46 protein-coding genes, 2 tRNA genes and 4 pseudogenes are annotated in these 45,958 nt (G+C 42.6%); 32 read left to right on the plus strand and 20 right to left on the minus strand.

Features of this window, described 5'->3' with window-relative positions; genetic code table 11:
* Positions 1-239 precede the first annotated feature (239 nt).
* From JCM19037_RS16980 to JCM19037_RS16995, 4 genes are all read left to right on the plus strand, one after another.
* Positions 240-665: a TRAP transporter small permease gene (locus JCM19037_RS16980; protein ID WP_042403234.1), complete on the plus strand. Its 426-nt coding sequence runs from the start codon at positions 240-242 to the stop codon at positions 663-665.
* Between the two features lie 24 nt (positions 666-689).
* Complete coding sequence (locus JCM19037_RS16985) at positions 690-1,961, plus strand: TRAP transporter large permease (RefSeq protein WP_042403237.1); 1,272 nt, start codon at positions 690-692, stop codon at positions 1,959-1,961.
* A gap of 24 nt (positions 1,962-1,985) precedes the next feature.
* Positions 1,986-3,392, plus strand: coding sequence for a class I adenylate-forming enzyme family protein (locus JCM19037_RS16990; protein ID WP_052363987.1), 1,407 nt, complete (start codon positions 1,986-1,988; stop codon positions 3,390-3,392).
* A gap of 580 nt (positions 3,393-3,972) precedes the next feature.
* On the plus strand, positions 3,973-4,869 hold the full coding sequence (locus JCM19037_RS16995; RefSeq protein WP_042403239.1) for a DUF5996 family protein: 897 nt from the start codon (positions 3,973-3,975) through the stop codon (positions 4,867-4,869).
* 248 nt (positions 4,870-5,117) lie between these two features.
* Here JCM19037_RS16995 and JCM19037_RS17000 read toward each other — a convergent pair whose 3' ends face one another.
* The 5 genes and pseudogenes from JCM19037_RS17000 to JCM19037_RS30280 form a co-directional block, all read right to left on the minus strand.
* A complete protein-coding gene (locus tag JCM19037_RS17000; RefSeq protein WP_152549122.1) occupies positions 5,118-5,819 on the minus strand; it encodes a hypothetical protein in 702 nt (233 codons plus the stop codon).
* 154 nt (positions 5,820-5,973) lie between these two features.
* Positions 5,974-6,735, minus strand: a complete 762-nt coding sequence (locus JCM19037_RS30270; protein WP_373901146.1) for a glycine betaine ABC transporter substrate-binding protein — start codon at positions 6,733-6,735, stop codon at positions 5,974-5,976.
* Between the two features lie 222 nt (positions 6,736-6,957).
* Positions 6,958-7,532: pseudogene (locus JCM19037_RS29570) on the minus strand (ABC transporter permease); the annotation flags it as partial.
* Positions 7,533-7,597: 65 nt separating this feature from the next.
* Positions 7,598-8,110, minus strand: coding sequence for a CBS domain-containing protein (locus JCM19037_RS30275; protein ID WP_373901134.1), 513 nt, complete (start codon positions 8,108-8,110; stop codon positions 7,598-7,600).
* Entirely contained in the window at positions 8,053-8,559 is a 507-nt protein-coding gene (locus JCM19037_RS30280) for an ATP-binding cassette domain-containing protein (RefSeq protein ID WP_373901148.1), read from the minus strand. Before JCM19037_RS30280 ends, JCM19037_RS30275 begins: the two co-directional genes overlap by 58 nt.
* Before the next feature lie 260 nt (positions 8,560-8,819).
* On the opposite strand from JCM19037_RS30280, the gene JCM19037_RS17015 reads away from it, so the two are divergent.
* A complete protein-coding gene (locus JCM19037_RS17015; protein ID WP_042403243.1) occupies positions 8,820-9,137 on the plus strand; it encodes a hypothetical protein in 318 nt (105 codons plus the stop codon).
* Positions 9,138-10,270: 1,133 nt separating this feature from the next.
* On the opposite strand, the gene JCM19037_RS29030 is transcribed toward JCM19037_RS17015, so the two are convergent.
* From JCM19037_RS29030 to JCM19037_RS17035, 4 genes are all read right to left on the minus strand, one after another.
* On the minus strand, positions 10,271-11,185 hold the full coding sequence (locus tag JCM19037_RS29030) for a methyl-accepting chemotaxis protein (RefSeq protein WP_042403248.1): 915 nt from the start codon (positions 11,183-11,185) through the stop codon (positions 10,271-10,273).
* A 379-nt stretch (positions 11,186-11,564) separates the two neighbouring features.
* A complete protein-coding gene (locus JCM19037_RS30285; protein ID WP_193744793.1) occupies positions 11,565-11,663 on the minus strand; it encodes a hypothetical protein in 99 nt (32 codons plus the stop codon).
* A 307-nt stretch (positions 11,664-11,970) separates the two neighbouring features.
* Positions 11,971-12,046, minus strand: a tRNA-Thr gene (locus tag JCM19037_RS17030).
* Positions 12,047-12,053: 7 nt separating this feature from the next.
* Positions 12,054-12,128, minus strand: a tRNA-Asn gene (locus tag JCM19037_RS17035).
* 454 nt (positions 12,129-12,582) lie between these two features.
* Between JCM19037_RS17035 and JCM19037_RS17040 the strand changes: the two genes are divergently transcribed.
* From JCM19037_RS17040 to JCM19037_RS17050, 3 genes are all read left to right on the plus strand, one after another.
* On the plus strand, positions 12,583-13,062 hold the full coding sequence (locus JCM19037_RS17040; protein ID WP_042403250.1) for a GNAT family N-acetyltransferase: 480 nt from the start codon (positions 12,583-12,585) through the stop codon (positions 13,060-13,062).
* A 70-nt stretch (positions 13,063-13,132) separates the two neighbouring features.
* A complete protein-coding gene (locus tag JCM19037_RS17045) occupies positions 13,133-13,807 on the plus strand; it encodes an MBL fold metallo-hydrolase (protein WP_238544775.1) in 675 nt (224 codons plus the stop codon).
* Positions 13,808-13,817: 10 nt separating this feature from the next.
* Positions 13,818-14,276 (plus strand): GNAT family N-acetyltransferase, encoded by a 459-nt coding sequence (locus tag JCM19037_RS17050; RefSeq protein WP_042403252.1) that lies wholly within the window; start codon positions 13,818-13,820, stop codon positions 14,274-14,276.
* 29 nt (positions 14,277-14,305) lie between these two features.
* Here the strand turns inward: JCM19037_RS17050 and JCM19037_RS17055 are convergent, their stop codons facing one another.
* The 6 genes from JCM19037_RS17055 to JCM19037_RS17070 form a co-directional block, all read right to left on the minus strand.
* Entirely contained in the window at positions 14,306-14,803 is a 498-nt protein-coding gene (locus tag JCM19037_RS17055; RefSeq protein ID WP_081829392.1) for an AEC family transporter, read from the minus strand.
* Positions 14,719-15,228 carry an AEC family transporter gene (locus JCM19037_RS17060; RefSeq protein ID WP_042403255.1) on the minus strand — a complete coding sequence of 170 codons (510 nt, stop codon included), beginning with the start codon at positions 15,226-15,228 and terminating at the stop codon, positions 14,719-14,721. The genes JCM19037_RS17055 and JCM19037_RS17060 overlap by 85 nt, the downstream gene beginning before the upstream one ends.
* Before the next feature lie 214 nt (positions 15,229-15,442).
* Positions 15,443-15,919, minus strand: a complete 477-nt coding sequence (locus JCM19037_RS27585) for a serine hydrolase (RefSeq protein WP_052363988.1) — start codon at positions 15,917-15,919, stop codon at positions 15,443-15,445.
* A complete protein-coding gene (locus JCM19037_RS28725) occupies positions 15,898-16,266 on the minus strand; it encodes a serine hydrolase (protein ID WP_052363989.1) in 369 nt (122 codons plus the stop codon). Before JCM19037_RS28725 ends, JCM19037_RS27585 begins: the two co-directional genes overlap by 22 nt.
* An 88-nt stretch (positions 16,267-16,354) precedes the next feature.
* Complete coding sequence (locus JCM19037_RS28735) at positions 16,355-16,654, minus strand: serine hydrolase (protein ID WP_052363990.1); 300 nt, start codon at positions 16,652-16,654, stop codon at positions 16,355-16,357.
* A 21-nt stretch (positions 16,655-16,675) separates the two neighbouring features.
* A complete protein-coding gene (locus JCM19037_RS17070; RefSeq protein ID WP_042403257.1) occupies positions 16,676-17,572 on the minus strand; it encodes a serine hydrolase in 897 nt (298 codons plus the stop codon).
* A gap of 75 nt (positions 17,573-17,647) precedes the next feature.
* Here JCM19037_RS17070 and JCM19037_RS23290 point away from each other — a divergent pair, with 75 nt between their 5' ends.
* Positions 17,648-18,196 carry an alpha/beta fold hydrolase gene (locus tag JCM19037_RS23290; protein WP_052363991.1) on the plus strand — a complete coding sequence of 183 codons (549 nt, stop codon included), beginning with the start codon at positions 17,648-17,650 and terminating at the stop codon, positions 18,194-18,196.
* Entirely contained in the window at positions 18,193-18,531 is a 339-nt protein-coding gene (locus JCM19037_RS23295; RefSeq protein WP_052363992.1) for an alpha/beta fold hydrolase, read from the plus strand. Before JCM19037_RS23290 ends, JCM19037_RS23295 begins: the two co-directional genes overlap by 4 nt.
* A 74-nt stretch (positions 18,532-18,605) precedes the next feature.
* On the opposite strand, the gene JCM19037_RS17080 is transcribed toward JCM19037_RS23295, so the two are convergent.
* Positions 18,606-19,256, minus strand: coding sequence for a hypothetical protein (locus JCM19037_RS17080; protein WP_042403259.1), 651 nt, complete (start codon positions 19,254-19,256; stop codon positions 18,606-18,608).
* A gap of 31 nt (positions 19,257-19,287) precedes the next feature.
* On the opposite strand from JCM19037_RS17080, the gene JCM19037_RS17085 reads away from it, so the two are divergent.
* Positions 19,288-20,061, plus strand: a complete 774-nt coding sequence (locus tag JCM19037_RS17085) for a class I SAM-dependent methyltransferase (protein ID WP_042403262.1) — start codon at positions 19,288-19,290, stop codon at positions 20,059-20,061.
* A gap of 259 nt (positions 20,062-20,320) precedes the next feature.
* On the opposite strand, the gene JCM19037_RS17090 is transcribed toward JCM19037_RS17085, so the two are convergent.
* The 3 genes from JCM19037_RS17090 to JCM19037_RS17100 form a co-directional block, all read right to left on the minus strand.
* Positions 20,321-21,202 carry a fumarylacetoacetate hydrolase family protein gene (locus JCM19037_RS17090; RefSeq protein WP_042403264.1) on the minus strand — a complete coding sequence of 294 codons (882 nt, stop codon included), beginning with the start codon at positions 21,200-21,202 and terminating at the stop codon, positions 20,321-20,323.
* 28 nt (positions 21,203-21,230) lie between these two features.
* The gene (locus JCM19037_RS17095) at positions 21,231-21,992 is read right to left on the minus strand and encodes an SDR family NAD(P)-dependent oxidoreductase (protein ID WP_042403266.1); all 762 of its coding nucleotides are present in this window, start codon (positions 21,990-21,992) and stop codon (positions 21,231-21,233) included.
* An 86-nt stretch (positions 21,993-22,078) separates the two neighbouring features.
* Positions 22,079-22,921 carry an AraC family transcriptional regulator gene (locus tag JCM19037_RS17100; protein ID WP_042403268.1) on the minus strand — a complete coding sequence of 281 codons (843 nt, stop codon included), beginning with the start codon at positions 22,919-22,921 and terminating at the stop codon, positions 22,079-22,081.
* A gap of 133 nt (positions 22,922-23,054) precedes the next feature.
* Here JCM19037_RS17100 and JCM19037_RS17105 point away from each other — a divergent pair, with 133 nt between their 5' ends.
* From JCM19037_RS17105 to JCM19037_RS17135, 7 genes are read left to right on the plus strand one after another with little or no spacing between them, the layout of a single operon-like run.
* On the plus strand, positions 23,055-24,065 hold the full coding sequence (locus JCM19037_RS17105) for a C4-dicarboxylate TRAP transporter substrate-binding protein (protein WP_042403270.1): 1,011 nt from the start codon (positions 23,055-23,057) through the stop codon (positions 24,063-24,065).
* Between the two features lie 2 nt (positions 24,066-24,067).
* Positions 24,068-24,580, plus strand: a complete 513-nt coding sequence (locus JCM19037_RS17110; RefSeq protein ID WP_042403271.1) for a TRAP transporter small permease — start codon at positions 24,068-24,070, stop codon at positions 24,578-24,580.
* Positions 24,558-25,841, plus strand: a complete 1,284-nt coding sequence (locus JCM19037_RS17115; RefSeq protein ID WP_042403273.1) for a TRAP transporter large permease — start codon at positions 24,558-24,560, stop codon at positions 25,839-25,841. The genes JCM19037_RS17110 and JCM19037_RS17115 overlap by 23 nt, the downstream gene beginning before the upstream one ends.
* Positions 25,842-25,863: 22 nt before the next feature.
* Positions 25,864-26,748 (plus strand): fumarylacetoacetate hydrolase family protein, encoded by an 885-nt coding sequence (locus tag JCM19037_RS17120; protein WP_042403275.1) that lies wholly within the window; start codon positions 25,864-25,866, stop codon positions 26,746-26,748.
* Position 26,749: 1 nt separating this feature from the next.
* On the plus strand, positions 26,750-28,156 hold the full coding sequence (gene gucD, locus JCM19037_RS17125) for an alpha-ketoglutaric semialdehyde dehydrogenase GucD (RefSeq protein ID WP_042403277.1): 1,407 nt from the start codon (positions 26,750-26,752) through the stop codon (positions 28,154-28,156).
* 5 nt (positions 28,157-28,161) lie between these two features.
* On the plus strand, positions 28,162-28,479 hold the full coding sequence (locus JCM19037_RS17130) for a UxaA family hydrolase (RefSeq protein WP_307189861.1): 318 nt from the start codon (positions 28,162-28,164) through the stop codon (positions 28,477-28,479).
* Positions 28,445-29,611, plus strand: coding sequence for a UxaA family hydrolase (locus JCM19037_RS17135; protein WP_042403280.1), 1,167 nt, complete (start codon positions 28,445-28,447; stop codon positions 29,609-29,611). The genes JCM19037_RS17130 and JCM19037_RS17135 overlap by 35 nt, the downstream gene beginning before the upstream one ends.
* Positions 29,612-30,167: 556 nt before the next feature.
* Here JCM19037_RS17135 and JCM19037_RS17140 read toward each other — a convergent pair.
* Positions 30,168-31,058, minus strand: a complete 891-nt coding sequence (locus JCM19037_RS17140) for a sulfurtransferase (protein ID WP_042403282.1) — start codon at positions 31,056-31,058, stop codon at positions 30,168-30,170.
* A gap of 148 nt (positions 31,059-31,206) precedes the next feature.
* Here JCM19037_RS17140 and JCM19037_RS24570 point away from each other — a divergent pair, with 148 nt between their 5' ends.
* The 14 genes and pseudogenes from JCM19037_RS24570 to JCM19037_RS23305 form a co-directional block, all read left to right on the plus strand.
* Positions 31,207-31,611 (plus strand): HIT family protein, encoded by a 405-nt coding sequence (locus JCM19037_RS24570; protein ID WP_081829394.1) that lies wholly within the window; start codon positions 31,207-31,209, stop codon positions 31,609-31,611.
* A gap of 61 nt (positions 31,612-31,672) precedes the next feature.
* Positions 31,673-32,482 carry an AraC family transcriptional regulator gene (locus JCM19037_RS17150; protein WP_042403286.1) on the plus strand — a complete coding sequence of 270 codons (810 nt, stop codon included), beginning with the start codon at positions 31,673-31,675 and terminating at the stop codon, positions 32,480-32,482.
* A 145-nt stretch (positions 32,483-32,627) separates the two neighbouring features.
* The gene (locus tag JCM19037_RS17155) at positions 32,628-33,797 is read left to right on the plus strand and encodes a Gfo/Idh/MocA family protein (protein ID WP_042403288.1); all 1,170 of its coding nucleotides are present in this window, start codon (positions 32,628-32,630) and stop codon (positions 33,795-33,797) included.
* Positions 33,794-34,999: a dihydrodipicolinate synthase family protein gene (locus JCM19037_RS17160; RefSeq protein WP_052363994.1), complete on the plus strand. Its 1,206-nt coding sequence runs from the start codon at positions 33,794-33,796 to the stop codon at positions 34,997-34,999. The genes JCM19037_RS17155 and JCM19037_RS17160 overlap by 4 nt, the downstream gene beginning before the upstream one ends.
* Positions 34,972-35,789: pseudogene (locus JCM19037_RS17165) on the plus strand (sugar phosphate isomerase/epimerase family protein). The gene JCM19037_RS17160 and the pseudogene JCM19037_RS17165 overlap by 28 nt, the downstream one beginning before the upstream one ends.
* A 16-nt stretch (positions 35,790-35,805) precedes the next feature.
* On the plus strand, positions 35,806-36,870 hold the full coding sequence (locus JCM19037_RS17170) for a Gfo/Idh/MocA family protein (RefSeq protein WP_042403290.1): 1,065 nt from the start codon (positions 35,806-35,808) through the stop codon (positions 36,868-36,870).
* On the plus strand, positions 36,863-38,044 hold the full coding sequence (locus JCM19037_RS17175) for a Gfo/Idh/MocA family protein (RefSeq protein ID WP_052363995.1): 1,182 nt from the start codon (positions 36,863-36,865) through the stop codon (positions 38,042-38,044). Before JCM19037_RS17170 ends, JCM19037_RS17175 begins: the two co-directional genes overlap by 8 nt.
* 59 nt (positions 38,045-38,103) lie before the next feature.
* A pseudogene (locus JCM19037_RS17180) lies at positions 38,104-39,554 on the plus strand (UxaA family hydrolase).
* Between the two features lie 19 nt (positions 39,555-39,573).
* A complete protein-coding gene (locus JCM19037_RS17185) occupies positions 39,574-40,179 on the plus strand; it encodes a hypothetical protein (protein ID WP_042403292.1) in 606 nt (201 codons plus the stop codon).
* 198 nt (positions 40,180-40,377) lie between these two features.
* A complete protein-coding gene (locus JCM19037_RS17190) occupies positions 40,378-41,088 on the plus strand; it encodes a hypothetical protein (protein WP_042403295.1) in 711 nt (236 codons plus the stop codon).
* 13 nt (positions 41,089-41,101) lie between these two features.
* Positions 41,102-42,519: pseudogene (gene uxaC / locus JCM19037_RS17195) on the plus strand (glucuronate isomerase).
* Positions 42,520-43,343: 824 nt separating this feature from the next.
* A complete protein-coding gene (locus JCM19037_RS23300) occupies positions 43,344-45,227 on the plus strand; it encodes a bacterial Ig-like domain-containing protein (protein WP_081829398.1) in 1,884 nt (627 codons plus the stop codon).
* Positions 45,228-45,253: 26 nt separating this feature from the next.
* Positions 45,254-45,592, plus strand: coding sequence for a hypothetical protein (locus tag JCM19037_RS25245; RefSeq protein WP_152549123.1), 339 nt, complete (start codon positions 45,254-45,256; stop codon positions 45,590-45,592).
* A partial coding sequence (locus JCM19037_RS23305) for a right-handed parallel beta-helix repeat-containing protein (RefSeq protein WP_193744794.1) occupies positions 45,511-45,958 on the plus strand: 448 nt, incomplete at its 3' end. The genes JCM19037_RS25245 and JCM19037_RS23305, both read left to right, overlap by 82 nt.

Consider the following 45,958-nt stretch of genomic DNA (forward strand, 5'->3'; position numbering starts at 1 on the left):
CGAGAAACAGACTGAAGAAATGGTGAGTTTGTTTGAGGAAGATGGGATGGTAGTTACGTATCCAGATCTAGAGCAATTTTCAAAGGCAGCTCAGCCTGTTATTGATGAATGGAGTGAACTAATTGGGGAAGACCTAGTGAGGTCTGCGTTAGAATTTGAAACAGAGTAGGGGGGAATCATATGAATAAAGGACTGCTGCTCTATCAAAAATAATAGAAAAAGTCAATCAAGGAATTGGTATGTTTATGGCACTCTTGTTGTTCTTGATGACCATTCTAATATTTTGGCAAGTGTTTGCCCGTTTTGTGATGGGATCCCCGCTATCATTTTCTGAGGAACTTGCACGGTTTATGATGGTATGGCTAGCTTTCTTAGGTTCTGCTTATGCATTTCGTTATGGATCGTTAATATCTATGGACTTATTGGTTGAGCTTTTTAAAGGGGTATGGCTGAAATGGCTATACGTACTTATCTACATGATAAGTATTGGCTTTGCTTTCATTCTAGTCGTCTATGGAATTGACATGATGATACGCGTGGAACCGCAAGTCGCACCCAGCACAAGGCTGTCCATGATGTGGCCGTATTTAGCTGTACCAGTCGGTGGGTTATTAATTTTTATGAATGCGCTTTCATTAATGATTGATACATTCAAAAAAAATTGATACAGAAAAAGTAGGTGATGAGGTATGAGTGCATTTTTAATTATTGTGTTGTTTGCCTTGTTTATAATTGGACTGCCGATTGCATTTTCACTCGGACTCGCTTCTTCATTAACTGTTTATTTCGGAGATTTGACACATATGGTTGTTGTCATCCAACAAACTTTTAATGCCATAAACTCCTTTACACTAATGGCTATACCCTTTTTCATTTTAGCAGGATATTTAATGCAGCATGGGGGAATCTCAAAACGATTAGTTGATTTTTCAGATTCTCTTGTAGGAAATATGTCGGGTGGTTTAGCGATGGTTGCTATACTTACATCGCTATTCTTTTCAGCAATTTCGGGATCAGGTGCGGCAACGACAGCTGCGATCGGTGCAATTATGATTCCTGCAATGGCACAAAAAGGGTATGATATTCGATTTGCAGCAGCTACACATTCTGCATCAGGGTCACTCGGTATTATACTGCCTCCGAGTATTCCTTTAATTTTGTACGGGGTTGCAGCAAGCGTATCTATTGGGGATCTATTTGTAGCTGCAGTAATCCCAGGGTTTATTGTTGCATTCTCTTTTCTTATTTACGCTTATATTTACTCCAAGAAAAAAGGTTATATAGGAACCGAGAAAAGTGGATGGCGAGAGGTTTGGATTACTTTCCGCAAAGCAATCCTTGCAATCTTAATGCCAGTAATCGTTTTGGGAGGCATCTATAGTGGAGTGTTTACTCCAACTGAGGCAGCTGTTATTGCAGTGGTATATTCATTTATCGTAGGGGCATTCATCTATCGTTCCATATCAATAACGAAGATGATTCAAGTCTTACGAGATTCCGCTGTAATGAGTGCGAATATTCTTTTGATTATTGGTACAGCGGGATTGTTTGGCTTTATCATGCAACGTTTGGGCATCCCAGATATGATTTCTGCTACATTCGTTGACAACATTAGTAGTGCGCTAATCTTTATACTCATTGCTACATTAATCATGTTAATCGTAGGGATGTTTATAGAGGCCGCAGCCGCAATTTTAATCTTTGTTCCGATTCTCCTTCCTGTTGCCGTTGAGTTTGGAATTGACCCTATACATTTTGGAGTCATAATGATCGTTAACTTAGCGATTGGGATGTTTACACCTCCTGTAGGTTTAAATCTGTTTGTGGCATCACAGATTTCCGGTATAGGAATTATACGTTTACTAAAGCCGATCGTTCCTTTCGTCATTATTCTATTAGTTGATGTATTATTAATTAGTTTCCTTCCAGTACTTTCACTATGGCTTCCATCAATTATGTAAATTAAGTTATTGGAGTGAAGACGAATGCATGAGTCCAGGCATATCTATGACCGTTTTAAGCAAATGGTTGATATACAAAAGAAGAAGGTCGCACTATCTTATAAAGATCAACAATATACGTACGAAGAGTCAAATAACATCGTCAATTCACTTGCGGAAAAAATGAAAAAAGATTGGGGTATCAAAGAAGGGGATGTTTTAGGGTTATTGATGCCTAATTCTATTGAATTTGTATTTTCACTTTTGGCAGGTTTAAAGCTCGGCGCGATAATTGCACCATTTAATATTCGCTTGAGTGAACAAGAACTTCGTCGAGTCGTAGAAGTAGCAGAACCTAAAAGAACACTGACCATAGAGGAGTACAAACCTTTTTATCAATATTTTCCCGATATTGAAATAGTTGGTAGTCTTCCTTCTCTAGATGGGAACAGTCATTTTACTGAGGAGGGTACTAGTAATCAAAAGAATGGTGCATTTCTGATCTTTACATCGGGAACAACAGGACCACCTAAAGGTGCGCTTATTCGTCATGAAGGGGTACTTCACGCGGTAAGAAGTTATCATGAGTGCATGGCTACATCTGATAATTCATCAACGTTAATAGCAGTTCCGATGTTTCATGTGACCGGTTTAATTGGTCAGCTCTTACATGTTCTATTAATAGGTGGGAAGGTACGTATTATGGAGAAGTTCAGCACAAATAAGATGCTAGCTGAATTGAGATCATTTCAGCCGTCGATCTTGTTTAACGTACCCACAATCTATCAAATGCTGATTCGAGAAATCAATTATCAATATACGTTTTCATTTGTTCAAACGGTTGCATATGGTGGAGCTCCTGCAGGTGAACAGATGATACACCAGCTTAAAATGCTATTCCCAAATGCTGAATTGCATAATACGTATGGTGCGACGGAGACGTCATCACCTACGGCAATTATGCCAATCGGTCGACAAACAGAATATATAAAAGCTGTAGGTAAGCCTATTTCTAAAACAAAGTTATGTGTAGTTGATGAACACGATAAAGAGGTAGAGATAGGTACAGCAGGGGAATTATGGATTAAAGGCCCATGTGTAATAGAGGAGTATTGGCGGAACGACGAAGCGACGAAAAAGTCTAAACAAAACGGGTACTGGAAATCAGGAGATTACGCCATGCTGGACCAAGAAGGGTACCTTTATATCCTAGATCGTAAAAAAGACACCATTAACAGAGGTGGAGAGAAAATTTACTCAACACAGATTGAGCAGATTCTTAATCTTCATGACGCAATTGAAGAATCTGCTGTCATCGGTATCCCTGATGAACTATTCGGTGAAAGAGTAAAAGCATTTGTTTCGCTAAAGTATGAGGCAGATATAACAGAAAAAGAAATTGTAACGTATGCTAAACAACATCTTGCACCATTCAAATTCCTGAAACTATAGAGTTTGTAAAATCTATTCCTAAAAATGCGAGCGGAAAGATATTAAAAAATGATATTTCAATATAAAGTAAAAGAAGCTCTGGTTTATGGAGCAACGAGTTAAAGCCTACCATTTAAAGAATTATAAGCTTTCACTCCAAATATTATAATTTGTTTGGGAATATAAAAAACAAGTATCTTTAAAATGCTTAATTTGGGAAGATTTAAGTGAAGTTTGGCTAGCCAAGCTAACCACATATACTATATCTTAAACTTTAACAAATCGATGATGTCCATGGTATTGGTCAATAAACTCAAAGTCAGTAGCTGCTCTTTTTAGTTCCTAATCTGGTAATGACAGCCGTAGCAGTTGTGTTATTGCTGGTAATCATTTCGTATCAGTAAGAAAAAGAAACGTCGTGCTGGATAGCTCGTCTCAAGTTAGTTCATAGATTGGATTTCGAGATATTTAATTATTAGCATAGCTCATATGGGTTGTGCTTTTTTTGGTTGTATCTAGAAATGTGTGAAGAAGCATGTAGTAGGGAAAGTGATGGTTAAGGTTTATATTCATATAATTCAAAAAATGGAGGTTTTATGCTATGCAATTTAAAGAATGGGAACAAGAACAGAAAACATTGCACTTGCTTACGCAAATGTTAGGGAAGTATAAAGTTGCGTTGGCGCACAAAGAACCTCAATGGGAGCATATTATTCTTGATATAACGGTTCAAGGTGTTTCGACGGGAATGTTGCATGATAAAGGCCAATCATTTTCTCTGTCAATCAATCTCGTGAACGATGAGATTGAAATTGTTACAACAGAGCAGTTTGTGACGATCTCACTTCAAGATGGTGTAACGATTAAAGAGTACTATGAATTGCTTCAGCAGAATCTGAAGGAATTAGGCGTTGATGTAGCGATTCATACGAGACCGCAAGAAATGGATACGACAACGCCTTTTGAAGAAGATACCTCGCATCACCATTATAGTAGCGAAGTTTCTCATAAGGTATTAAATTATTTTAAGTTGGCGCACACGGTAGAAACCGAGTTTTTGAGTCCATTAAGAACGAGAAAAATTAAGCCGGGGTTATTTTGGGGTACATTTGATGTGTCTTCGGCTCTTGTATACAACGCGCATGAGCCGTTTCCGGATGATACGAAGGTCATCGAACGAGCAGCTTTTGATGAGCCGATGATTGAGTTTGGTTTCTGGTTTGGGGACAAGAACTTTAGTGGGCCTACATTTTTTGTATTAGCGTACCCTTTTCCGTCGATTACATTTGAATGCGCACCGCCATTCCCAGACGGCAGCTACTTTGATGAAACGTTGATGGAATTTATTTTGGAACTGGGAGACGTGGATGGCGATGTGAACGCAAAAGTCGTCCAATTTTTTGAGCAATCTTATCACAGGCTGAAGGACTATTTAGAATGGGAGGGTTGTGAGCATTATCACCTTCCACTCAAGATGAAAGACAATCATCAAGATTAATATTTTGATGTCTTTCCTAGGCCGGTGAACCGGTCGAAGTTCTCCATAGGCATTGGACGTAGCTGAAAACGTTTGTTGCTTCCAAACAGCCGTTTATGGAGCAGGGCCAGCTTTTTACAGAAAATAAACGACCGTCTCCTTCCAAAACTGTTTTCATTTTTTCAAGATTGAGTCACACGCTTTGAAAAGAACAAGGTCGTGTAGTACAACATCCCAAGCCTAGAATCGAGTGAACAAAGGCGGTTCCCTTATGCGTCATCTTCTGAGACTTCCTCGAGTATGTCATCGCCATCTTGCTCTTCCAAGGTGACGTCACTTGGCAATACATCTTCTAGCGAGAAGAAACTCGGGTCGTCAAAATCAACATGTGTATCGAGCTGTACGACATGTATAGTGAATGTGTAATGGTCTGAGTCTTGAACCATTTTGACGGGTAGCAAATGGTCGACATCCAGCCATAATTCAGTCTCAGAAGATCTGGGACCTTCGATAAGCAAATAATAAACTTCTTTCTCGTCGTACTCATCTGTCTGGAAAACGGATACCTCATCTTCGGTCACGCCGCTGAGTGTATGACCAATGTAAGGGATCTCGCCTCGAAGGGAATCGGGTTCAACGATTGTGTTCGTATAAGCGACGTCACTGCCTTCTTCATAATAAAACGCTTGTTCGCCATCATATGCAGAATATTCTGTCACATTACTCTCGCTCGTTTGGTATTCTTTGCGGTTGAGTAACACGCCATGATCGTCTCGTTGTAAAAATTCTTCACCATACTCAGTTTCGGACGTTGAAAGAGTGATTTCATAGTGTAAACGATACGAATCAATATTCAGTGACGTGGAAGAAGCTTCAGACAATGCATCCCCAAGCTCAATGTCTGGACTTTCTTGTTCCTCCGAATTCTCTGCAACATCCGAACATCCAATGAGGAGTAGACTACTGCTCATTAACAAACCGAAGCGTAATTTTAAGATAAGCGCAAACCCTCCAGAAAAATATATATTTCATTTATTTTAAACTTTCCAAATAAAAAAATCAATCAAAAGCCTAATACGCGTAACTGAAGAAAGAGCCGTTTTTAACGGCTCTTTCCCCTCGTATTTAGTCGATAAGACCTTGCTCAATTAAAAAGTCCAAGGCAACATCATACGGATCTTCATCCTCGATATCAACGCGGTAGTTAAGCTCAGATATTTCTTCTACTGTTCCGTAACCTTCGAGTTGATTTAAGATCGGTTCAATTTCTGGGTGTTGTTCTAGTAAGAAGTTTGTGACGAGCGGTGCGGCTTGATAAGGAGGAAATAAATCCATATCATCCTCTAGTGCAACCATGTCGAACTCTACGAGTTGTGGGTCGGTAGAGAACACATCACTCACTTGGATGCTGCCGTTACTAATCGCTTGGTAACGGGTGGACACATCGATGGATGTTACATCTGTGAATTCAAACCCATACACGTCTTCAAATCCTGCGTATCCATCTTCACGGTCCATAAATTCAAATGTAAAACCAACACTTAAATCACTAGAGTGAGGCACTAAATCGGAGATCGCCTCGACGCCTAGTTCTTCAGCGAGATCTCTTGGCATCGCGAGGGCATACGTATTCTGAAAGCCCATTGGAGCTAGGAAATGGAAACCAAATTCTTCATATATTCCTTCTCTTGCTTGTTCGTAGGATTCTTCTTCATCATAGCTGAAATCTTCTTCGTTTAATAAATCTGCTAGTACTGTACCGCTAAACTCAGGATATATATCAACATCCCCAGAGATTAACGCGTTGAAGTTCACGTTCGTTGCCCCGAGTGGTGCCACAACATCAACGGTTAAATCGGTTTCTTCTTCAATGAGTATCTTATACATGTTCGCTAAGATTGGAGGTTCTGGTCCTAATTTCCCGCCTATAACGACATCAGGTTCATCTTGGAATAGCGAGATGACCGGTTGAATGAGTACGACGAAAAGGGCGATCGTAACAATACTTATGATCGGCTTTAAAGATCCACCTCGACGTTTCTTTGCATTTCGCTCGGTTAGACGTAAAACGAGGTCTAGCACAATGGCAAGTAAGGCTGCAGGCAGTGCGCCAAATAAAATGTATTCGTTATTCGTTCGCTGAATACCGGTCATAATGATCTGACCGAGCCCGCCGCCACCAACGAGTGCCGCGAGTGTTGCTGTACCGACAATCAACACCATTGACGTCCGAATTCCTGCCATAATGGTTGGCATCGCTAACGGCAATTCAATCTTTCTTAAGCTTCGAAAGGAGTTCATTCCCATCCTCTTGCTGCTTCAACGATGGCCGGATTCACTTCTTGAATGCCGGTGTACGTATTTCTTAAGATTGGCAGCAGCGCATAGGCTGTCAAAGCAATAATTGCAGGTGTTGGGCCAATTCCTACGAATAGAACGAGAAAACCGAGCAAAGCGAGTGACGGGATGGTTTGTAAAACAGCGGCTACGCCGATGACCCATTCTGAGTAGCGTGTGTAACGCGTGAGCAAAATGCCAAGAGGCAATGCAATGGCGACAGCAATAAGTAACGATACGAGTGAAAGTTGGACGTGCTCCCAAAAAGAATTTAGGAGTAGATCAGACCGTTCTTGAAACAGTGAAACGTAAGACTCCATTAAATTTTCCATATCGTTTTGCGACATTCAATGTTGTTTCCATTCCTAATTGAATGCGCATTCCTCTATTCTTGCACTAGGAGGGTGCATAATCATTCATTATCTATTGAGACTCTCGCTAAATCTTTGTAGGAAACAGTTCCGATAATTTTGCCGTTTTCTTGAATGGGTACCGCTGTGAGTTCGTTCGACTCTAGAAAACGAAAGGCTGCTTTTATTGAGCTGGAATGATCAATCGCGTCAACGGTTTGTTGTTTTGCCCCATCGTTAATCGTTGTAAACGACTTGCCGTGCTCATCAACGATAAATTGTACATGTTGTAAGTGTGTATCGAATTTCGGTTGAATGTATTCACTCTTTTCAGTAGGAGTGAACACCTCTTTTAATGTGAGATTTCTTTGACTAGAAAAACGCCCCATGAAGGCTGACACAGCTGGTGTTGCCGGGTTTTGTTGTAACTCTTCTGCTGTACCGACTTGTTGAAGTTCGCCCTCTTCCATCATTGCAATCCGATCTCCGAGTATTGTCGCTTCTCGCATGTCATGCGTCACGAACACGATCGTTTTTTTGATTCGTTGTTGTAATGCTTTAATGTCGGTTTGCAATTGCTCCCGAACGAGAGGTCGAGTGCGCTGAACGGTTCATCCATGAGAATGATGTCGGGGTCTCCAGCAAGAGCCCTTGCGACACCGATGCGTTGCTGTTGCCCGCCGGACAAATCCTCAGGCAGACGATCTCTGTACGTAGCCGGGTCTAACCCAACAAGATCGAGTAATTCATCAACGCGACGTTCAATGTCTTTTTGCTTCCATTTCTTCATCTCTGGCACAACGGAAATGTTTTCAGCAACAGTCAAGTGCGGAAATAGTGCAATTTGCTGTAACACGTACCCAATGTTCCAACGTAGCTCATGGATATCAACGTCTGTATGTGGTGAACCATTTATCGTGATGGTGCCACTCGACGCATCAATGAGCCGATTAATCATCTTAAGGGTCGTCGTTTTCCCGCACCCACTCGGGCCAATAAGTACGAAAAACTCGCCGCGTTCAATCGTAAAAGATAATCCTTTACTGCTTTTCTATTCTCTGTAAACGACTTGTCTACTCCGTTAAATGTGATCAACGAGATCAAACACCTCAATATTTAGATTTTGACAGATGTGGCAATGCTCTTCTCTTATACCCGATTAGTCAGCGGAATATTACTATATCAGACCACATTCGTCAATAAAAGATTGTAGTTGAAGGAAAGTTGCTGTCGTTTTTGATATGATACGGAAGGTAGAGACCATTTGTTGAGGAGATCGTTTATATGAGAGTGTGGATAATATTCGTAAGTATCGCCTTGTTAATGGGGTGCGGGGCAGTTCAAGGAAATGAAGATTTCTTCGAAACCAATCGTGATGAAATGATCGAGCTAGACGTTGTTGAAGAAGAGATTGGCTCGGATTTTAATGAGGTAACTATAGAAAACAATCAAGGCGGCAGTCGAGTTATTCTATATAAAAATGACGGTGTACCACAATACAAATCAGTGTTCATCAAAAACGATCAACGACTGAAAATCATTGCCACAACGGACGATGGTGAAGACCGGGGACTCCTCTTCGAGGACGTGTTGGAACGCTAGTCGACAAAAAAGCAACTTCTCCTAATTCATAGAGAGGTTGCTTTTTTTGCTTTTCTATTTATTTAAGTAAATAGAAATATTATAATCTCTATAAAGGCAAGTGAAACAGTGGATAGCGTTACTTGGACTCATCGCCGCAGGCTTTAAACCAGTAACATCGGGCTTAAAAGACTTGCACGATATCCATACAGAACGCAAATAGCGACGCTCTCCCGCAAAGAGTAAGCGCCGCCGCAAGTAAGAAAGGGGAGGGAAACCTCCCCACTCCACAATTATAACACATCCACTATATCTATGATAAAAGCGTTTGGGTATACAATCATTATGGTCATAGCGATGATGTATTTCCTAGTCGATTGGCATAAGCCGGCCATGATTGATTATATTAATATATTTATCTTTACCCTTACAATGATCATTTAATTTTTGCACCTTATTAAAGTTATTAAGATGGGGCGGTAAAATGCAATACAACTTTGACAGCACAGACCAATTTGTCGACTACCTCAAAGACAACGTACTCTCAACCAACGAAGCGGCAGAGCTATTAGATGTAACATAAGCACGAATAGGTGCATTGGTAAACCAAGGGATATTAAAGCCGATAAAAGAAAAACCAAGGCTGTTTTTAAAGAACGAAGTTTAGAGCGAGCGAAAGAGCAGGAAGCGCTGAGAGGGAAGTACAGACCGTACGACCTATAAGCCCGCATAGATTGCGGGCTACATAAGGGAGTGGATCGCATGAACAAGTTCAGGAGTAACTTGTACAAGCTAGCCCGTATCTTGGGAGACATTAATGCAGTTAAGAAGACCATAGGCAAACGCATCGCTAGAAGGGCGGCGGGTAAGGTCACGGTCGAGGCTTGAGACGGATCTTTAAATGAGCGGGTTGGAATATATTACTAGTAAAAAGAATCAAAATGTCTGTTAATTTGTGTTATAATGGAAATCCATCTTTTGCTCGTTTATCGGGCTTTTATCCCTGTAGCCCATAGCAGGATTTTTTTATGCACAAAAAGACGCACCGCAAGGCGCGTCCAAGTGTAAAGATGACATTTGAGGTCTAAACAGATGGGCAGGCTTTAGCGGGGCAGCCTAAACTTTATTATGTTACATACTTCTAGAATTATACATTAAAGCACTTTCCTAAATTCAGATGATTTTTCTCGCAAGTCTTCTGCTGTGTCGCTTACATTCTGGAATTCCTTCATTGCTTGGGATATGTGCTGAAGAGTTAACTGAAATTGTTCCTCAGAAATGCCCGCAGATACAATAACTCCATCAACATCTACACCGATTGCATCAACGAGCTCATTTACATATTCAATCGATTTTTTGGAGTTGTTGGCAAGGCTACGAACCTCATCAGCAATAACCGCAAACCCTTTACCGCCATCTCCTGCTCTTGCTGCTTCAATAGCAGCGTTCAGTGCCAAAATATCTGTGGTGATTGCAATCTCACTAATGGTTTTTGCTATGCCTTCAATTTTTTTTGAACTTTCTTTTAAGTTGTTAAAAATTATAGTATTTGATTGAGATTGGTTTATTAATTCCTCGGTTTGCTCCTTAATATCAAATCCCTTTAGAAGCCCACGTTTTGCTGTTGTTAGCACCGCGTTAGATGCGTCCAAAATATTTGATGTAATTTCATTTATGGCAGTATCTCTTTTCGTTATGTCGGTGGCTATCTTTATAATAGATATAACGTTCCCATTATCGTCTTTTACTGGCATATAGGTAGCTTCCAGAATAAGGATACTTCCATCCTTCTTTACTCTTTTGATCTTATCTTGAAATTGCTCCCCTAAGCGGAGCTTTTCCCAGAACTGCTCATATTCTTCACTCTGAGAGAAATTATCTAGACATAGTTGGCGATGATGAGTATCAATTAATTCATTTAATGAGTATCCAACTGTTTTAGAAAAGATTGTATTTGCCCATTTGATTATTCCATCAGGCTTAAATTCAATCATTGCTAATGAGTTTTCTACAGCATGTAATAAGTGTCGTTGGTCGTGGTTTTGTCTACTGGATAGAGACGTGTGCATTACTACCTCCTAAATTTAAATTCAAATAATTATAACAAAAAAGAGCATTGTGGTGATCACAAGCGCCTAATTAAATGTAAATAAAATAGTTCGAATCGACTATTAAATTAGTCAATTAAACGTAAAAAAGCACGCTCATTAAGAGCGTGTCAATTACAGGAATTGGAGCGGATGTTACTAGATTGATCTATGTGTTTGACTTTTATTCATTATTGAATGACAAAAACACGGGTGCGGGCCCGCATCTATATCGCCTTATATCCGTCACCAAATCAAACTTCAAGTAATGCATCACACCCTCCGCAAGCACATGAAACTGCCGTTGGTCGTGATTGACATAATGACAATGGTCCAAGACCTCGTAAAACAGCCCATCTCGTCAAAATGTAAACTGGATCAACTGGTTGTGTTCCATGCAGTCATCCAAAACGAGAGCAAACTCCTCCCACTGCTGCTCATCAATTTCTGGTTTATCCACCTTTTGGATGATCTTTCTGATGATCCAGCCACGCCTCGCGCCATTCAGGTAAGATCATTCGACTTGATTCCCAGCGCATGTTTGAGCCGGGCGTTAGTTTGTTGTCTTTCACGATGTACCCTCTCAATCGGGAATTTATGATCTTATTATATATTCGAACAAATGTTCTTTATCAAATGTTAAAAAATAGCAGCGTTTTACCACTGCACTTCACGAAAGGTCACCGCTTTGGCACCAAACGACCTCATATCAAAACAAAAGCGAGTTCCAGCAAATGCTGAAACCCGCGTCGTTATTAGTGTTTAGATGGAGCTTCCTACCGGGCTTGAACCGGTGACCTCATCCTTACCATGGATGCGCTCTACCAGCTGAGCTAAGGAAGCGATAAAATGGCTCCGCAGGCAGGATTCGAACCAGCGACCTACCGGTTAACAGCCGGTTGCTCTACCACTGAGCTACTGCGGAATATGTATGCTTGACGTCACGTTCATATCTTAGCACAGTCGGAAGAGTTTGGCAATGCGTGGCACCGATTTTTGTTTGGAGTGAAAATTTATTTCAAAGATGACTTGTATTTGTGATTTTCGGGTATAGAGTGTAGTAAAATTGGCTTTTATCTATTAAAATCATCCTATAATCTAGAAAATATAACCAAAGGACGCTAGACTTATGTATCAATGGAAAGTATGATTGAGATGCATTGTAAAGTATTGGCTCAAAAGAAATTCGTATATTATGAAAAGAACATAAAAAGATTAGGAATAGAAAGAAATATTGATCTTTTACGACAAAATATCATCTTTATGTGTAGAATTTTGTTATAATGATAGGGTATTCTTTCACGTTGTTGCAATGGGTTTGTAAGGTAGAAAGCGAACACCTCAGCTGAGCAATACTATTATGATTACGGGGTGAAACTATGGAAATCCGCTTTGCCACGCTCGATGATGTTGAGCAATTAATCGTAATGCGTTGGACGGATGCAAAAGAACAAGACAGTAGTTTGGATGAGAGTAGTTATACTGTTTTCCATGAGGAGTATAATAATTACTTGTTTGAAATTATTTTGAGTGATGAGCATTATGTTTGGGTAGCAGAAGACGATGGAAGTTTGACAGGGCAGATGTCATTGAAAGTTTCTCGAGGTTTTCCTTACCCAGATCAAGAACAAAATGTTTATGCTGTTATAACGAGTGCGTACACGACGCCGCAATATCGAGAGCGTAAGATTCTTGAGAGTATAATGGATGCGGTGAAGCAGTTTAAGGTTGAAGAAGCCATCACGCTCTTGTATGTTTCTTCAGAGATTTGTTGTGAGTCTGCGTTTTTTGAGAAGGCTGGATTTACTTACAGTAGCGCGTTTTTAACGCATATAGACGACCATTCGAATGAGGATTGATTCATATGAATGTCACACCGATCGGTGTTTGGGGTGCGTACCCGAAGCGAGGGAGGCCACCTCTGCTTTTTTGTTGGAAGAAAAAGGGTTTCGCTGTTTGTTTGATTGTGGGAGTGGTGTTTTGTCAGCGCTCCAACATAAAATATCACTACATGAGCTTGATGCGGTTGTGGTCAGTCATTACCATCCAGATCATGTAGCGGATATTGGATGCTTACAGCATGCGCTACTCATTGATTCACATCTAGGGAAGCGAACGGCTACATTGCCGATTTATGCGCATCCGTATGACAAGGAACAATTTTCAAGGCTGGATTATCAAAAGGTGTCAAAGGGAATTCCATTAGAGGCAGAGCAGTCATTAACGGTTGGGCGGTGGGTAGTGAAAACAACGAAGACCGTTCACCCGGTCGATTGCCTTGCGGTTCGCTTCGACTCGGAGAAGTATTCAATAACGTTTACTGCGGATACGGCGTGGAGTGAGGATGTCGTACGTCTCGCCCAAGGTTCTGATACGCTCGTGAGTGAAGCTTCCACGTACGATCATATGATCGAGAAAATTCCAGGTCATTTAAGCGGTAAGCAAGCAGGCGAACTTGCTGAAGCGGCAGGTGTGAACCAATTGGTACTTACTCACCTTCCCCAATATGGCGACGTTGCAGATTTAAAGAAAGAGGCGGCGCTCGCCTTTCGCGGCCAAGTGAGGCTAGCGAGGGCGTTCTCCGAGATAACGATAGAAGGGTAGCAAATCGACGATGAACCACATCATAAGACAGCTAAGAGACGATGAGCGACTACCCGTGGTGCTGCTCTCACTCGCCGACCCTGATCAAGGGAAGATTCAAACGTACGGAGCGTCAGGGTATGTATATGTGTTGGAACGTGGCGGTGCCATTGTCGGTGTCTACGTGTTAATGGCGCAGGCTGACAATCAGGTGGAGGTCATGAATGTCGCCGTCGATGAGCGGTTCCAAGGTCAAGGACTTGGAACTCAGCTTGTTAAACACGCAATTGCAGAAGCGAGGCGCATGAAATTTGCTCAGATTATGATAAAGACGGGGAGTACCGGAGTGGCGCAACTGTACGTATATCAGAAATGCGGATTTCGGATGGCTCACATCGTACATGATCACTTTATAAACGAATATGAACAACCGATCTTTGAAAACGGCATCCAACTCCGTGATCAAGTCGTGCTCGTTCAATCATTGTAAGAAAGCGGATAACAGTCCGCTTTCTTTTTTTACATGAGGGCTAAAAAGATAAGATAGAGTAAGGGGAGTGTGAAGGCGGCGAGTAGTGTGGAGAGCACAACAGCGACCGAGGCGAAAGCTGTGTCACCGCCGTACAGCTCGCTGTACAAACTAATGGTTGGTGCACAAGGTGTTGCTGATAAGAGTACACCGACGGCGAGCCATTGAAACGGGATGTCGAGCAAGACGAGAGGTAAGAAGATGAGTAGTGGCAGGATGAGAAGTCGGTGGGAGACGGCGAACCATAATAAGCGATCTTTCAAGAGGCTCGCAAGTGAGCGCCAACGTTGATCTGAGAGTATGACACCGATCACAATCATGGACAGAGGAATGGTCATCTGGCCGATTGCATCAATAGATGCGAGCAGTGCAACGGGTAAAGAGATCGGGAGAAAGAAAAAGACTAATCCGATGACTGTAGCGATAAGTCCTGGATTCTTCCATACTGGTGGGTAGGTGCGTTCATAACAGCGATGCCATATGTCCAGATGAGGATAAAATAAACAAGGTTAAAGACTGCGGCGAGAAACATTCCTTCGTGACCAAACAGTTGAAAAACGACAGCGACGCCGATGAAGCCTTGGTTGCCAAAAAGCAATAAGTTTTTGAAAACACCGGATCGGTAGTCAGGGAGTTGCAAGGCTTTAGAGAGCCACCGTCCATACAAAAGGGTAATGCTGAGAAACAGGAATGACATGACGATTAACGTGATAACGGCATACACACGTTCATATTCAAAAGATAAGTGCATGGAGGAAACGATAAGACATGGAAGGGTGACATAGAGGAGCAGTCTCGTAAATACGAGCTTGCTCATGGGTGGCAACAGCTTAAACCGCTGAGCAAGCCATCCAAAGATGAGAATGCAATAAAGCACCAACATCTCTTCAAGCAACACAATAAATGCATTCATAAACCCACCGCCTCCTTATTACTATTCGGTTCGGGTGGGGAATATGTGTCAAATAGGGACAAGGTTTGACAAGGGTTACGCTTTTCTCAACAGTTGGCGAAACCCAAATTGCAGTCGACCGTCGTTGAATTGCAGCAGGTGTTCATCTCCTTGAAGCTGGATCGTTAATGCTCGTGGGCTAACGGAACGGGTTTCAAATTCATGGTCTTGAATCTCAATATACAGGTCGTCGTCTTTCTCGTAGGCGTGGACGACTTGACCTTCGTTCGACTCGTACGTACCGACGATCGCTTGCCGGTCCGCGTGCGTAAGCGAATATCGGGATATTGAATGGCCTGGCTTCTGGTTCGATGCCGAGCTCACTTTGTACGGCGCCGTTTAACAGAACTTCTGCAGGGGCACCGGCGATGTTCGTTAAACAGACGGCGCTCATGGCTTTATCTGGAAGAACAGCAAAATGAGCGGAAACGCCTTTAATTCCACCGCCGTGATCAATGCGAGTCGTCCCGAAAAAGTCAGGAGTGATCACCACGCCGTATCCGTAGTAGATGCCAGGTTCGATTTGAATATGAGGGGTGCACATCGCCTGGATTCGTTCAGGGGAGAGTAGTCCTTGATGTGGGTCTAAGAAAAACTCACCGTAGCGAATCATATCTCGAGCAGTGGACTTTACATACCCAGCTGACCACATGGAATAAGCATCCCACCAGCTGGAGACGCTTCAATCTCAGGATTGTCAGCAGTAGGATCGGCAGAGTACAGGAGCGTCGCTGTGTGCTCATTCAGGTATTTCGGGTCAAAGAATGTAGCGTTCATTTCTAGTGGAGAGAAAAGGTACTCCTCCATATAATCGGCATAAACTTGACCTGACACCCGCTCAATGATGATGCCTAACAGTGCGTAACCATCGTTTGAATAACTGAATACCGTTCCAGGTGTTTCAAGCATCGTGAATGATGTCGTGTTCAAGTAGTCAATGAGGTCATCATACGTCTCGATGCTTTTTTGGTTGGTATCAAGTGGAACGCCCAATTTCATTTGCAAATCAAACTTCCGTCGGCTTCCATCGACTTCTTGTTCGCATAAAAAAGTGTGTTCAGTGGGGGTATGCCTGATGTGTGCGTCATTAAGTGATGAATGGTGATCTGTTCTGCCCGGGGAAAGAGAGCTCTGGAATGTGGGTTGTCACTTTGTCTTGGACGTCGAGTCCTCCTCGTTCTTCAAGCTGTAAAATAGCGATACACGTCATGGACTTTGTAATGCTGCCGATGCCAAAGACGGTCTCTTCGGTCACGGGTAATTTGTTGGCTACATCTCGGTAGCCAAACCCTTTCTCATAGCGGTCTTTTATTGCAACTATTACACCTGGAGTTTTGTGTGTATCAATGATTGTGTTTGCAAATGATTCGTATGCAGATGCATCCATGGGTTGTTGCCTCCTTTGTTGTTATACGATTGTATCGGACGATCGGTTCAGAATAATTTGCACCGCGCGGTTGGCGATGTGTGCGATGTCGTCTTCTCCGGCTTCTGTTGAGGCGTGGCCTCTGGAAAATATGGAAATGATGAGTGTGTTATGGTCATCTATTCGAATAATGCCTGCGTCGTTAAGATGATCGGCTAATGAGCCGGTTTTATGAAGCACTTGAACGCTTTTAGGTAAGTATCTAGGGATTCGTCGATTCAAATGTTGCCGACTTAAAATGTCCAGTGCGATTGATGTAGATGATGGACTAAGCAACTCTCCAGCGAGAAGACGTTCATAGATTTGGTTCATTTCATTTGGTGTCGTAGTGTTCGTTTCTGTATGTGTTTGAAACACGCGATTATTCGGATCAAATTGTTCCGAGGAAAGGCGTTTGTGAAGCTCAGTTGCGTATGACTGAGAATAAGGCTTTGGTGTAAGGCCGACAGAATGGGCGAGCAGGTCAGAGGTTGTCACGTCCATCGTCGTGCGGGTAAACCCCCAATCTGTTAAGTCTTTTTGCACAGTTTCAAGACCGATGATTTTCAGGATCTTATCGGTGGCAAGATTGTCACTAACAATAATCATGAGCACAGCAAGGTCTTTGAACGTCGGGGCTAGTCCAGGTGAGAGTTCTTTAAGGATCCCTGAACCATACACTTCGTCTTCTTGTGTGAGTGTGACGCGTGCCGTGAGGTCAATCTCTCCCCGATCGACTTTCTTTAATAACGAAAGTAAAATTGGGACTTTAAACACGCTCGCTTGTTGGAAAGGATCGTCACCACGCGCAGAGAAGTGTTCCCCGCTTTCCACGTGTGTAACGCTCACCCCGAACACAGCATTCTTTTCTTCAATAAAGGATTGCATCGTTTGCCACATATACTTCACTCCCGAAGCTTGGTACACTCATTATATATTCAAAATTTTCTACAATCAATAAAGTGAGGGGATTGTGTGTACGCAGAATTGAATGGCACGCGCTTATTTTTTGATGTGGATGGGGCGCAGTTTGATGTGGTTGATGGGGAATTAGTGGAGAAACCGGTTTGTTTTGTAGTGCATGGCGGTCCTGGTGGGAATCATGTGGCATTTAAACCGTACTTGGATTCGTTGAAGCCTTACATGCAACTGATTTATATTGATCAGCGAGGATCGGGGTTTTCAGATTCGAGTGATCCTGCTACGTATACGATGGAGCAAAACGTGGAGGACCTTGAATCGCTACGTCAGTATCTAGGGCTTGGGAAAGTGTGGATTTTTGGTCATTCGTATGGTGGGATGGTTGCGCAAGGATATGCTACGCAATATGAACAGCATTTGGACGGGTTATTCCTTATTACGACTGCGGGTCACGGTAATTTTATGCAAATGGCAAAGGAAATTGTTGACGATCGTGGAAGTAAAGAGCACACCGCGTATTGCAACAAGTTGTGGGCAGGGGAGCTGAATACCGATGAGGACTTGCAACGTTTTTATGAATTGATGGGCCGTGGTATTCAATGAAGTCTGCTGAAAAAAGGCCCGTAACTTATCGTTCTAAAGAAGCGTTGAACCGTGGATTTGGTGGATTTTTGCGGGATATGGACTATATCGAGGCGTTAAAGGACGTTCGGGTGCCAGCGCTCATCATTGCGGGTCAGCATGACTGGATTACACCTCCGGCAGCCAACGAAGAAATTGCAAAGGCCATGCCAAATGGTGAGTATCGGCTGTTTGAAAACAGCAGTCATAAAGTGATGGTTGATGAGCCAGAGCGCTTTCATTATGAAATGGTTAGCTTTTTGGAGCGACATGGGCAAGTGCGGGCCGCTCAGTCGTCGGTTGCTGAAGAACGATGACGGTGGGCATTTTCACCAACAGGTAGTACTCTCATAAGTTACGTTCTTTGAGGGAGGCTCGTCGCCTCCTTCTTTTACTTACGCCAAGAGATATGCTGTTCAGAAGTGAGTAGGTCCGCCCTATCATCTGAATAAAAGACGAGCTGAAAACTTTCAGTTTCTCGTTGCATAAGAGTGACCCCGAGAGCCCCTTCAATGCTCGTTAGAAAATATGAATCGCCGTCAATATTTTTATAATAATTTGCATTTATGGTATAGTCTTTGTTTGTAAAGTGAGCATCTGTATGCAATGGGACATGATGTTGATTGCCTGAAGGGGTTGTATACGTTCCATAAACGAACCCGTCTTCATATTCCCAGAAATTTTGGGTATAAACCTTCAAGGTTGCTCGTCTGTTCGTTAGTGGGGTGTTTTCAAGGTCATGAAAGTGTAATTGAAATTGCAACTGGTACAAAGATTCCGTACCGTCGTTCGATTTATAAGCTTCTGCAATTGTGATGAGAGGTGTGGCTCCCCCGTCTTGTTCGTACCGAACTTCATAATCAGTGGAAATCGGTGTGTAACCATTCGTGTCTAACGGTTGTGCAGGCATTTGTGACGGCGTCGTGTTGTGTTGATAAAGCACGTCGGCGTATTGATTTGATCGGTCCCATAATCCATGTAAAGAGATAGAGACGATCGCAAGCAGTACAATAAAGATGATGATGACGAGCCGTTTAACCATCGTTTTTCATCCTCTCCGTAGGGGGTAAATCATGATCGAACAAAATCAAAAAGCGTGGGATCAAAAAGTTAAAACGGGTGCCGCGTATACACATCCAGTTTCAAGTGAAGCGATTCAGAAAGCGAAAGAGGGAGATTGGAACATTCACATTACCGTTGACCGACCAGTTCCAAAGCAGTGGTTCCCTTCCTCACTGTACAACGTCAAAATCCTCTGTCTCGCCTCAGGTGGTGGGCAACAAGGGCCAATCCTTGCCGCAGCAGGCGCAGACGTCACTGTTTTTGATCTTTCCGACAATCAGTTAGCACAAGATCGTTACGTCGCGGAGCGCGATGGTCTAATGCTCAAAACGATTCAAGGTGAGATGAGCAATCTGTCTTCTTTTACGAATGAGAGTTTTGACATTATCGTTCATCCAGTATCGAACGTGTTTGTCGAAGACATACAACCTGTTTGGCAGGAGTGTGCCCGTGTGCTGAAAAAAGGAGGGACGCTGATCGCTGGATTTACACACCCGTTTTTATATGTGTTTGATGATGAGGAAGAAGAGCGGGGAAGGCTCAAGGTACGGCATTCGGTCCCGACAAATTCCATTGCGCACCTTTCAGAAGTCGAGAAGAACCGCTGGTTAGAACAAAATAACACGGTTGAATACGCACATACACTTGAAGATCAACTGCAAGGGCAGATTGATGCCGGCTTCTCCATTATTGGTTTCTATGAGGATGATTTTGGTGGCACTCGGCTCATTGATCAACATATTAAGAGCTTTGCAGCGACCCGGGCGGTAAAAAATGGTGTATAAGGGAATTATACACGAGTGAGTGGGAAGGATGTTTAAAATGGATGCGATAGCAAGTAAAAAGCACCATAAATAATTACGAGCTCCTGACTACGTTCGGGGGCTCGTAATTATTTATGTGAATTAATTGTTTAACAAAAAAATCGGTTTACACAACGTCAACGATTGTATCATCGAGTTGTGATGTGAGAGGAGGGAGATCATCACTCCCTCCTACTCGATGAATTGAAATTTTATGCTATAGAGCGGTGGGACTGTCCCACTAGATGAAGCGCGTTGTGCAGGAACCAAGCTTCTCTATGCTTACGGTGACGGTATCACCTGGCTTCAAGTATTCTCGTTGTGCTTCCGGCAGTCCCATCGCCACACCTTCGGGAGTTCCAGTTAAGATGATGTCACCTGGTTTTAAGGTGAAATGCTTTGAGATGTAACTAATGATTTCTTTACATGTAAAAATCATATCTGATGTGTTGGAGTTTTGGCGAATCTCACCGTTTACTGTAGTTGTTAGTGCCAACTGTTGTGGGTCGGGTACTTCATCTTTTGTAACTAAGTACGGACCGATTGGATTAAAATCGTCTAGTGTCTTACCGAGCAACCATTGTGGTGTGCGTAGTTGCAAGTCTCTTGCTGACAGGTCATTTGCAGTCGCATACCCGAGCACGTAATCAAGTGCGTCGTCTTCAGACACGTCACTCGCCGTTTTGCCGATGACAATCGCAAGCTCCACTTCGTAATCCAACTCATTCGTCACATTGGGAACGACAACGTCATGGTTATGGCCCGTGAGGGTATTATTAAATTTATTAAATAGAATCGGTACTTCAGGATATGGAGAACTTGTCTCATCTGCATGTTTGCGGTAATTTAATCCGACGCAAATAATCTTTTCAGGTTGAGGTATAACTGGACCAAATGTAACATCCGATTCAGCTATATTAGATGAGCTTGTCTTTGAAAGCGTCGTTACAAAATCTTGAAACGCATGTTTCGTATCGTCGTCTGCTTCAATATAGTCCATCATTGACGTTGGCAAATCTGTGCGTTGTTCGTTTGCTAACGTTTGAGTTACGTCGAATACGGATTCATTGATACAAACGCCAAGATGCGGTACTCCGTTTGTTTGTAAGTTGGCGAGTTTCATAGATCTTCATCTCCTATACTAGTAATGTTTACGCATCCTTACCAAAGACGACGCCGCCATCTACATAAAGTGGCGAGCCCATCATAAATCTTGCGTCATCTGATGCAAGAAAAAGTGCAGCATCTGCGACATCTTCAGGTTTTCCTAAATCACCTGACAATTGCCGAGTTTTGATCTTAGCAATCGCTTTGTCTGGATCAACGGCTCGTGATAAGTAATCCTCCACAAAGGGTGTCATAATCGTGCCGGGTAGAATTGCATTGACACGAATGTTGTATTTGGCGTAGTCCACTTGCATTTGTTTCGTTAAAGATAGAACAGCACCTTTTGATGTCGCGTAAGATGCTCGTTCTCCAAGGCCAATTTCTGCGATGCAAGAAGACATATTAATAACTACGCCCGAGAGTGCGTTCATCATGTATGGAATGACTGATTTTGATGGTAAGAATACACCTTTGACATTGATGTTCATCACACGGTCCCAGTCAAATTCGTCAACTTCATGCAACCGACCAACGCCGCTAACTCCAGCATTGTTAAACAAAACATCGATCCGTCCATATTTCTGAATGACCTGTTCGACCATGTCATGTACAGAGCTTGCGTCAGACGTGTCGGTCTCGATAAACAGGTGATCTCCTTTGAGGGCATCTGCCGTTTGTTTGCCTTTCTCGCAGTCAATGTCTGCAATCACAACCGTTGCGCCTTCAGTTGCAAAGCGTTCAGCGGTCCGTTGACCAATACCTGAACCGCCGCCGGTAATAATGGCAATTTTCTGACGTAAACGCATACAAATTCCTCCTCATTGTTCATGATGTGCCTACTTTAGCACATCAAAATAGAGAATAGAATTGCGTAATCTAACGAAAAGATACCTTAAATTAAGCTCATTTTGCGGTAGGCGGAGGGAGTATTTCCGGTCGTGGCTCGAAACGTTCGAAAGAAATGGGGCATGCTCTTATAGCCACACTGCTCAGCAATGTCTTGTACGCTGTAAGACGTATTTCGAAGTAATTCTTTCGCCTTTATCATTCGTTTTGATTTAACAAAATCGCTAAATGTTAATCCGATGGTCGTCTTAAATCGCTTGCTAAAATAAGCTGGATGCACACATGCAGCTGATGCGAGCTGTGTAAGTTCAATCTCTTCATTTAGATGATTATTAATGTAGTGAAGGCTGTGATGAATCCAATCTGGCATACCTGCGGTCTCATTTGGTGTCGTATGACAATGCCGGGTTAGAAAAATCACAATTGATTGGATGAGGATGAGCGACATTTCGCCAGTGAAACGATCCGATTTGGAAGTCTCGTACTTGAGTTTATTTAAGAGTTCTAGAAATTCACTCTGCTTTTCTTCGCTCAGATGGTAGCGATGTTTTCTTTGTAACTTTGAAGATGAAAATAATTCAGCGAGCACATCACTGTTTCCAGTAAGGATTGATGGACAAAAGAACAAGGCAGAACTCGTGAAAAGAGAGCCATCAGCTGGTTGAGTACAGTGAATTACATTACTTGGGATAATCACAATGTCTCCAGGTTCTAAGTCATAAAATAGATCATCAATAAAAAATCGGCTCTTTCCTTTATGGACGAAAAATACTTCATGCCATTCATGTAAGTGATGTGGAAGTTCCTCATACTTTGTTTTTGTATGGTGGAAAGCCATGTGAAATGGAACAACGTTGAATTCATCAAATTCTTTCACAATCGCATCCATAAAAGCCCCTCCCTTCATAGATTAAGATACGCAAGTTTTTCACCACAAATCGCAATATCATTGCGTAATGATTTCATGATAGCATAAATAAAACATATTGAAAGCGTTTTCTTATGAAGGGGGATTAATTGAAATGAGAAGAGGGGTCGTCAGTGTCTTAGGTGCTATGCTCCTTGTCAGTTCAGGTTGTTCCTTAAGTACATCCGCAGCAATCGAGCAAGATGTTCATACGATTAACATTGCTTACGGAAATCAACCAGGTGAACCGCTAGACCAGCAAGCACGTAAATGGGCAGAGCTTGCTGAAGAAGAGAGTGACGGTCGTTTGATTTTGAATGTCTATCCAAGTTCTCAACTTGGAGGTGAGAGCGACATGATTGAACTTGCGATGAGAGGCAACAATGTGATTGTGTTTACGGCTTACGATTTTCTTATGGATTATGTACCTGATCTAGGAATTCTAGCAGCCCCTTATTTGGCCGAAGAGTTTGAAGATCTTCTTTATTTAACAACGACGGATTGGTACAAAGATTTAGAGAATGACATGAATGAAATGGGACTCGCACTGTTAGGAAAAGAAACGATCTATGGTGAGCGCCATCTAATGACGAAAACACCCGTCACGACACCAGAAGACTTGCAAGGTATGAAAATACGAGTGCCGAACAACAATCTTTATATTCGTGCATTTCAGGCACTTGGAGCCTCACCAACTCCTTTACCCTTGGGTGATTTGTATGCATCCCTTCAGCAAGGTGTAATCGATGGTGCAGAGAATCCATTGCCTGTTTTGCAAGGGACAAGAACCAATGAAGTGACGAATCATCTAACATTAACGGGACATATGAAGGTGATGAGCATTTGGGTAACAGGTACCGGCATGATGGATGAGTTGCCTGAAGATTTAGAACAAATTCTTTCGGAAACGAGTGAAGAGGCGGCAAGGTATACGCATGCTATTACAGAACAAGAAGAGCAAGAAGCGCTCGAAACATTTAAAAATGAAGGCATGACCGTTCATGAGGTTGACCAAGAGTTGTTCCGAGAAACGGTTGAACCTTTTTATGATTCAATGCCTGCCTGGTCACCTGGTTTATATGAACATGTATTGGAACTAATGGAAGAGCGGCCAAAGGAGGAGTGAAAATGAAGATAAGAAGCATGTTTGAAAAGATAGATGATGTTATCGCAACCGCTGCTCTAAGTTTAATCATCGTTATTATTGCTTCCAATGTCTTCTTTCGTTTTGTATTGTCTCAACCATTAACATGGAGCGAAGAGGTTTCACTTGCGTTGTTCGTATGGCTCACGTTTATCGGCGTAAGTGCAGTAATGAAGCGTAATGAACATGTAGGTATTGATTATTTTATTAGAAAGCTTCCTAAAGAATGGTTTCAATTCATTCAGTGGGTACGATGGGGTGTTCTTACGCTAGTAACATCAGTGGTGTTTATCTATTGGGGATTTCTCCTCATGATTAATACGCATTGGAAAGTAACGCCTGTACTTGGCATTGACTTCAAATTGATTTATGTAGCGATACCTTTAGGGGGTGTGCTTGCACTTTACCACTTACTTACGGTTGCTATAAAACGTGACAAATCTTGGTTTATGCAAGAGGAAGGGGCTGTTCAAGATGACGATTCTTCTCATCGTTAGTCTTATCCTTTTGTTAATTGTATTAAATGTTCCAGTAGCATATGCGATGCTCGGAGGTTCACTCGTTTACTTCTTAACGAACGATAGTTTTATGAATGAGACATTAACGCAACGAATGATTAGTGGGGTTGAATCATTTCCATTGCTAGGCATTGTGTTTTTTATTACAGCAGGTGTGTTGATGAATTATACAGGCATCACTCGCCGGATGTTAACCTTTGCCAAACTAGTCACGGGTCATCTTACTGGTGGACTTGCAAAAGTAAATGTCATGATGAGCGTGTTAATGGGCGGTTTATCTGGATCTAATGTTGCTGACGCTGCCATGCAGTCGAAAATTCTCGTACCTGAGATGGTGAAGAAAGGGTATGCACCAGGGTTTTCTGCAGCACTAACAGCGACGAGCTCATTAATTACACCGATATTGCCACCAGGAATTGCCTTAATCTTATATGGATATGTCGGAAATGTCTCGATTGGTGATTTATTTATTGCTGGAATCATTCCAGGGTTATTGCTCGCCGTATTACTATTAATTTATGTACATTTTGCTGCGAGAAAACGTGGGTTTGAGCAAGTCAAGGAAGAACGACCAAATTTCATCGATGTACTGATCGCTTCTAAGGACGCACTGCTCGCGTTGCTTTTGCCAATTATTATTGTTGGCGGCATTCGATTAGGCGCTTTTAGCCCAACCGAGGCGGGCGCAATTGCTGTCGTTTACGCATTACTAATCGGCTTCTTTGTTTACCGAGAGATGACATTTAGAGATTTATGGCTCGCTTTAAAAGAATCAATCCAAATTATTGCTACAGTCATGATTATTATTGCTGCAGGAACCGCTTTCGGTTGGATTTTGACGTTGGAACAAGTTCCTCAAGCGTTAACATCAAGTATAACAAGCTTAATTGAGCACCCGATTTTGTTTTTACTTATTATCTTTGTCTTTTTACTTATTGTAGGCATGTTTATTGAAGGAAATGTGATGCTCATTATTTTAACACCAATTTTTATACCGATGCTTGATATGTATGGAATTGACCCTGTTCATTTCGGAATATTCTTCATTCTATGTTTGAGTATTGGTACCATTACGCCTCCAATTGGAACCATCATGTTTACTACAGCTGCGATTACAAAAGTAAAAATTGAAGTGTTTATCAAAGAAGTAATCCCGTTTTGGCTACTGCTCATCGTTTTAGCGCTTGTGATTATTTTTATTCCAGCCATTTCACTGTGGTTGCCGGCACTACTTTCTTAAACTAAAAAAAGGAGTGAAGAAAATGAGAATTATACGCTTTTTGGAGAAACAGACCGTTCATGTAGCTGTTGTAGATGGTGAAACGATAAAACTCGCGCCATATGATACGGTGCGCCAGCTGTTAGACATAAGCGGGGGTTCATCTATTTGGATTCGTGAAAAGATGGCGAGTTGGGAAGAAATTCAAGATGAACTTGAGCAACTAGATTTACTCATACCATTTGAGCTTTCAGAGGTGTGGGCAGCTGGTGTCACGTATCAACGTAGTCGTGAAGCTCGTAACTATGAAGCGACGGGTGGCATGGGGAATCAGGCAACATTTTACGATAAAGTATACGATGCGAAGCGCCCAGAAATATTCTTTAAAGCGACTCCTGGAAGAACTGTTGGACCTGGTAAAGCAGTTGCATTGCGTACAGATAGTACGTGGCAAATTCCAGAACCTGAGCTCGGACTTGTTATGAATCGTGAAGGCTTACTGATTGGCTATACGATTGGAAACGATATGAGTTGTCGAGATATTGAAGGAGAAAATCCTTTGTATCTTCCTCAAGCAAAAGTGTGGAAGCGTTCTTGTGCCATTGGACCAACGTTACTTCTAGCAGATAGCGTTACGGATATTAGCGACTTTACGATTCATTGCAAAATAACCCGCAATGGCGTCGTGCTATTTAATGATTCTGCAAGTCTTAAGCAATTAAAACGAACACCTGAAGAACTGATTTCTTATCTACTACAAGACAATGAAATTGAAGATTTTACCGTTCTCTTAACGGGGACATGTGTCGTTCCTGATAACGATTTTACTCTTCAAGAAGAGGATCAAATTGACATTGATATTACAAAGATTGGAACGTTATCAAATAAGGTAAATAGCCATCAAAGAACAAACAAGGAGCTGGTTTAAGATGACACAAATGAAAACAAAAACAACATTCCAAAGTATAAACCCTGCTAGACCAACTGAGATCGTTGGGCATGTCGAAGATGTATCCATCGAAATGCTTGAGAACATCATTGCACGTTCAAAGCGAGCACAACCTGGATGGGCGAAGCTTCCTGCACCAGAGCGAGGAATGTATCTACATCGAGCGGCTGACGAACTGCAAATTCAATTAGAAGAAATAGCTACGACGATGACAAAAGAGATGGGCAAAACATTAGCAGAAGCAAAAGGGGAAACGGCACGCGGTATTGCAATTTTACGCTACTTTGCCGGTGAAGGCATGAGAGAAATCGGTCAGGTTATTCCGTCAACCGATGCGGATGCGTTAATGTATACGACCCGTTGTCCACTTGGCGTCGTTGGCGTCATAACCCCATGGAACTTCCCGGTGGCGATCCCACTATGGAAGATTGCTCCGGCACTCGCCTATGGCAATACAGTGATATTAAAACCAGCAGAAGAAGCCTCTGTTACGGCCCAAAAGGTAATCGCTTGTTTTGAAGCTGCGCAATTTCCTGAAGGTGTTGTCAACATAGCAACGGGAAAAGGAGCAGAAATCGGTAAAGCACTCGTCGATCATGCTTATGTGTCTGCAATAACTTTTACAGGCTCTAATACAGTAGGGAAACAAATTGGTCAATCAGCACTTGAGCGTGGTGCGAAGTACCAGCTAGAAATGGGGGGTAAAAATCCTGTAATTGTAACAAAAGATGCCGATTTGGAAGTCGCTGTAGAAGCAACAATTAGTGGTGGTCTCAAATCAACGGGACAAAAGTGTACAGCGACAAGTCGCGTTATTGTGGAAGATGATGTGTATGATTCGTTTAAAGATAAACTTCTTCATGCCATCGGGGAAATCACGGTGGGAGATGGCATGCACGAAAGTACGTGGATGGGGCCGCTCGCGACGAAAACGCAATTTGATCGAGTGTTACAAGCCATTGAAAATGGAAAAAAAGAAGGTGCCACATTACTTGCCGGTGGAAATCGTGTTTCTTCCTTAGAGGGGTATTTTGTTGAGCCGACCGTTTTTGAACATGTCGATCATTCAATGTCCCTTGCTCAAGAAGAGATTTTCGGGCCTGTTTTAGCTCTCTTTCGTGTATCCAGCTTAAAAGAAGCGGTAGAACTTGCGAATGATTCCAATTATGGATTGAGTGCTTCGATTTTTACGACAAACATTCAAGAAATGCTTGCGTTTACAACCGATATGCAAGCAGGGTTAGTTCGTGTCAACGCAGAAAGTGCAGGTGTTGAATTGCAAGCGCCATTTGGAGGTATGAAAAGTTCCAGCTCCCATTCAAGAGAGCAAGGTCGTGCAGCGATTGAGTTTTTTACATCTGTGAAAACGGTTTTCGTGAAAGGGTGATGGCGATGCGAACACACGTCATAATGAGACCAACCGACAACGTCGCTACAGCGATTACAACCTTGAACGCATCGGATATAGTGACAATTGATGGGTTTGATGAAGTTACGATTCTTACGAATGAAGGCATTGATTTTGGCCATAAATTTGCGATCGTAAACATTAACCAAGGTGCAGATATAATCAAATACGGGGAAGTCATCGGAATTGCATCATGTGCTATTCAAGCAGGTGAGCATGTACACGTTCATAACGTCGATGGAAAACGAGGAAGGGGAGATGTGAACGATGAATTACAAACTAAGCGGATACAGAAGAACTGATGGTACCGTTGGGATACGCAACCACGTATTGATTTTGCCTACGATTGTATGCGCCACACAAGCGGCAATGAATGTAACAAAACTCGTCGACGGTACGGTATCCGTAGTCCATCAACATGGTTGTGCACAAGTCGGCGTCGATTATGAGCAAACCTTCCGCACGTATGTAGGAATGGGTCTAAACCCAAACGTTTACGGCGTTGTAGTGATGGGGCTCGGTTGCGAAACACATCAAGGGCGAAGTGTGGCTGATGAGATCGCGAAACGAACAGACAAACCTGTGGAACTCGTCTCAATTCAAGATCATAGTGGAACGTTACAAGCGACTGCTGAAGCGGCAAAAATTGCTACGCGAATGGTTCAAGATGCGTCAATGGTTGAACGAGAGCCGATTCATTTTTCGGATTTAATTGTCGGAACAGAGTGCGGAGGTTCTGATGCATGTTCTGGACTATCTGCAAATCCTGCTGTCGGATATGTGAGTGATCGAATTGCTCAAAGCGGGGGAACGTCAATTTTAGCAGAAACGACTGAATTAATTGGTGCCGAGCATTTACTTGCTGAACGTGCAAAAGATGATCATGTCGCAAAACGAGTGTATGAAGTGATTGAAGCAATGGAAAATCGCGCATTCAGTATGGGTGTTGATATTCGTACAGGTAATCCGAGTCCTGGTAATCGGGAAGGAGGTCTTACAACCCTTGAAGAAAAATCACTTGGGGCAGCTGCAAAAGCAGGGTCTTCTCGTCTTAATGAGCTCGTTAGTTATGCAGAACGTCCAACTGAAAAAGGGTTAGTCTGGATGGATACCCCAGGTCATGATATTGAGCAGCTTACAGGCATGACAGCAGGGGGAGCACAACTCGTATTATTTACAAGCGGTAGAGGGACACCAACAGGATCACCAATTGCACCGGTAATAAAGATATCTACGAACTCACAAATGTTTGAAACAATGAACGATAATATGGACGTGAACACAGGAACGATTATCGAAGGGAAAGAAACAATTGAAGATGCAGGTGAGCGACTGATGCAAGAAATTGCAACGGTTGCATCGGGGAAACGTACGAAGGCAGAAATCTTTAAGCAACATGATTTTGGAATTTGGCGTATTGGCCCAACGTTCTGATCGTATATTAGATGAGCATTCCCTTTAATAAGGAATGCTCATTTTTGAATAAAGCCGGATTCATAAATTCCAGCGAAATCTCCGAGGTTTTCACGTCAAGATAAAGGGTGGCCTCTGAACATCAGTCTGTCGAATCGCGTGTACATAGCATCAAAGATTGCGTTCATAGAATACGGAAAGGTTTAAAGGTTCAACTCGAACGTGGGTTGTGCTATCCGATCACATCAGTAGCTGTAAAGAACGGGGGCAAAGATTCAAGCTTAAGCGCTTGTTTAAGCGTTAACGATACAGCAACCATGAAGGCAACATATATTCAAGTGCAGGATCATGGACTACCAAAGGAGGAGTCAAACCGTCCATTCTGTCCACAAAAGTAGGGATAAAGTGGATAAATATGTGGAAAAGCACACGCCTGTGTACAGTTACCCACATATCTGAACATATGTGGGTAACCTCAATTAATTTGAAAGTGAAGTTATACACAAGAGCCTAAAGGTACATGTGGTAATCTCACCATGCTAGTAAATATGAAATGCCCGTGTTCGGGTAAACATCTTTATGCTGTAGTGAGCGGTAACGATTCATCTTTCACCCATTCGGTCATGGAGCCGTCATAAACAGCAACGTCTTCTCTGCCGAGCATATACATAATGAAGGCATTCCACGTAGCGGCAATGCCACCACCGCAATAGGCGATTACTTTTTTATTCTCATCAAATACACCCATCGGCTCAAAAATTTCGTGTAATTCTTCTTCTTTTTTTACGAGTAAAGACTCTTCGTCAGACAAGCTTCGGAAGTACACGTTTACGCTGCTTGGAATGTGTCCGGGTCTGCCGTACGTGTTCACCGTTCCTGAAAATGTATCCGGAGACAGGCAATTCATTAACACCGTTGATGAATCGGTCATTGCATTCTTCACGTCTTCTTTCGTTGCGAGAAGTTCTGGCCTGCGCTCAAAAGTAAAGTTAGCGCGTGGGTTCGTTTCTACCCCGGAGCGCATCTCGCGGTTTTCACGTTCCCATTTGCGGATCCCACCTTCGAGTATGGAAATGTCGTCGAATCCTTCAAAACGCAGCATCCACCACACTCGAGTAGCCCAGTCTGAAGCCGCATTGCTTGATCCCACTTCCGCGACACGGTCATAAATGACAACGTGCTTGCCTTCACCAACACCTAGCGCTTCAATCTTATTAACAAATCGTTCTCTTGAAGGGAGCGTGAATGCTTTCTCATCGTCAGGATCAGCGAGTTCGTGCAATACATCTGCGTGCACAGCGCCAGGGATATGAGCTTCTTTATAGGCATCGATCCCGCTATTAATCGAGTACAAACCGTCTCCTTCTGGTAACTTAAGAAATGTTGTTGCATCTAGGATCACAAGGTTGTCGTCGTGTAAATGTTCTGCTAGCCAATCAGTTGAAACGAGTGGTCCGATGGTTGTCATCGTAAATCCTCCTTTTTTAAAAAATATCACTATTCCTAGCGACTTACAAGGAATTTGACTTTTCAATGGATTGGAGAAGTGATTATGAAAAAAGTATTCCCATGTCCCTAAAAACTATGAATGTCCATTTTACCGAGTCGTCAAAGGAATAGCACGACCAAATAACGGGACGAAGCAAAAGTACATTGTTTACCAAGATTCGAATGTGACGGTCTTCGTTGCAAGTAAATGGTGGCCGAACAATCACGGGCACGTGCTCGTTGTTCCTAACGAACATTATGAAAACCTGTATGAGCTCCCCGTTCACCTTGCGGGACCAATTCATTACGTTACCCAGCTCGTCGCCCATGCCATGAAAGAAGCATATGGATGCGATGGCATCTCTACTCGTCAACACAACGAACCCGCCAGCAACCAAGACGTATGGCATTATCATTTGCACGTATATCCAAGGTACAAGAACGATCAGCTCTACACAACGAAAGGCAGTCAGACATTGCCGGGGTGGGGGAGGCTCTTGAGAAGTCGTTGCGAGAAACGATCGAGAGATTAAATCGTTGAAGGAAAGGAAAGCGATGCGTCGAAACGTTTAAAGGAAAGTGAGGTGGGACCGAATGTCTTCTATACTGCATAATGATAAGGTGCGTATTTTTGAAAGCAAACACAAAAACTTTCAAGAAGTACACAAGCATTTTCATGAGACATTTCAGATTTTATATGCACTTGAAGGGCACGGAAACTGTCAGCTCGGCAATGATGACTATATCATCACCAAAGATGATGTACTCATCATTCCTCCGTTCACTTCCCATTCCATAAGTGCAAATACAAAACTTACCATATTGGTGCTAGAATTTGACCAAAAATATTTAAATACCCATATCGAAGATGACCTGCTGGAGCGGGCATTTATACAACCTGAGCGAAGGACATTGTATCCATTCGAAAGCAGTGAGTTTAGGCAACTACTGCGTAAAATGCTGTACGAAATATCACTGCAGGATGATTTGCAGGACCATATCCTTAAATCTCACTTAATTGAGATATTGTGTATTCTTATCCGCTCTAAACGATCAAAATCCACGAATCAATATCAAAGTGTGGTTCGGCCAGAGAGCATTAAAGAAACCATTGACCGCCGTTATTATGAACTGCAAAGTCTCGAAGATTTATCAAAAAAAGTCAACGTGAGTAAGAGTTATATACAAAGAATTTTTAAAGATCAGTATTCCCGGACCCCTATGCATTATCTGTCTGAAGTAAGGATTGGCCGTGCAAAGCAGTTACTTACTGAATCGGATCAAGAAATTTCATCCATATGTTTTGAAGTTGGCTTCTCATCATTGGCGACGTTTTATCGTATTTTTAAAAAGCATGTGGGAATCCCGCCAAACACATATCGTTCGACATACAATAAAACATAAGTCAACGCCTTTGCGCAGGCTTATGTTTTTTATTTGAAAAATCAGTTCTTTTTTTGAGAAATTCAGAATGAATGGGTGCGATTTAATAAGAAAGCTTCTCCAATCTGTATTACGTTATATGCATAGGCGAAAAGGAGGGCTTCATATGACGAACGTGTATAAATATGGAATCATTATGAACGGGGTAACTGGGAGAATGGGGACAAGGCAACATCTTATTCGTTCCATTAAAGCGATAAGGGAACAAGGAGGAGTTACATTAGAGAATGGAGATATTGTCTATCCAGAACCGATTTTGGTCGGAAGAAACGAACATAAATTACAAGCATTATGCGAAGCGCATGGCATTGAGAAGTGGACCACAAATCTTAATGAAGTGCTTTACGACGGCAACTATCCAATCTATTTCGACTCTCAAACAACGACGAGACGCAAAGAGAGCATTGAAAAAGCAATCGCTGCGGGCAAACATATTTATTGTGAAAAGCCGACCGCAACATCGTTACAAGACTCTTTGAAGCTTGCTCGGCTTGCGAAAGATTCGGGTGTTAAAAATGGTGTAGTTCAAGATAAATTATTCCTTCCAGGAATTATCAAATTAAAGAAACTCATTGATTCAAAATTTTTCGGTAGAATTTTATCGGTCCGGATGGAATTTGGGTACTGGGTGTTTGAAGGAGACTGGCAAGAGTGTCAGCGTCCTTCATGGAATTATAAAAAAGAAGAAGGTGGAGGAATCATTAGCGACATGTTCCCACATTGGCGGTATGTCCTCGATCATCTGTTTGGATCTGTGGAGGAAGTTAGCTGTACGTATACAACGCACATCGAAAAACGGGTTGATGAACATGGCAATGCATATGAGGCAACCGCGGATGATGCAGCTTATGCAACGATCAAACTGAAAGATGATGTAATCGCTCAAATTAATTCCTCTTGGGCAGTACGGGTCAATCGTGATGACCTGCTTACAATTCAAGTTGACGGGGAGTTTGGAAGTGCAGTGGCAGGACTTAGGGAATGCAAGACACAACATCGTGTTAACACACCGAAACCAGTTTGGAACCCTGATCTTGAGAATACGATAGCGTTTACAAACCAGTGGGAAGACGTTCCGAGTAATGAAATCTATGAGAACGCATTTAAGCTTCAGTGGGAGATGTTCTTAGAACATGTGCATAGCGATACGCCATTTCCTTGGGACTTCTTAGAAGGTGCAAGGGGAACACAATTGGCAGACCTCGCGGTGCAATCTTCAGATGAAAAGCGATGGATGAAAGTTCCCTCACTTGAAAAACAAGAGGTCACTTCATGACACGAACATCAATTTTTTTACCAACAAGTGATCGACAAGTGGTCGAATACGTGTTGCAAACTAAAGAGATAAAGCAAGCGGAAAAAGTGACGTTTCATAAGCGAATTGCGTTTTCTGCGGCTCACGTCGTGGCAGATCCATTCTCGACTGGTGACCCATTGAAAGATACAGGTATTGATTGGGAAGCAACGCTTAACTATCGACATTTTTTATGGAATCAAGGGTTTGCTGTGGCAGAGGCGATGGATACTGCACAACGTGGGATGGGCCTAGAATGGAGTCAAGCGAAAACACTGATTACTCGTTCAGTAAAAGAAGCTCAAGCAGTGAATGGGAAAATAGCTTGCGGTGCAGGCACCGACCAGCTTGATCCGAATAAGCCTGCCACACTCGATGAAATCGCAATTGCTTACGAAGAACAGTGCGAACATATTGAGCAAGCTGGAGGTCAAGTTATACTAATGGCCAGTCGTGCATTGGCGCGCACAGCCAGATCTCCGGAAGATTACGCGTATGTATACGGGCGTGTACTAAGTCAAGTATCGAGTCCTGTCATCCTTCATTGGTTGGGAGAAATGTTTGATCCTTCTCTTTCCGGTTATTGGGGCAGTGCGAACCTCAATGAAGCGATGAGTCATTGTTTGGATGTGATTAGGGAGCATCAACAACGAGTAGATGGAATTAAAATCTCTTTGCTAGACAAACAGAAAGAAATCGTCATGCGTCGCCAATTACCGGAAAGTGTAAAGATGTACACGGGCGATGACTTTAATTATCCGGAGTTAATCGAAGGGGATGAAGTTGGCTATAGCCATGCACTGCTCGGAATCTTTGACGCCATTGCCCCAACAGCGGCAGATGCATTGAATGATTTGGATGCAGGAGATGTGGCGGGATATCGCAGAAAAATGGAAAAGACATTGCCATTGGCACGACATATTTTCCAAAAGCCAACGTTCTCTTATAAAACGGGCATTGTATTTTTAGCCTACTTGAATGGGCATCAATCCCATTTTCGCATGGTCGGTGGTGCAGAGAGTGCACGTTCTCTTTTACACCTTTCTCAATTGTTTACGTTGGCAGACCAAGCAGGAGTCCTGACAGCACCTCAATTGGCTACCGAGCGAATGCAGCAGTGGTTAAAGTTGTCTGGTATTCAACAAGGAGGCGAAACATGCAGCAAGTACAAGTTGAACGTGTAAGTTTAAATCAAATTACAACTGAACAGTGGGATGTACGACAGGCCATTGAAGGTTGTGATCGGCATGGCGTGTCATGGATTTCATTATGGCGCCACAAAATCCAAGAAGTAGGAATTCAAGAAACGAAGCGAATGCTTCAGGCTCATGGGTTGCAAGTCTCTAGTTTGTGCCGCGGCGGAATGTTCCCTGCACGTACCAAAAACGAGAGAATAAAACGAATTGAAGACAATAAACGAGCCATTGACGAAGCAGCAGAATTGGGTGCAAAAGTCTTAGTGCTTGTGTGTGGTGCTTCTGGTGACGATGATCTTGAAGTGAGTCGACAGTGGGTGCTTGAAGGTATCGAAGCAATCTTGCCATATGCAGCCTCACGAGGGGTTCAATTAGGTATTGAACCGTTACATCCAATGTATGCAGCAGATCGTTCTGTGATCGTTACTGCTGGTGAAGCGAATACGTTAATAGAACATTTCAATTCAGCCACCTCGGTATTGTTCTTGATGTGTTTCATATTTGGTGGGACCCAAACATTATGAAGGAAATTGATCGTGCACATGGAAAAATCCTTGGTTTTCATGTGTCGGATTGGAAAGTACCGATGAAAGACATGTTTAAAGGCAGAGCCATGATGGGTGATGGGGTGATTAACATTAAAAAATTAAGAGAATCAGTAGAAAAGAATGGATATTGCGGACCGGTTGAAGTAGAGATTATTAATCAAGATCTTTGGAATCAACCAGGAGATGATGTTCTCGTTCAGATGAAAGAACGATTCATTGAGCATGTATAAGAAATGAGGTGAGCACATGAAGACATACACCCCGAACCTTAAACTTGGCAGAGCGGTGCAACAGGGAGAGTTCAACATTGCAGCAATCGGTTTGGATCACAATCATATTTATGGAATGTGCAAAAGACTTGCAGATGCTGGAGCATCTGTGAAGTGGGTGTATGACCCAGATCCTCATAAAACGCAATGGTTTAAAGAGAAGTTTCCTGAAGTGGAGGTGGCTCCTTCAGCGCAAACAATTTTAGAAGATCAAGAAGTTCACATGGTTGCGGCTGCGCCGATTCCTTCTGAAAGAGGAGAGTTAGGTCTAAAAGTCCATCGGCACGGCAAGCATTATTTCACCGCAAAAACACCGTTCACGTGCATCCAACAGTTAGAGAAGGCAAAAGAGATGGTTAGGCAAACAGGCAAGGTTTGGGCGGTGAATTACAGTGAACGCATTGCCGTTGAAAGTGCCGTTTTTGCCGGACAACTTATTGAAGAAGGGGCCATTGGCAGAGTGGTACAAGTCATTGGCACAGGCCCTCACAAGCTGAAAGAGGGAGAGCGTTCTTCTTGGTTTTTTGAAAAGGAGAAATACGGCGGAATCCTTTGTGATATTGGCAGTCATCAAGTAGAACAATTTCTAACCTTCTCAGGAGCTAAACGTGCTGAAGTGGTGTTTAGTCGTACGGAGAATTATGCACATCCAGATTATCCGGAACTTGAAGATTTTGGGGAAGTGTCCCTAAAGGCAGATAACGGAGCATCGAATTATTTCCGTGTCGATTGGCTGACACCAGATGGGCTTCATTCTTGGGGCGATGGCCGGACATTTATTTTAGGAACAGACGGGTATATTGAATTGCGCAAGAATCTTGACCTCATGCGTAGTCGAGAAAGTGATCACCTATTTCTTGTTAATCATGAAGGAGAACAATACTTTTCATTAAAAGGTAAAGTAGGACTCCCGTTTTATCACCATCTTATTGGAGACTGTTTGCATGGAACTGAGAAGGCAATGACTCAGGAACATGCTTTTCTAGCATCTGAGTTAAGTCTGAAAGCACAGAATATGGCTGAGCGAGAGAGGGGTGGTTGAGATAAAAGAAGTATCTATCTTGCTCGTCGGTATCGGCGGTTACGGAAGCACGTATGTGCGTGAACTTCTTTCAATGGATCAATTCTCATTGGTGAAAGGCGTTGTAGATCCTAACCCAGAGAGGAGTCCATTCTACGCTGAAGTAAAAAAGGGGTCCATTCCAGTCTTTGAAACGGTTGATGAATTCTTTGCAAATCACTCGGCTGATTTAACAATTATTTCGAGTCCTATACCTTACCATAATGAACAAACTCTTGCCGCTCTAAAACACGACAGCCATGTTTTATGTGAGAAACCATTGACAACGGACATTGAACAGATTTACGACATCATTGCGCTTAAGAATGAGAAAAAACGATTTGTTGCTGTTGGCTTCGATTGGTCTTACTCGCGTTCGATACAAAAATTAAAGACCGAGGTCATAAGCGGAACCTTTGGTCGGCCCATTCAATTTAAAACGTTAGTGCTATGGCCAAGGGATGACAATTATTTTCAGCGAGCCGTATGGGCGGGGAAATGCAAAACTGATGACGGCATACCGATTTATGACAGCGTAGCCAATAATGCAGCGGCTCATTTTCTTCATAACATGTTCTACTTGCTGGGCAGCACCCCTTTTGAAAGTGCACATCCGCTAAAGCTAGAGTCGGAATTATACCGAGTTAACCCAATTGAAACGTTTGATACATGTGCATTGAGAGTCAAAGTAGAAGGAGGAACTGAGCTTCTTTATTTAGCGACGCACGCGGGAGCCGAACAAAAAGGCCCGATCTATGAGTATGTTTTTGAAGACGCTGTGATTCAGTATGAGCGGTATGGTTCAATCATCGTTACGATGCGGGACGGGACGATACGAAGGTACTCGGATCCTGAAGAGGAAAGAAGTCAAAAGCTATTTTCATGCATTGAAGCGGTGAAAACTAAAGACTATACACATGTTTTATGCGGTCCCGAATCGGTAATCCCTCACGCAATGTGCATTGATGCCTTGCATACAGCGATGAATGACACCATTGTGTTTCCAGATCAATCCGTAATTCGTGAAGACAAACGGAGGTCAGTCAAAGGTTTAGACGAGATCATGAAAAAATCATTTGAATTGTGGAAGCTTCCAAGCGAGTTAGAAGAAGCTGATTGGGCAGTGCGAGGTTATACATCAATATTCTCACACTAAAGGAGGACGCAATGAGTGTTCAAAATATCAAAATACACGATAAAGACAATGTCGCGGTCATGCTCGGCGATGGAAAATCTGGGCAATGGCTGAAAGTCGGAAACGAAACGATTGTATTGAAGGAAGATATTGCAGCAGGTCATAAAGTAGCTCTCCAAGAAATGGCGACAGGTACGGAAATTATAAAGTACGGCAATGCGATCGGGTCAATTACAGAGAATATTATGGCAGGCAGCTGGGTGCACTCACACAACTTAAAAACAAATTTAGATGGAAAATTAACGTATTCATACAATCCTCTGCAAACAGATCGTGAGAATAAACAAAAGAGCTCTGTAACGTTCAAAGGGTATCGACGAGGCAATCAAGATGTGGCCATTCGAAATGAGATATGGATTATTAACACGGTAGGCTGCATAAACAAATCTGCAGAGCTCTTAGCCAAACTGGCAACGAAAGAACTAACTACTGCTGATGAAGTAGATGAGATTCGCAGCTTCCCTCACCCGTTTGGATGTTCACAGCTTGGTGACGACTTGAAGTATACGCAGCAATTTTTAAGCAGTCTCGTACAACATCCAAATGCAGCTGGTGTACTTGTTATGGGGCTAGGGTGTGAAAATAATACAATCCAATCATTTCAATCTATGGTAGGAGAAGTAAAAGATAAGAAAGTCATGTTTTTTAGTGCGCAGGAAGTGGATGACGAGCTTGAAGAAGGACTTCAGTGCATCTCTGAATTGGTGGAATATGCGAATACTTTTCAGAAAGAAGACATCCCTATTTCTGAATTGAAAATTGGTTTAAAGTGCGGTGGGTCCGATGGGTTCTCAGGAATTACGGGCAATCCACTGGTTGGGCGGTTTTCTGATCGATTAATTGAAATGGGCGGGACTGCAATTATGACTGAAGTTCCAGAGATGTTTGGCGCGGAGACACTGCTCATGAATCGTGCAGAAAGTGAAGACGTATTTCATAAAACCGTTCATCTCGTTAATGATTTTAAGGATTATTTTATCCGGCACAATCAAGTCGTCTATGAAAACCCTTCCCCAGGTAATAAAGAGGGTGGTATTACAACGCTGGAAGAGAAATCTTTAGGGTGTGTGCAAAAGGTGGATCTGCTCCGATTGTGGATGTATTAAGTTATGCGAGCCGAGCGGAAAGAAATGGTCTAAACCTTCTTCAAGGCCCAGGGAACGACCTTGTGTCTGTATCCAATCTTGCAGCGGCTGGTGCACATATTGTCTTGTTTACGACAGGTAGAGGAACGCCGTATGGCGGTCCCGTGCCAACCGTGAAAATCTCGACAAATACAACGCTTGCCCGTAAGAAAAAACGGTGGATTGATTTTAATGCCGGTCAAATTGTTGAAGGAGCGAATATCGAAGGCGTTGCAGAAGAGCTGCTTGAATACATTATTAAACTTGCCTCCGGCGAAGTTCAAACGCAAAACGAGAAGTATGAATTTAAAGAGATAGCCATTTTCAAAGATGGCGTGATTTTGTAAGTGAAAGGGTGCAATGTTTATGGCTATATTAGATCATTCGCTTATCCGCGCAAAAGAACTAGCACCAAAAGAAGCGTACGAACCTCATCCGTTTCGAATTATGCAGTTTGGAGAAGGCAATTTTATACGTGCATACTTTAATTGGATGATTCATCAGCTCAATACAACCGGAGAGTATCGAGGACGTGCGGTTGCTGTTCAGCCGACTCCTCACGGAAAGAAGATGTCAATATTTAATAGGCAAGACGGATCATTTACTGTCATGTTAAAAGGATATATGAACGAAAAGGTCATCGATGAATCGGAGGTAATTACATCCATTGGCGAAGGGATCAATCCGTATGAAGATTGGGAGCGATTTTTGACGTTTGCCGCATCTGAAGAGTTGCAAGTCATTACGTCAAACACGACAGAAGCAGGGCTCTCATACACTTACGAACGTTTGGAAAAGGATCGTGCCTGTTTATCTTTCCCGGGCAAAGTAACACAACTATTGTATGCAAGGTATCAAGCTTTTAAAGGATCAAAGGAGGGTGGATTACATATTCTTCCCTTAGAGTTGATCGACAATAATGGGAGTCTGCTAAAAGAGATTATTTTACGGAAATCCATGACTGGGAATTAGGTGGAAATTTCAAAAATTGGGTGTTGAACCATCAATTTTTATAACACACTCGTTGATCGAATTGTAACCGGCTATCCAAAAGAGAACGACGAACACTATTTTCATCGGTTAGGGTATGAGGATTATCTTCTCACAGTTGCTGAACCGTATCATCTGCTTGTTATTGAAGGGAACGATACCATTAAGGATATTCTGCCTTTGCACAAGGTTAGTGGATTGAATGTGCAGTACGGGGAAGTGAAAGCGTATTCAGAACTCAAAGTGAGACTTCTTAATGCGCCGCATACGATGATGTTTGCATTGGCACAGTTTGTCGGTACAACGACTGTCAAACAAGCGATGAGTAATGACCAACTCAGGCAATTTATCAAGGAAGTCATGCACTCGGTCATTCGCCCGGTACTTCCTCAAACTGACGAAGAGAAAGAGGCGTATATTGAGGGGGTCATTGAACGCTTTGACAACCCTTATCAGCATCATCAACTTTCGGATTTAGGCCTGAATGGAATGCAGAAATTCCGCTCTCGGGTAGTGCCCATTTGGCGCAAGTGGAAAGGTGAGGAAACTGCAGCTGAACATTATCTTAGCTTGTCACTTGCGGCGTTGATTTATTATTTCCGACCGACAGAGCCCGATCAAGAGAGTGGGACAACGGTCATTAACGGTATCGCAGTGCCTTTGCGAGAGGAACTTTCCACCATGAATTTTATGTACGCCGAATGGAACAACGTTTCACAGCGAAAACAAACCATGCAAGAGCTCGTACTGAATGTGATGAACAATGAACAGATTTGGAAAGAGAGTATGGAATGTGTGAATCCTGCAGTTGTTGCTTCGTATTTAACGATTCTATGTAAAGAAGGCGGTAGTGCAGCCATTGAAACGCTAATGAAGCATACAAACAAGTAAAAGGAGAGGTTGAATGCTAATTTCTAAAGACACGTTTATAGATGATCATTTCTTATTAAACTCAGACGCCGCAAAACAACTTTACCATGATTATGCGAAAGAGATGCCGATTATTGATTATCATTGTCACGTTCCTCCCAATGAGATTGAACAGAATCGTAAATTTGAAAACATCTCGGAAATATGGCTACATGGAGATCACTACAAATGGCGAGCGATGCGAATGCTCGGGGTAGATGAATCCTACATTACCGGAGATAAAAGTGATAAAGAGAAATTCATGAAGTGGGCAGCGTGTGTTCCGAAAACAATTGGAAACCCATTGTTTCACTGGACTCACTTAGAATTAAAGAGATACTTTGATGTGAATGACATGTTGTCAGAAACGAATGCTGAGAAGATTTGGGACAAGGTGAATGCTGACTTGCAAGGAGCCGACCTAACCACGAGAAAAATTATTGAAAAATCGAATGTCGAGCTTATTTGTACGACAGATGATCCTATCGACAGCTTAGCAAGTCACAAGCGCTTATCTCATGATAAAGAGTTCGAAGTCGCAGTGCTGCCAGCGTTCAGACCTGACAAAGTTCTGCAGATTTCTTCACCTGCATTTCAAGAATATGTTCAATTATTAAGCGAAGCATCAAACGCAAGGATTGAACATTTGGACGATCTTATAATGAGCTTAGAAAAACGAATGACGTATTTCCACGAACATGGATGTCGTATATCTGACCATGGAATTTATGGGATTCCGTTTTCTCCGTGTTCAAAAGAAGAAGCAACCCGCATTTTTCTGAAGGCTTTGAATGGTGAACAAGTGTCAATGGTTGATGAGGAAAAATACCAAACGTTCGTATTGCGAGTGCTCGGTCAAATGTATCACGATCATAACTGGACGATGCAACTGCATATAAGTGCGATGCGCAACAACAATTCCAAGTGGTTTGAAGTGCTGGGGCTGATACAGGCTTTGACACAATTGGTGACCAGCCGATTGCTGCCAAGCTCAATGGTTTTTTAAATGAGTTGGAAAAAGATAATGCGCTCCCAAAAACAATTTTATACAGTGTGAATCCTCAGTTTAATGAGGTGATTGCTTCCGCGTTAGGTGCCTTTTCTGCGAATGGGCAAGTAGGTAAGATTCAATTCGGTTCAGCCTGGTGGTTTAATGATCACAAGGAAGGTATGACAAAGCACATGAGTGACCTTGCAAATATTGGCCTGTTAAGTACTTTTGTCGGTATGCTGACGGACTCAAGGAGCTTCTTGTCATACACAAGGCACGAATACTTTAGGCGCGTTCTCTGCAGATTGATTGGTGAGTGGGTGGAGAATGGGGAGGCACCAAAGGATTACAAATATTTAGGTGATCTTGTCCAAAACATATCATATTGGAATGCAAAACATTATTTCAAATTCCCTATGTGAAAGGAGTATTAAATGAAAGGAGGGAACGAAATGATCATGTTCAAGAGGTGGCTTCCAGCCGCCTTAGCTTTTTTACTTGTCGCATCACCTTATGGTTCTGTTGCAAAGGCGGTTCAAGATCAAGGGTTTATTAATCCCCCTGATCATTATAAAGCGAGTGTTTTTGGTGATCTTGGAGGACAGAACAGTATAACCGCTGAGAATTTTGAGATTGATACGAACGATGATGGCACGCTATACATGAGGAGCTCCAATAACCAAGGGAAAATCGCGAGCAACAGTGAGGGCATCGCTTACACATACAAACAAATATCAGAAAGTTCAAATTTTAATTTAAGCACGACTGTGACGGTGGAGGATTGGACACCGAACAATCAAGTGAGCTTTGGAATCATGGTAAGAGATGAGATTCTAAAAAATGAGAATGATGAACACTTTACGGGTGATTACTTGGCTGTTGGCGCACTTGATCAAGAGATGAAAGGGTTTTACAACAAGAACGACAGGAGCAGTATCGAAAAGGATCATTGGTCTTTTGATGATTCTGATCCCCCACATGGGAATAAAGAATACTCACTCGCTCTCATCAAAAGCGGAGATGTGTATCAACTTTCTGTGAATGGTGAGCATCAAATAGTAGAAGATTTTGATGCAGCACTTTCCTATGGAGGTTTTTTTACGGCACGTAATACAGCGGTGACTTTTAGTGAGTATAAGGTGGATGTATTATCTGATGAAGCAGATGGTGCTTCCCTTGTTGTTGATGATCAACGGGTGAAAAAAGAATATTTGAAAGGGGAAGATTTAAATTTAGAAGGCTTCGTGTGCATGTTGAAAGCGCCAATGGAAGTGAGCGAAGGGTCAACGAAGACGAGTGGATCGTTACGGGTTATGACCCACAAGAGACCGGCGATCAGCAAATTAATATACATTATAATGGATTGACAGAAGAGATAGAAGTGACTGTTCATCCTTTATCTGTAACCGATTTGACCGTGGAATATGCACCCGCAAAGTCAACGTATTATGTCGGCGATATATTGAACACGGACGGGTTGGAGATCGAGGCAGAATACAATGACGGTTACAAACATGGACCGCTCGAGCATACCGAGGTATCCTTTCAAATTCAAGGTAAAACGGTTCACCCGGGTGAAGTACTGACGAGTCCAGGAGAAAAAACGGTCTGGGTAGTTTCAGATGATTATTTCAGAGCTTTAGATTCTTTCACGATCGACATTCGTGACGAGGCGATCACTGAACTGGAGATTAGACAAGCTCCTGTTAAGACGTCGTATTTTATTGGAGAAGAATTTGAGCCCGCAGGAACGATGGTTTATGCCCATTATGAGGACGGAGAAGAAGTTCGAATAGGTCTTCAAGAGGTAGAGATTGATGATGAGAACACCGATCACATCGGGAGAAAAACCGTTGAAATTAGCTACAAAGGTGAAGTAGCAAGTTTCGATATCGAAGTCAAAGAACCTGAAGTCACACATATAGAAATTGTGGAATATCCAAAAACGACGTATGAAATTGGCCAACCATTCGATCCTAACGGTCTGGAAGTTGTATACGCATATGATAATGGAGATCAAACTACGGTGGAAGAAGAAACATTGTCGTTGGACATATCGGAATATGATGAATCGGAACCGGGGAGGTACGAGATTGTTATTGAGGCAAACGGGAAGGCGTTTGAAGCGATAAAACTTCCTGTTATCGTCCAAAATCCGCGAGAACATCTATGGGAATCGATTGTATTTGGCCAATCAATTGGTGAAGACACCAACAGTATTAAAGAACATGAGGGTGGCAACATCGAGTTGTATGCCCATGGAAATGCCGGGAAGGTGACGCAAGACCATGATGGCATTTCCTATTACTATACTGAATTAAATGCAGAAGGCGACAATTTTGACCTATCTGCAGATATTGAAGTTATTGAGTATGCGAAGGCACCTCACGATGGTCAGGAGTCATTTGGGATTATGGCACGCGATGCGATCGGTCCAGCGTGGGATTCAAGCGTATTTTCATCCAATGTTGCTACAGTCGGAGGCTTTAGCGGTGGAACTAGCGAAGCCAATGGAACGCAATTGTATGTAAGAAGCGGGGTGATATCTCCTGATGGAGAAGGCAGTGAAGGTATTCAGAAAAACATGATACAGGAAGAGCGCCCCGGTTCGTCAAACACTTTTCCTGCAATGGAGTACAGATTACAATTAACAAAAACCAACAGTGGGTTTAAAGGTTCACTAAATGGCGAGAATGAGACCATAATCTTTGAACCAGATATTCTTAACGTACAAGATGATAAAATGTATGTAGGTTTCTTTGTCGCAAGAGAAGCTACAATAAATGTTCATAATATTGATTTGTCGGTAACCGATGCTAATGTAGACCCACCAAAAGTTGACCCCCCATCTGAGCCAGTTGAGCCGACGTTGAACATCGTATCCTTAGAACGGACATCAGACACAGAGACGTATCATGTAAAAGCTGAATCCAATACTGAGGGGACTCTCCGGCTCATTCAAGAAGGACAAGTGATTGAAGAGGAAGGAAAAATGTCCCTGGTGTGGTCCTGCCCATTCATGCACCTCTTAATGATAATGAACAAACACGATTTACGGCTGTGTTTATACCCGATGACTCGAAAAACTTATCAAACGATCAGCCGATCATCAAAAATTTCACGGTTATAAACCGAACATTCCAAGACGAAATTCATGTGACACCTGAAGGCCATCATACAGGAGAGGGTACAAGGAATGATCCAGTTGATGTTGATACTGCCATAGATTTTGTCAGGCGAGGACAAACAATCCTTCTCCATGATGGGCACTACATTCGGGATGAAAAGCTGAACATTCGTAAGTATAATGATGGAGCAGAAGGTGAAATGAAAACGTTGAAAGCAAAGAAAGGCAGTCACCCGGTCATTGATTTTAACTCTGTATCAGAGGGTGCGGTGCTGAGTGGAGATTATTGGCATATCGAGGCATTGATTTTGCCCGTTCCGCAGGTAATACGAAAGGTTTCGTCATCGGCGGCAGTCATAATATTGTAGAGAATAGCAGATTCTATGAAAACGGCGATACGGGACTACAGATCAGTCGTACGGACCCTTCTGAAGACGATATATCTATGTGGCCGTCACACAACCTTGTCTTAAACTCGACATCTTTTGATAATCGAGACCCTGCAGAGAACAACGCGGATGGATTTGCAGCAAAGCTAACGTCAGGGGAAGGCAATGTGTTTCGAGGAGCAATTGCTCATAACAATATTGATGATGGTTTTGATTTATATGCAAAGGTAGGAACCGGTGCAATTGGTGCTGTTGTCATTGAAGACAGTATTGCATATAGAAACGGCACACTTACTAATGGTAGTGCAGGTGGTGGGGATAAAAATGGCTTTAAACTGGGGGGGG

The organism is Geomicrobium sp. JCM 19037 (assembly GCF_000698105.1).
Taxonomy (GTDB): domain Bacteria; phylum Bacillota; class Bacilli; order Bacillales; family Marinococcaceae; genus Geomicrobium_A.

Bases quoted from the DNA above. Each gene is read 5' to 3' on its own strand.
- JCM19037_RS16980 (WP_042403234.1), top strand. From the start codon at position 240: ATGTTTATGGCACTCTTGTTGTTCTTGATGACCATTCTAATATTTTGG.
- JCM19037_RS16985 (WP_042403237.1), top strand. From the start codon at position 690: ATGAGTGCATTTTTAATTATTGTGTTGTTTGCCTTGTTTATAATTGGA.
- JCM19037_RS16990 (WP_052363987.1), top strand. From the start codon at position 1,986: ATGCATGAGTCCAGGCATATCTATGACCGTTTTAAGCAAATGGTTGAT.
- JCM19037_RS16995 (WP_042403239.1), top strand. From the start codon at position 3,973: ATGCAATTTAAAGAATGGGAACAAGAACAGAAAACATTGCACTTGCTT.
- JCM19037_RS17000 (WP_152549122.1), bottom strand. From the start codon at position 5,819: ATGAGCAGTAGTCTACTCCTCATTGGATGTTCGGATGTTGCAGAGAAT.
- JCM19037_RS30270 (WP_373901146.1), bottom strand. From the start codon at position 6,735: ATGTATAAGATACTCATTGAAGAAGAAACCGATTTAACCGTTGATGTT.
- JCM19037_RS17015 (WP_042403243.1), top strand. From the start codon at position 8,820: ATGAGAGTGTGGATAATATTCGTAAGTATCGCCTTGTTAATGGGGTGC.
- JCM19037_RS29030 (WP_042403248.1), bottom strand. From the start codon at position 11,185: ATGCACACGTCTCTATCCAGTAGACAAAACCACGACCAACGACACTTA.
- JCM19037_RS17040 (WP_042403250.1), top strand. From the start codon at position 12,583: ATGGAAATCCGCTTTGCCACGCTCGATGATGTTGAGCAATTAATCGTA.
- JCM19037_RS17050 (WP_042403252.1), top strand. From the start codon at position 13,818: ATGAACCACATCATAAGACAGCTAAGAGACGATGAGCGACTACCCGTG.
- JCM19037_RS17060 (WP_042403255.1), bottom strand. From the start codon at position 15,228: ATGAATGCATTTATTGTGTTGCTTGAAGAGATGTTGGTGCTTTATTGC.
- JCM19037_RS27585 (WP_052363988.1), bottom strand. From the start codon at position 15,919: ATGTGGTCAGCTGGGTATGTAAAGTCCACTGCTCGAGATATGATTCGC.
- JCM19037_RS28725 (WP_052363989.1), bottom strand. From the start codon at position 16,266: ATGAAATTGGGCGTTCCACTTGATACCAACCAAAAAAGCATCGAGACG.
- JCM19037_RS28735 (WP_052363990.1), bottom strand. From the start codon at position 16,654: ATGGATGCATCTGCATACGAATCATTTGCAAACACAATCATTGATACA.
- JCM19037_RS17070 (WP_042403257.1), bottom strand. From the start codon at position 17,572: ATGTGGCAAACGATGCAATCCTTTATTGAAGAAAAGAATGCTGTGTTC.
- JCM19037_RS23295 (WP_052363992.1), top strand. From the start codon at position 18,193: ATGAAGTCTGCTGAAAAAAGGCCCGTAACTTATCGTTCTAAAGAAGCG.
- JCM19037_RS17080 (WP_042403259.1), bottom strand. From the start codon at position 19,256: ATGGTTAAACGGCTCGTCATCATCATCTTTATTGTACTGCTTGCGATC.
- JCM19037_RS17085 (WP_042403262.1), top strand. From the start codon at position 19,288: ATGATCGAACAAAATCAAAAAGCGTGGGATCAAAAAGTTAAAACGGGT.
- JCM19037_RS17090 (WP_042403264.1), bottom strand. From the start codon at position 21,202: ATGAAACTCGCCAACTTACAAACAAACGGAGTACCGCATCTTGGCGTT.
- JCM19037_RS17095 (WP_042403266.1), bottom strand. From the start codon at position 21,992: ATGCGTTTACGTCAGAAAATTGCCATTATTACCGGCGGCGGTTCAGGT.
- JCM19037_RS17100 (WP_042403268.1), bottom strand. From the start codon at position 22,921: ATGGATGCGATTGTGAAAGAATTTGATGAATTCAACGTTGTTCCATTT.
- JCM19037_RS17105 (WP_042403270.1), top strand. From the start codon at position 23,055: ATGAGAAGAGGGGTCGTCAGTGTCTTAGGTGCTATGCTCCTTGTCAGT.
- JCM19037_RS17110 (WP_042403271.1), top strand. From the start codon at position 24,068: ATGAAGATAAGAAGCATGTTTGAAAAGATAGATGATGTTATCGCAACC.
- JCM19037_RS17115 (WP_042403273.1), top strand. From the start codon at position 24,558: ATGACGATTCTTCTCATCGTTAGTCTTATCCTTTTGTTAATTGTATTA.
- JCM19037_RS17120 (WP_042403275.1), top strand. From the start codon at position 25,864: ATGAGAATTATACGCTTTTTGGAGAAACAGACCGTTCATGTAGCTGTT.
- gucD (WP_042403277.1), top strand. From the start codon at position 26,750: ATGACACAAATGAAAACAAAAACAACATTCCAAAGTATAAACCCTGCT.
- JCM19037_RS17130 (WP_307189861.1), top strand. From the start codon at position 28,162: ATGCGAACACACGTCATAATGAGACCAACCGACAACGTCGCTACAGCG.
- JCM19037_RS17135 (WP_042403280.1), top strand. From the start codon at position 28,445: ATGAATTACAAACTAAGCGGATACAGAAGAACTGATGGTACCGTTGGG.
- JCM19037_RS17140 (WP_042403282.1), bottom strand. From the start codon at position 31,058: ATGACAACCATCGGACCACTCGTTTCAACTGATTGGCTAGCAGAACAT.
- JCM19037_RS17150 (WP_042403286.1), top strand. From the start codon at position 31,673: ATGTCTTCTATACTGCATAATGATAAGGTGCGTATTTTTGAAAGCAAA.
- JCM19037_RS17155 (WP_042403288.1), top strand. From the start codon at position 32,628: ATGACGAACGTGTATAAATATGGAATCATTATGAACGGGGTAACTGGG.
- JCM19037_RS17160 (WP_052363994.1), top strand. From the start codon at position 33,794: ATGACACGAACATCAATTTTTTTACCAACAAGTGATCGACAAGTGGTC.
- JCM19037_RS17170 (WP_042403290.1), top strand. From the start codon at position 35,806: ATGAAGACATACACCCCGAACCTTAAACTTGGCAGAGCGGTGCAACAG.
- JCM19037_RS17185 (WP_042403292.1), top strand. From the start codon at position 39,574: ATGGCTATATTAGATCATTCGCTTATCCGCGCAAAAGAACTAGCACCA.